General features: G+C 35.7%; 55 protein-coding genes, 1 pseudogene and 2 other annotated features (1 of these 58 only partly in view). Of the genes and pseudogenes, 8 read left to right on the top strand and 48 right to left on the bottom strand.

The features are described from left to right. From polX to zapA, 3 genes are all read right to left on the bottom strand, one after another. Window positions 1–291 carry the 5' portion of a DNA polymerase/3'-5' exonuclease PolX gene (gene polX / locus LPC09_RS18640; protein WP_231307974.1) on the bottom strand. Its footprint begins 1,434 nt before the window's first position, so the window shows 291 of its 1,725 coding nt (coding positions 1–291); the start codon lies at window positions 289–291; the stop codon falls past the left edge of the window. 174 nt (window positions 292–465) lie between these two features. After that, window positions 466–1,005, bottom strand: coding sequence for a CvpA family protein (locus tag LPC09_RS18645; RefSeq protein ID WP_231307975.1), 540 nt, complete (start codon window positions 1,003–1,005; stop codon window positions 466–468). A gap of 9 nt (window positions 1,006–1,014) precedes the next feature. Continuing rightward, complete coding sequence (zapA, locus tag LPC09_RS18650) at window positions 1,015–1,272, bottom strand: cell division protein ZapA (protein WP_098795869.1); 258 nt, start codon at window positions 1,270–1,272, stop codon at window positions 1,015–1,017. A gap of 121 nt (window positions 1,273–1,393) precedes the next feature. Between zapA and rnhC the strand changes: the two genes are divergently transcribed. Continuing rightward, window positions 1,394–2,326: a ribonuclease HIII gene (rnhC, locus tag LPC09_RS18655; protein WP_231307976.1), complete on the top strand. Its 933-nt coding sequence runs from the start codon at window positions 1,394–1,396 to the stop codon at window positions 2,324–2,326. A 406-nt stretch (window positions 2,327–2,732) separates the two neighbouring features. Here rnhC and pheT read toward each other — a convergent pair whose 3' ends face one another. The 3 genes from pheT to LPC09_RS18670 all read right to left on the bottom strand — a co-directional run bounded on the left by pheT (window position 2,733) and on the right by LPC09_RS18670 (window position 7,366). Further along, window positions 2,733–5,147 carry a phenylalanine--tRNA ligase subunit beta gene (gene pheT, locus LPC09_RS18660; protein ID WP_231307977.1) on the bottom strand — a complete coding sequence of 805 codons (2,415 nt, stop codon included), beginning with the start codon at window positions 5,145–5,147 and terminating at the stop codon, window positions 2,733–2,735. A gap of 16 nt (window positions 5,148–5,163) precedes the next feature. After that, window positions 5,164–6,198 (bottom strand): phenylalanine--tRNA ligase subunit alpha, encoded by a 1,035-nt coding sequence (pheS, locus tag LPC09_RS18665; RefSeq protein WP_098795866.1) that lies wholly within the window; start codon window positions 6,196–6,198, stop codon window positions 5,164–5,166. 67 nt (window positions 6,199–6,265) lie between these two features. Beyond that, window positions 6,266–6,558, bottom strand: a binding site (T-box leader). A gap of 55 nt (window positions 6,559–6,613) precedes the next feature. Then, window positions 6,614–7,366 carry a TrmH family RNA methyltransferase gene (locus LPC09_RS18670; RefSeq protein WP_121663023.1) on the bottom strand — a complete coding sequence of 251 codons (753 nt, stop codon included), beginning with the start codon at window positions 7,364–7,366 and terminating at the stop codon, window positions 6,614–6,616. A 173-nt stretch (window positions 7,367–7,539) separates the two neighbouring features. On the opposite strand from LPC09_RS18670, the gene sspI reads away from it, so the two are divergent. After that, entirely contained in the window at window positions 7,540–7,758 is a 219-nt protein-coding gene (sspI, locus tag LPC09_RS18675; protein ID WP_098795864.1) for a small acid-soluble spore protein SspI, read from the top strand. Window positions 7,759–7,795: 37 nt separating this feature from the next. On the opposite strand, the gene LPC09_RS18680 is transcribed toward sspI, so the two are convergent. Both LPC09_RS18680 and LPC09_RS18685 read right to left on the bottom strand, forming a co-directional pair. After that, window positions 7,796–8,881 carry a M42 family metallopeptidase gene (locus LPC09_RS18680; RefSeq protein ID WP_231307978.1) on the bottom strand — a complete coding sequence of 362 codons (1,086 nt, stop codon included), beginning with the start codon at window positions 8,879–8,881 and terminating at the stop codon, window positions 7,796–7,798. Window positions 8,882–8,953: 72 nt separating this feature from the next. Further along, window positions 8,954–9,442 carry a dUTP diphosphatase gene (locus LPC09_RS18685; protein WP_231307979.1) on the bottom strand — a complete coding sequence of 163 codons (489 nt, stop codon included), beginning with the start codon at window positions 9,440–9,442 and terminating at the stop codon, window positions 8,954–8,956. 121 nt (window positions 9,443–9,563) lie between these two features. Between LPC09_RS18685 and LPC09_RS18690 the strand changes: the two genes are divergently transcribed. Next, a complete protein-coding gene (locus tag LPC09_RS18690) occupies window positions 9,564–9,956 on the top strand; it encodes a sigma-w pathway protein ysdB (RefSeq protein ID WP_379051947.1) in 393 nt (130 codons plus the stop codon). Between the two features lie 39 nt (window positions 9,957–9,995). On the opposite strand, the gene LPC09_RS18695 is transcribed toward LPC09_RS18690, so the two are convergent. The 26 genes and pseudogenes from LPC09_RS18695 to LPC09_RS18820 form a co-directional block, all read right to left on the bottom strand. Further along, window positions 9,996–10,589, bottom strand: coding sequence for a TVP38/TMEM64 family protein (locus LPC09_RS18695; RefSeq protein ID WP_231307981.1), 594 nt, complete (start codon window positions 10,587–10,589; stop codon window positions 9,996–9,998). A 58-nt stretch (window positions 10,590–10,647) separates the two neighbouring features. Then, window positions 10,648–10,917: a DUF1294 domain-containing protein gene (locus LPC09_RS18700; protein WP_231307982.1), complete on the bottom strand. Its 270-nt coding sequence runs from the start codon at window positions 10,915–10,917 to the stop codon at window positions 10,648–10,650. 87 nt (window positions 10,918–11,004) lie between these two features. Beyond that, window positions 11,005–11,364 carry a 50S ribosomal protein L20 gene (rplT, locus tag LPC09_RS18705; protein ID WP_231307983.1) on the bottom strand — a complete coding sequence of 120 codons (360 nt, stop codon included), beginning with the start codon at window positions 11,362–11,364 and terminating at the stop codon, window positions 11,005–11,007. A gap of 31 nt (window positions 11,365–11,395) precedes the next feature. Continuing rightward, window positions 11,396–11,596: a 50S ribosomal protein L35 gene (rpmI, locus tag LPC09_RS18710; protein ID WP_231307984.1), complete on the bottom strand. Its 201-nt coding sequence runs from the start codon at window positions 11,594–11,596 to the stop codon at window positions 11,396–11,398. A gap of 21 nt (window positions 11,597–11,617) precedes the next feature. Beyond that, on the bottom strand, window positions 11,618–12,139 hold the full coding sequence (infC, locus tag LPC09_RS18715; RefSeq protein WP_162987575.1) for a translation initiation factor IF-3: 522 nt from the start codon (window positions 12,137–12,139) through the stop codon (window positions 11,618–11,620). Window positions 12,140–12,221: 82 nt separating this feature from the next. Then, window positions 12,222–12,343: a sequence feature (ribosomal protein L20 leader region), on the bottom strand. Between the two features lie 183 nt (window positions 12,344–12,526). Continuing rightward, on the bottom strand, window positions 12,527–14,467 hold the full coding sequence (gene thrS, locus LPC09_RS18720; RefSeq protein ID WP_231307985.1) for a threonine--tRNA ligase: 1,941 nt from the start codon (window positions 14,465–14,467) through the stop codon (window positions 12,527–12,529). 427 nt (window positions 14,468–14,894) lie between these two features. Further along, a complete protein-coding gene (gene ytxC, locus LPC09_RS18725) occupies window positions 14,895–15,713 on the bottom strand; it encodes a putative sporulation protein YtxC (protein ID WP_231307986.1) in 819 nt (272 codons plus the stop codon). 129 nt (window positions 15,714–15,842) lie between these two features. Then, the gene (gene dnaI, locus LPC09_RS18730; RefSeq protein WP_231307987.1) at window positions 15,843–16,781 is read right to left on the bottom strand and encodes a primosomal protein DnaI; all 939 of its coding nucleotides are present in this window, start codon (window positions 16,779–16,781) and stop codon (window positions 15,843–15,845) included. Between the two features lie 18 nt (window positions 16,782–16,799). After that, entirely contained in the window at window positions 16,800–18,266 is a 1,467-nt protein-coding gene (locus LPC09_RS18735; RefSeq protein ID WP_231307988.1) for a replication initiation and membrane attachment family protein, read from the bottom strand. A gap of 94 nt (window positions 18,267–18,360) precedes the next feature. Further along, window positions 18,361–18,819: a transcriptional regulator NrdR gene (gene nrdR / locus LPC09_RS18740; RefSeq protein WP_098795049.1), complete on the bottom strand. Its 459-nt coding sequence runs from the start codon at window positions 18,817–18,819 to the stop codon at window positions 18,361–18,363. 64 nt (window positions 18,820–18,883) lie between these two features. Beyond that, window positions 18,884–19,282 (bottom strand): cytosolic protein, encoded by a 399-nt coding sequence (locus LPC09_RS18745; RefSeq protein ID WP_231307989.1) that lies wholly within the window; start codon window positions 19,280–19,282, stop codon window positions 18,884–18,886. Window positions 19,283–19,409: 127 nt separating this feature from the next. Continuing rightward, window positions 19,410–19,790 (bottom strand): adenosylmethionine decarboxylase, encoded by a 381-nt coding sequence (gene speD, locus LPC09_RS18750; protein WP_098795047.1) that lies wholly within the window; start codon window positions 19,788–19,790, stop codon window positions 19,410–19,412. A 274-nt stretch (window positions 19,791–20,064) separates the two neighbouring features. Continuing rightward, window positions 20,065–21,084: a glyceraldehyde-3-phosphate dehydrogenase gene (locus LPC09_RS18755; protein ID WP_231309784.1), complete on the bottom strand. Its 1,020-nt coding sequence runs from the start codon at window positions 21,082–21,084 to the stop codon at window positions 20,065–20,067. Window positions 21,085–21,246: 162 nt separating this feature from the next. After that, window positions 21,247–21,840 (bottom strand): dephospho-CoA kinase, encoded by a 594-nt coding sequence (gene coaE / locus LPC09_RS18760; protein WP_231307990.1) that lies wholly within the window; start codon window positions 21,838–21,840, stop codon window positions 21,247–21,249. A 19-nt stretch (window positions 21,841–21,859) separates the two neighbouring features. Next, window positions 21,860–22,501 carry a sporulation membrane protein YtaF gene (gene ytaF, locus LPC09_RS18765; protein WP_231307991.1) on the bottom strand — a complete coding sequence of 214 codons (642 nt, stop codon included), beginning with the start codon at window positions 22,499–22,501 and terminating at the stop codon, window positions 21,860–21,862. Window positions 22,502–22,673: 172 nt separating this feature from the next. Next, window positions 22,674–23,498 (bottom strand): DNA-formamidopyrimidine glycosylase, encoded by an 825-nt coding sequence (mutM, locus tag LPC09_RS18770; protein ID WP_231307992.1) that lies wholly within the window; start codon window positions 23,496–23,498, stop codon window positions 22,674–22,676. 99 nt (window positions 23,499–23,597) lie between these two features. Continuing rightward, entirely contained in the window at window positions 23,598–26,225 is a 2,628-nt protein-coding gene (gene polA, locus LPC09_RS18775; protein WP_231307993.1) for a DNA polymerase I, read from the bottom strand. A gap of 249 nt (window positions 26,226–26,474) precedes the next feature. Beyond that, window positions 26,475–27,404 carry a protease modulator HflC gene (hflC, locus tag LPC09_RS18780; RefSeq protein ID WP_231307994.1) on the bottom strand — a complete coding sequence of 310 codons (930 nt, stop codon included), beginning with the start codon at window positions 27,402–27,404 and terminating at the stop codon, window positions 26,475–26,477. Next, window positions 27,394–28,368, bottom strand: a pseudogene (hflK, locus tag LPC09_RS18785) (FtsH protease activity modulator HflK). The gene hflC and the pseudogene hflK overlap by 11 nt, the downstream one beginning before the upstream one ends. Before the next feature lie 354 nt (window positions 28,369–28,722). After that, window positions 28,723–30,492 carry a two-component system histidine kinase PnpS gene (gene pnpS / locus LPC09_RS18790; RefSeq protein ID WP_231307995.1) on the bottom strand — a complete coding sequence of 590 codons (1,770 nt, stop codon included), beginning with the start codon at window positions 30,490–30,492 and terminating at the stop codon, window positions 28,723–28,725. Continuing rightward, window positions 30,485–31,204, bottom strand: coding sequence for a response regulator transcription factor (locus LPC09_RS18795; protein ID WP_231307996.1), 720 nt, complete (start codon window positions 31,202–31,204; stop codon window positions 30,485–30,487). The genes pnpS and LPC09_RS18795 overlap by 8 nt, the downstream gene beginning before the upstream one ends. 198 nt (window positions 31,205–31,402) lie before the next feature. After that, the gene (locus LPC09_RS18800) at window positions 31,403–31,879 is read right to left on the bottom strand and encodes a MaoC/PaaZ C-terminal domain-containing protein (protein ID WP_231307997.1); all 477 of its coding nucleotides are present in this window, start codon (window positions 31,877–31,879) and stop codon (window positions 31,403–31,405) included. 124 nt (window positions 31,880–32,003) lie between these two features. Next, complete coding sequence (mdh, locus tag LPC09_RS18805; RefSeq protein ID WP_231307998.1) at window positions 32,004–32,942, bottom strand: malate dehydrogenase; 939 nt, start codon at window positions 32,940–32,942, stop codon at window positions 32,004–32,006. Between the two features lie 178 nt (window positions 32,943–33,120). Beyond that, entirely contained in the window at window positions 33,121–34,392 is a 1,272-nt protein-coding gene (gene icd / locus LPC09_RS18810) for an NADP-dependent isocitrate dehydrogenase (RefSeq protein WP_231307999.1), read from the bottom strand. 234 nt (window positions 34,393–34,626) lie between these two features. Beyond that, window positions 34,627–35,745: a citrate synthase gene (gene citZ / locus LPC09_RS18815; protein ID WP_231308000.1), complete on the bottom strand. Its 1,119-nt coding sequence runs from the start codon at window positions 35,743–35,745 to the stop codon at window positions 34,627–34,629. 589 nt (window positions 35,746–36,334) lie between these two features. Beyond that, entirely contained in the window at window positions 36,335–36,799 is a 465-nt protein-coding gene (locus tag LPC09_RS18820; RefSeq protein WP_231308001.1) for a DUF441 domain-containing protein, read from the bottom strand. A gap of 191 nt (window positions 36,800–36,990) precedes the next feature. On the opposite strand from LPC09_RS18820, the gene ytvI reads away from it, so the two are divergent. After that, a complete protein-coding gene (gene ytvI, locus LPC09_RS18825) occupies window positions 36,991–38,106 on the top strand; it encodes a sporulation integral membrane protein YtvI (RefSeq protein ID WP_231308002.1) in 1,116 nt (371 codons plus the stop codon). 57 nt (window positions 38,107–38,163) lie between these two features. On the opposite strand, the gene LPC09_RS18830 is transcribed toward ytvI, so the two are convergent. The 8 genes from LPC09_RS18830 to dnaE all read right to left on the bottom strand — a co-directional run bounded on the left by LPC09_RS18830 (window position 38,164) and on the right by dnaE (window position 49,364). Continuing rightward, entirely contained in the window at window positions 38,164–38,550 is a 387-nt protein-coding gene (locus LPC09_RS18830) for an FxsA family protein (protein ID WP_231308003.1), read from the bottom strand. Between the two features lie 120 nt (window positions 38,551–38,670). Continuing rightward, window positions 38,671–40,431, bottom strand: a complete 1,761-nt coding sequence (pyk, locus tag LPC09_RS18835; protein WP_231308004.1) for a pyruvate kinase — start codon at window positions 40,429–40,431, stop codon at window positions 38,671–38,673. Window positions 40,432–40,580: 149 nt separating this feature from the next. After that, a complete protein-coding gene (gene pfkA / locus LPC09_RS18840; protein WP_098795029.1) occupies window positions 40,581–41,540 on the bottom strand; it encodes a 6-phosphofructokinase in 960 nt (319 codons plus the stop codon). Window positions 41,541–41,820: 280 nt separating this feature from the next. Beyond that, window positions 41,821–42,798, bottom strand: a complete 978-nt coding sequence (gene accA / locus LPC09_RS18845) for an acetyl-CoA carboxylase carboxyl transferase subunit alpha (protein WP_231308005.1) — start codon at window positions 42,796–42,798, stop codon at window positions 41,821–41,823. After that, window positions 42,792–43,667, bottom strand: a complete 876-nt coding sequence (gene accD, locus LPC09_RS18850; RefSeq protein WP_231308006.1) for an acetyl-CoA carboxylase, carboxyltransferase subunit beta — start codon at window positions 43,665–43,667, stop codon at window positions 42,792–42,794. Before accD ends, accA begins: the two co-directional genes overlap by 7 nt. Before the next feature lie 247 nt (window positions 43,668–43,914). Beyond that, entirely contained in the window at window positions 43,915–44,541 is a 627-nt protein-coding gene (locus LPC09_RS18855; RefSeq protein ID WP_231308007.1) for a FadR/GntR family transcriptional regulator, read from the bottom strand. Window positions 44,542–44,557: 16 nt separating this feature from the next. After that, complete coding sequence (locus LPC09_RS18860) at window positions 44,558–45,787, bottom strand: NADP-dependent malic enzyme (protein WP_231308008.1); 1,230 nt, start codon at window positions 45,785–45,787, stop codon at window positions 44,558–44,560. Window positions 45,788–46,010: 223 nt separating this feature from the next. Then, window positions 46,011–49,364, bottom strand: a complete 3,354-nt coding sequence (dnaE, locus tag LPC09_RS18865) for a DNA polymerase III subunit alpha (protein ID WP_231308009.1) — start codon at window positions 49,362–49,364, stop codon at window positions 46,011–46,013. A gap of 189 nt (window positions 49,365–49,553) precedes the next feature. Here dnaE and LPC09_RS18870 point away from each other — a divergent pair, with 189 nt between their 5' ends. The 3 genes from LPC09_RS18870 (at window position 49,554) to LPC09_RS18880 (ending at window position 50,849) form a co-directional block, all read left to right on the top strand. Beyond that, window positions 49,554–49,889: a sporulation membrane protein YtrH gene (locus tag LPC09_RS18870; RefSeq protein ID WP_231308010.1), complete on the top strand. Its 336-nt coding sequence runs from the start codon at window positions 49,554–49,556 to the stop codon at window positions 49,887–49,889. Then, window positions 49,886–50,389: a sporulation membrane protein YtrI gene (gene ytrI, locus LPC09_RS18875; protein ID WP_098795023.1), complete on the top strand. Its 504-nt coding sequence runs from the start codon at window positions 49,886–49,888 to the stop codon at window positions 50,387–50,389. Before LPC09_RS18870 ends, ytrI begins: the two co-directional genes overlap by 4 nt. A gap of 271 nt (window positions 50,390–50,660) precedes the next feature. Next, entirely contained in the window at window positions 50,661–50,849 is a 189-nt protein-coding gene (locus LPC09_RS18880) for a YtzJ family protein (RefSeq protein WP_231308011.1), read from the top strand. 250 nt (window positions 50,850–51,099) lie between these two features. Here LPC09_RS18880 and LPC09_RS18885 read toward each other — a convergent pair whose 3' ends face one another. Next, window positions 51,100–52,038 (bottom strand): DHH family phosphoesterase, encoded by a 939-nt coding sequence (locus tag LPC09_RS18885; RefSeq protein WP_098795021.1) that lies wholly within the window; start codon window positions 52,036–52,038, stop codon window positions 51,100–51,102. A 221-nt stretch (window positions 52,039–52,259) separates the two neighbouring features. Between LPC09_RS18885 and LPC09_RS18890 the strand changes: the two genes are divergently transcribed. After that, on the top strand, window positions 52,260–52,559 hold the full coding sequence (locus LPC09_RS18890; protein ID WP_098795020.1) for a YtpI family protein: 300 nt from the start codon (window positions 52,260–52,262) through the stop codon (window positions 52,557–52,559). A gap of 66 nt (window positions 52,560–52,625) precedes the next feature. On the opposite strand, the gene LPC09_RS18895 is transcribed toward LPC09_RS18890, so the two are convergent. The 5 genes from LPC09_RS18895 to LPC09_RS18915 form a co-directional block, all read right to left on the bottom strand. Next, window positions 52,626–53,942, bottom strand: a complete 1,317-nt coding sequence (locus LPC09_RS18895; protein ID WP_098795019.1) for a CBS domain-containing protein — start codon at window positions 53,940–53,942, stop codon at window positions 52,626–52,628. Window positions 53,943–54,049: 107 nt separating this feature from the next. Next, window positions 54,050–54,292 carry a hypothetical protein gene (locus LPC09_RS18900; RefSeq protein WP_098795018.1) on the bottom strand — a complete coding sequence of 81 codons (243 nt, stop codon included), beginning with the start codon at window positions 54,290–54,292 and terminating at the stop codon, window positions 54,050–54,052. 390 nt (window positions 54,293–54,682) lie between these two features. Then, on the bottom strand, window positions 54,683–55,363 hold the full coding sequence (locus tag LPC09_RS18905) for a metal-dependent hydrolase (protein ID WP_098795017.1): 681 nt from the start codon (window positions 55,361–55,363) through the stop codon (window positions 54,683–54,685). 127 nt (window positions 55,364–55,490) lie between these two features. Beyond that, window positions 55,491–56,615 (bottom strand): alanine dehydrogenase, encoded by a 1,125-nt coding sequence (gene ald, locus LPC09_RS18910; RefSeq protein WP_098795016.1) that lies wholly within the window; start codon window positions 56,613–56,615, stop codon window positions 55,491–55,493. A gap of 111 nt (window positions 56,616–56,726) precedes the next feature. Beyond that, window positions 56,727–57,494 carry an SDR family oxidoreductase gene (locus tag LPC09_RS18915; protein ID WP_231308012.1) on the bottom strand — a complete coding sequence of 256 codons (768 nt, stop codon included), beginning with the start codon at window positions 57,492–57,494 and terminating at the stop codon, window positions 56,727–56,729. Between the last annotated feature and the right edge of the window lie 177 nt (window positions 57,495–57,671).

Raw genomic sequence — 57,671 nt, forward strand, 5'->3', positions numbered from 1 at the left:
CCCTGGAAGCTTTAATAATGGCAGTAACCCTTCTGGTACTTCTTTTTGCAATTGGTCCAAAACCTCTGATCTTTTTGTCTCAACAAATTCTTTAATTACGGCAGAAGTGCCTTTTCCAATCCCCGCTATCTTTGTAAAGTCATCAATAAGAGCCAAGCTTCGATCGTCCGATTCTAAAGCATTTGCTGCTTTTCTAAATGCTGATATTTTAAAAGGGTTTTCGCCTTTTAATTCCATTAGTACTGCTATATTTTCTAATAGTCGAATAACATCTTTTTTATGAATATCCATTTTTTCACCTCTATATCTAACACTTCTATAAAAATGATACAAATAATTAAAGAAAATGTACAATTTTGACCCATTTCATAACATATCAAAAGAGACTGACTCAAACCAAGGGCAAGATCCTCTGGTCTCATAATTGCTGAGTGATGGAGGGATTACCCTTTTGAGTCAGTCTCTTTAGGACATATATTGAATCCAAAGCTCATTAACTTTATCTGAGAAGTAAGGAGTATGATTCACGATTAAATTGGCTAAAACTGATTGATCTAAAGCAGTTTGTATCTGTTCCATAGGAATTAAGGCTGCAATAAAAAGTAAGATAAATAAAACAAGATATGATTCCAAAAAGCCTAATATAGATCCAGCCCACCTATTTAATTGCTTTAATATCGGCAACAGCGCAACAAAATCAAGCATTGTCCCGATAATTTGCATCACAATTTTCGTTCCTATAAATAGAATAACAAATGCTACAGCACGATAATAAGCACCTTCAAGATCCTCTCCACTTAACAACGAGAGAATAGCTGGTCCATCACTTGTAGCTGGATAAGGTACCCATAATTTCAATTTGGGTGCAAGATCATCAAAATACTGGTATGCTACTATGTATGCGATAATAAATCCTGTCAAATGAACAAATTGAAGGATAAAACCGCGTTTTAAGCCGACTAGTATCCCGAATAGTAGAATAATAAATAATACGAAATCTAGCATTTCTTAGCTTCAATCCTTTTCTATTAGTTGTTTCTCCAGTTTTTCATAATCTTCTTTTAATTTTAAATAATCATGAACAACATTGACTGCTGTTAAAACAGCTAATTTATTAATATCAAGAGAAGGGTTTTTACTATTAATCTCTCGCATTTTATCATCAACCATTGCAGCAACAGCTCGAATATGGCTTGTGCTTTCAGTCCCAATAATTGAAAATTGTTGACCATATATATCTACTGTTGTTTTAGACTTAGGGCGATTTGACAACGATAAATCCTCCATTTCCTGCAAATCCTAATTCTTATCATAACACGAAGCTTTATCATATGGGAAGAATATCGATAGCCATTACTTTTCTAAAAGAGTATATAACGAAAGGATGTTTCATATGGCCAACTCAGTCATTAAAGTAAATTCGACAACGATCACTCAAATGGAAAAACACTATGAAAACAATAGAACAGAGAAAACTCCTCAAGGTGCTGTTTTTTCAGCAAAAACCAATGGCTGTACAATAACTGCGTACAAATCGGGTAAAGTTCTTTTTCAAGGAGCTTCAGCCGAAGTGGAAGCAGGCAAATGGGGTACGGTTAGTCCTTCAGCTAAAAAGAGTCCGTCAACAAGCAAAACGCCAACTGGTTTTCAACCACCTTCCAATATTTCAAGTCTCTCTATTATCGGTTCAGATGAAGTTGGAACTGGAGACTTTTTCGGACCAATGACAGTAGTAGCAGCATACGTTAGAAAAGAGCAAATGCCGTTATTACAGGAGCTTGGTGTTAAAGATTCCAAAAACTTAAAAGATCCTCAAATTTGTGAGATTGCGAAGGACCTTATAAAAACAATCCCTTATCATTTACTAGTCCTTCATAATGAAAAATATAACGACTTACAACAGCAGGGAATGTCACAAGGTAAAATGAAAGCTTTATTACATAATCAGGCAATAAACAAGCTACTAAGCAAGATTGATCCTGAAAAACCAGATGGACTTTTAATTGATCAATTTGCCGAGCCCGCTGTGTATTTTAAGTATCTTCAAGGAAAAAAAGTGTATAAAGAAAATATTTATTTTTCAACAAAAGCGGAGGGTGTTCACCTTGCCGTTGCCGCTGCATCTATTATTGCAAGATACTCCTTTATTAAAGAATTCGAAAAGCTATCTGAAAAAGCAGGTGTTATGATCCCAAAAGGTGCAGGCGCACAAGTTGACGTTGCCGCTGCAAAAATTATTCAGAAAAAAGGGCCTGAATTTTTAGCTACTATTACAAAAAAGCATTTTGCAAATACCGAGAAAGCAGCAAAGCTGGCTAGAAGGTGATGAACAATAAGGTTCTCAGAAACGAATAAGCGGGTTTATTTGTGATTTCGGGTAATTTATCGGCGGTTCCTGAAGATTTATCTTCGATTACGGACCGTTTATCCTCGATTCTGAGAATTTATCTTCGATTACGGACCGTTTATCTTCGATTCTGAGAATTTATCTTCGATTCCGGACCGTTTATCTTCAATTCTGAGAATTTATCTTCGATTACGGACCGTTTATCTTCGATTCTGAGAATTTATCTTCGATTCCGGACCGTTTATCCTCGATTCTCAGAATTTATCTTCGATTACGGACCGTTTATCTTCGATTAGACAATTTTCAACAAAAACCTACCCAATCACTAAGCCTATTCAAGTGAAGCACAAAAAACGAATCACCAAATCGGTGATTCGTTTTTATTTTACCCTCTTAATGTTGCTCCAGTTTTCTCTTCTACAGCACTTAATACTTTTTCGTGCGCCTTTGATACGTCTTCATCTGTTAACGTACGTTCAGGATCGAAGTAACGTAATGAGAATGCCACTGATTTTTTCCCTTCTTCAAGACGATCGCCTTCATAAAGGTCAAAAACAGCCACATCTCTCAGCATTTTTCCTCCAGCTTCTTTAATTACCTTTTCAATATCACCAACAATAACATCTTTGTTTACAACAAGTGCAATGTCTCTAGTGATAGAAGGATAGCGAGGAATGACTTCAAAACGAGTTTCTTCTACATCTGCTGTTAAAAGATCAACTAATGAAAGTTCAAACACATATGTTTCTGTAAGATCTAGTTCCTTTTGAACAGTTGGATGCACTTGACCGACGAAACCAACACGCTTTTCTCCAAGGAATATTTCGGCAGTACGTCCTGGATGCATGCCTTCTCGTTTAGATTGTTTATATTCAATCACATCTGATAAGCCTAATAAATCAACAAGACCATCAATTATTCCTTTTACAACATAAAAATCAACAGGCTTTTTCTCACCCTGCCATGAGTGTGAGTGCCATAGGCCAGTAACAGCTCCTGATAAACGTTCTTTTTCAAGCGGCTGAACATCTTTTCCTTGTGAAAGGAATACTGATCCAATTTCATATAGTGCCACTTGATCAATTTGTCGAGCCAAATTGTATCGTAACGCATCTAAAAGATGTGGAAGAAGACTTAGACGTAATACGCTTCTTTCCTCACTCATTGGTAGAGCAAGCTTAGTTAGTTCAGATGCTTCAAGAGCATATTTAGGTGCCTTTTCTTCACTAGTTAGTGAATAAGTAATGGCTTGATATAATCCTGTACCCTCTAGATAACGGCGAACTTTGCGACGTTTTTCCTGGTAATCAGTTAATTTACCTGGAATCGCTTGACCAACAGGTAATGTTGTTGGGATATTATCATAACCATAAAGTCTTGCTACTTCTTCTACTAGATCTTCTTCAATTGTTAGATCACCACGACGAGTAGGTACAGTTACAATGATTGTAGAGTTATCTAGTTCCACCCCAAATTGAAGTCGTTCAAAAATACTCTTCATTTCTTCCGCTGAAATGTTCATACCAAGCACTCTGTTTACTTTTTCAACTGTTGTTTTTACAACAGCAGGTTCAAAAGTTGTAGATCTAACCTCTACTGCTCCTTCTAGCACTTCTCCACCAGCATATAAAGAAATTAATTGTGCCGCACGCTCCGCAGCTGCAGGAACACGATTAGGGTCAACTCCTTTTTCATATCGTGCACTTGCTTCACTTCTTAATCCATGATCTTTTGAAGCTGTGCGAATACGTTGGCCATTAAACAAAGCAGACTCTAAAAGAATTGTTTTTGTATCAGATTGTACTTCTGAATTCGCTCCACCCATTACTCCAGCTAATGCAACAGGCTCTGTACCATTTGTGATCACTAAATGTTCTGAAGTTAGTGTTCGTTCTTGATCATCAAGTGTAACAATTTTCTCTCCGTCTTTTGCACGACGAACCAAGATTTCCTTAGATCCTAAACGGTCATAGTCAAAAGCATGAAGAGGCTGGCCGTATTCTAATAGTACGAAGTTTGTAATATCAACTACATTATTATGAGGGCGAATTCCAGCTGCCATTAAACGTGATTGCATCCATAACGGAGAAGGAGCAATCGTGACATTTTTCATTACTTTTGCGATATATAAAGGATTATCGTCAGTTGCTTCTACATTGACTTGAACATAATTTGAAGCTGTCTCTGATGAGCTTTCATAAGAAATTTCCGGATACTTCACTTCACGATTTAATATCGCTGCAACTTCGTGTGCTACCCCTAACATGCTAAGGGCATCAGCACGATTTGGTGTTAATCCTAACTCAAGTACAGCATCATCAAGGTTTAATTGTTCTAAAGCATCTTTTCCAACTTCTGCATCATTAGGGAAAACAAAAATCCCTTCAGAATATTCCTTCGCTACGAGCTTGCTTTCGATCCCTAGCTCTTGTAATGAACAAATCATTCCGTTTGACGCTTCTCCACGAAGCTTGGCTTTTTTGATTTTAAAGTTACCAGGTAAAACAGCACCTACTGTTGCAACTGCAACCTTTTGTCCTTTATCAACATTTTTAGCTCCACAAATGATTTGGACAACTTCACCGTTTCCTAAATCCACTTGACATTTATTTAGTTTATCCGCATCAGGATGTTGTTCTTTTTCTACGACATGACCAACAACAACACCCTTCATGCCTTCATTTAAAACCTCTACACCTTCAACCTCAATACCACTGCGTGTGATTTTTTCTGCTAATTCATCTGGTGTAATGCCCGATAAATCAACATAATCTGCTAACCATTTATATGAAACATACATGTTTTAAGCCTCCTATTTACGCTCGTTTAAATTGTTTTAAGAATCGTACATCATCTGTATAGAAATGACGGATATCATCGATACCGTACTTTAACATGGCGATACGTTCTCCACCGATCCCGAATGCAAAGCCAGTATATTTTTCAGGATCAAAGCCAGCCATCTTTAATACATTCGGATGTACCATTCCAGCTCCTAGCATTTCAATCCATCCTGTTTTCTTACAAACGTTACAGCCTTTTCCTCCACATAAGAAACAAGATACATCTACTTCAACAGATGGCTCTGTAAATGGGAAAAAGCTAGGGCGCAGACGTATTTCACGCTCTTCACCAAACATTTTCTTCGCAAACACTTCAAGTGTACCTTTTAAATCACTCATACTAATGTTTTCATCAATAACAAGTCCTTCAATTTGTGTAAATTGATGAGAGTGTGTAGCATCATCGTTATCACGTCGAAACACTTTACCTGGACAAATAATTTTAACTGGTCCCTTGCCCTCATGCTTTTGCATTGTTCTTGCTTGAACCGGTGAGGTATGTGTACGTAAAAGAAGTTCTTCTGTTATATAGAAAGAATCCTGCATATCACGAGCTGGATGACCTTTTGGCAGGTTTAGAGCTTCAAAGTTATAATAATCAGTTTCAACCTCTGGACCCTCGGCAATTTGATAGCCCATTCCAAGGAAAAGATCTTCAATCTCTTCAATAACAGCAGTGATTGGGTGATGATTTCCGACTCTTACAGGACGACCTGGTAACGTCACATCAATCGTCTCTGTTGCTAGCTTTTGCTCAACAGCAAGCTGTTCTAAATGCTCCTGCTTACTAGAAATAGACGTAGCAATTGCTTCTCTTACTTCATTTGCTAACGCCCCCATTACTGGACGTTCTTCAGCTGAAAGCTTACCCATTCCACGTAACACTTCTGTAATTGGACCTTTTTTCCCTAAATAAGCGACACGAATGTCATTTAAAGCTTTTAAATCCTGCGCTTGTTCTACTTTTTCAAGCGCTTCTTGTTGAAGCTGTTTTAATTGCTCCTGCATGTTGTTTCCTCCTTTATTTAAAAAGCGTATTAGCAGCTTTTTTTGCAAAATAAAAAACTCGCCCCATAAAAGGGACGAGTTGAATTCGCGTTACCACCCTTGTTAGTCATACTCCTATATCTAAGTACAACTCACTTCATTTCCATAACGGTAAAAACCGGAACACCTTTACGTTTTAGAGGTCGGATGTGGGGGTCAGTTAAAAACAAAACCTTCACTACCTACCAAAACCCTTGAACGGTCCTAGTGTCAACTCGAGAGATGAATTCATTTACTTCAATCTAAAAAATGCTTTCAGTCGAGGCATTTTCTCCCTGGGTAGACGAACTGTAAAGTACTAGTCTCTGTCATCGTTTTTTAAGCTTATGTAATTTCTATCTTATTATAATCAAACTCTTTTGTTACCGCAACCTGCCTAGCCACGTAAATGATAAAGTAATATTCCTGTTGCAATGGCCACGTTCAACGATTCTGCCCCTCCATATATAGGTATATACAGATTTTTAGATGTTTTTTGTAATAATTTATCGTTTACTCCACTACCTTCATTACCAACTATCAGACAGAATTTCTCTGCCGGAGCAACTTCTTTATAACTTTGCCCATTTTGCAACGAAGTACCATAAGTAGGAATTTCCTTTTCCGTGTAAACATCGATCCATTCTTCTAAATTACCTTTTGCAATTGGAAGATGAAAGAGTGAACCTTGACTTGAACGGATAACCTTTGAATTATAATGATCAACAGTTCCTTCACCTAATATTATCCCATCAACTCCTGCCGCGTCAGCAGTACGTATGATTGTACCTAAGTTTCCTGGATCTTGAACACTGTCTATTAATAAAATTTTATTCCATGATTGTGGAGAGTGCTCTCGTTGGAATTCACATATAGCAGCTAGTCCTTGTGGTGCTTCTGTATCACTTATTGCTTTCATAACATCCTTTGTAACAAGTGTTATGTTTAAATTATCGACATTTAAATGAGGTGGAAGCGACATATCTTCCGAAACAATTAATAACCTAATCATTTCTTTGGTTTTTAAAGCCTCTTCAACTAGATGTAGCCCTTCAATCAGAAATGTACCGGTTGCCTCACGTTCTTTTTTTGTATGTAATTTTTTCCATTGCTTTACTCTTGGATTTTTGACTGATTCTATTCGATCCACTTTCATACTCCTTTTATAACAATTCCATTTTCTCTTTCCAATCATACATAATTCTAACCTAATTAACAAATTCTAAAATTAAATGCGGAGAAGCCTTGATACTTTACATAAGTTTTACTCATCAAGGAACGAAGCTAGAAATAATTAAAGCTAAAAAGAAGGAGTGTGCTACATTGAATTTAAATCTACGCCATGCAGTTATCTCAAATGTTTCAGGAAATTCGCAAGATCAATTACAAGACACGATTGTTGATGCTATACAAAGCGGTGAAGAAAAAATGCTACCAGGCTTAGGTGTTCTTTTCGAAGTGATTTGGCAAAATGCTAATAATGAAGATAAAAAAGAAATGTTAACAATGTTAGAGCAAGGTCTAAACAAGAACGTTCAATAAAAAAATGCTGGGGAGATCTCCCCAGCATTTCTTATTTTTAATCAAATGTAATTTTGTTTACTGTGTCACGATCTAATTTCTTTACAACTTCAGTAATTAATTTCACGGCATTTTCATAGTCATCACGATGAAGCATTGCTGCATGTGAGTGAATGTAGCGAGTAGCGATTGTAATAGATAACGCAGGTACCCCGTTTGCCGAGATATGAATCGCACCTGAATCAGTACCGCCACCGGCAATCGCATCAAATTGATATGGAATACTCAATTCATCGGCTGTATCTGTTACTAAATCACGCAAGCCTTTATGAGATACCATTGAAGCATCATAAAGAATAATTTGTGGACCTTCACCCATTTTACTTGCCGCTTCCTTATCTGATATACCCGGAGTATCTCCAGCAATACCTACGTCAACACCGAAAGCAATATCAGGCTCAATCATGTTAGCAGAAGTTCTTGCTCCACGTAAACCAACCTCTTCTTGAACAGTCCCAACACCATATACTACGTTTGGATGATCCGTTCCTTTTAAATTCTTCAATACATCGATTGCAATCGCACAGCCAATTCGGTTGTCCCAAGCTTTCGCAAGAAGAAACTTCTCGTTTTTCATCACTGTAAATTCAAAATAAGGAACAACCTGGTCACCTGGTTTCACACCAAATTCTAAAGCTTCCTCACGACTTGTTGCACCAATATCAATAAACATATCTTTAATCTCGACCGGTTTTTTACGAGCCTCAGGAGGTAGGATATGTGGAGGCTTAGAGCCGATAATTCCAGTTACGTCACCTTTACTTGTCACAATCGTCACACGTTGTGCAAGCATTACCTGTGACCACCAACCTCCAACTGTTTGAAAACGAAGAAAGCCTTTGTCATCAATTTGTGTCACCATAAAGCCTACTTCATCTAAGTGGCCCGCAATCATAATCTTAGGTCCGTTTTCTTGTCCAACCTTTTTAGCAATTAAGCTTCCTAAATGATCTGTTGTCACTTCATCAGAATATTGAGTTATGTATTTTTTCATTACATCACGAACTTCACGCTCGTTTCCAGGTATGCCTTTTGCATCTGTTAAATCTTTTAGCATTGTTAACGTTTCATCTAGCTTTGTCATTATGTTGCCTCCTTCTATTAACAATCATATTCATTATACAACAAGTATTTAGTCGAAAGAAAATAGCACGGTTTAATAACCTTGCTCCTGTCTTTGGTGATTCACTTCATTTTTTGAAATATATGCTTCTTCCACTTGCTTTGATGAAAAACCTAACAATTTTCCAAGCAATAAATATTCTTCAAACATATCTTTATAGGTTGCGTGAGATTGATCTTTTTTAAAAGCTTGAATTGTTTCATATACCTTTAAAAATTGTTCTGTAATCGTTCGATCCGCTTGTACCTCATTTAAATCTAACAACGTATTTACTTTCATCTCTAATCCCAATGACAGGATAAAATGGATGCCATCTACATATTCTTCTAATATAACGGAAGTTGATGCAGGTGGCTTTAAACTCCAAAATTTAAAGCATCTTGTTTCATTAGCTAACTCTCCGACTTCAACTAATAATGCTAATACTTTTCGCTCAATTAAATTTTCATTTTGTAGTTGGTGTTGAGCTTCTATTTTGCTGTCTAATTCTTGCTGCATGTTAAATAGTATTGAAAAGTTCATGAACTTATCCCCCATTAAAAAATATCTTCAAAAAAATTATAACAAATTGAGAAAAACTTGAAACCTTTTCTACCTTTATTCGTATATAAGGAAAATTACCCTGAGGAGGGGTTAGCAAATGATTGTGATAATTTTACGATTACTTTTAATCGTTATCATCCTATTTCTGCTTTATTCAGGTTTTAAATATTTATTTAACCCGAAACGAAAGCTTGAATTAGCTCATGAACAAAAGCAATTTTATTTTTTAGATGATAAAGAAAATGTAAGAAAAAACTTCCTTCTCACCTATAAGGGCGCATTATTTGAAGGAGAAAAATATCTAGGGACAACAACTAACGCTTTCGAGGTCGTGTCAGTATTTATATGGACAAAATCAACTAGCAGCTTACAAGGGCTAACATTGGATGATTTTAATACTATTGAGGAAGAAGTAAAAAAACGTTATCCATTTTCTAAAGTTGATTGGAAAAGCCCTATTAAGGAATTGTTAATTAAGAAACGTGAAAATTGATACAATACAAAAAAGCTTGAGATGATTTTTCTCAAGCTTTTATGCTTTTTCCTTCACAAAAAAATCGCTCCATTTAATAAAGGCCTGTTTTTCTCTAAAAAAATAAATTAATGCTAGTAACATCATAACAATGCCAGCGATTAATAATGGTGATAGGGTTTGAATTGAAGCACCTAAACAAGTAAAACAAAGAGTTGACGGAATATGTGTTAAAAACGATACCTTCGTATAACGACGAAATGTTTTTGTTTTGTCTAAAATACATAAAGAAATCAGAGAAAAGTTAACAAAAGGAATAACTCTTAAAATGATAATTTGCATAACTGATAAGTTTGTATAAGCTCCCAACCATTTCTCTTTCATCTTAACAAATCGATTAATAAAAATCGGAAAGAGTTTGGAGAAAAAATAAAATGTAATACTAGCACATGTTAGTCCAATGACAGAATACAACGATCCAGGAAGTGTACCAAATAAGATCCCACCTGCTAAACATACTACCGCTACAGGAATAAGAAGAAACTGCCTAATAATATGAAACAAAATAAAGACCACGGGCGCAAAAAATCCAGTTGTTTCAATAGCTGTTAATACAGTGGAGGTTGCGAGTTGAATCTTCATCACCACTTTCATGTTTGCCATTCTAGAGGTTTGTAGTGTTTGTTTCCATTTTACGAGAAGGTGTATGAGTTTATGCTAATCGAACAGATAAATAAACAAAAAGACCGATATGTACCAAAGTTAAAATAGGCAGCCCATATTTAAATGAAGAATGCTTTGTTTTGTGTCGGAAAGTCCTCATAGCTAAATAGCTACCTAAAGCTCCTCCAATAGCAGCAACAAGCCAAAGCGTTGACTCCTTAATCCTCCATTCTCCTTTTTTAGCTCGATTCTTATCCATGCCCATTATCGTAAAACCAATAAGATTTAGTAATAAATAAAAACCAATTAGATAGGTCATGTTTTTCTCCTTTGTTTTTATATAAATAGTAGCCCATTCTATGAAAAAAGAGCTAACTCATTTAAGAGTCAGCTCTTTCGCGTTCAATTATTTGTTAAGCTGTGCTTTAGCAGCATCTGCTAATTGAGCAAATGCTTTTTCATCAGCAATTGCTAAGTCAGCAAGCATTTTGCGGTTTACTTCGATACCAGCAAGCTTTAATCCGTACATTAAACGGCTGTAAGAAAGACCATTTACACGAGCAGCTGCATTGATACGAGTGATCCATAACTTACGGAAATCGCGTTTCTTTTGACGACGATCACGGTAAGCATACATCCATGATTTCATTACTTGTTGGTTTGCAACTTTGTATAATCTATGTTTAGAACCGAAATAACCTTTAGCTAATTTTAATACTTTTTTACGACGTTTACGTGAAACGATACCGCCTTTTACTCTTGGCATGTAAATTCCCTCCTATATTACGATGGTCCGATTATTTAAGATTGTCTAATAAATGACGAATACGTTTGAAATCGCCTTTGCTTACTACAGTTGATTTACGTAATTTACGTTTAGCTTTTGTAGATTTGTTAGCGAATAAGTGACTTGTGTAAGCATGTGAACGTTTAAGTTTACCAGAGCCTGTTCTTTTGAAACGCTTAGCAGCTCCACGGTGAGTTTTCATTTTTGGCATAAGGTATTCCTCCTTAAGGGATTATTGCTTTTCATTTTTCGGTGCTAAAACTAGGAACATGCTACGACCATCCATTTTTGGATGTGATTCAATCGTACTTAAATCAGCACATTCTGCAGAGAAACGATCAAGCACCTTTTGACCGATTCCTTTATGAGTGATTGCACGGCCTTTAAAGCGGATAGAAGCTTTTACTTTATCGCCTTTTTCTAGGAATTTACGTGCATTTCGAAGCTTAGTGTTAAAATCATGTTCATCGATTGTTGGGCTCAAGCGAACCTCTTTAAGATTAATAATCTTTTGATTTTTACGTGCTTCTTTTTCTTTCTTTTGCTGTTCGAAACGAAATTTACCGTAATCCATGATGCGGCATACAGGAGGCTTCGCATTAGGAGCTACTAAAACTAAATCTAGATTAGCTCTTGTTGCAATTTCTAAAGCCTCTTGGCGAGATTTAATTCCAAGCTGATCTCCGTTGGCACCGATTAGACGAACCTCACGTGCGCGAATTCCGTCATTTACCATCATATCTTTGCTAATAATTAGCCACCTCCAAGGTTTTTTAAAAACTGAATAGTGATTTTTAAATCCGGTTTTGTAGGTCACGGTTCTTTTATTTTTCAGGAAAAATAAAAAAGCGTGGACGCAAAACACCCACACTACGATTGTTATCATCTATCATCGCAACCTGCCAACTACAAACGGATGTGTCAATCAGGTGAGAAGCGGGTGCTTCTACTTGTATATATAAAAGACTATTCAATTACCTTGAAAATTATAACACCATTACTAGTTTGTTGCAAGTAAGTACTGTATGTTTTTTAACAACATAAGTTATTCTAACAGAACGATTTCATTCATGCAATAACTTTTTTAATTAGTTAATGTATGAAAAAACAGTAGGGCCTAATGCCTCTACTGTTTTTTACATTATGATCTTTTTACTTCTTGCTTAATCTGTTCTAAGAATTGTTCGAATGGAACAGTTTCCGATTTTTGTTCACCATATTTACGAACGTTAACAGCTTTCTCAGTAATCTCGTTATCACCAATTACAAGCATATACGGTATTTTTTGGATTTGAGATTCACGGATTTTATACCCTAATTTTTCATCACGAGCGTCCAGCTCTACACGAAGTCCAGCTTCTTGAAGTTGCTCTTGAACTTGCTTAGCATAATCAAGATGAACAGCTGGTGATACTGGAATGACTTGAACCTGAACAGGTGCAAGCCATGTTGGAAATGCTCCTTTGTATTCTTCAATTAAGAAGGCAACAAAACGTTCCATTGTTGAAACAACACCACGGTGAATAACAACAGGTCGATGTTGTTTTCCATCTTCACCAACGTATGTTAAATCAAAGCGCTCAGGAAGTAAGAAGTCTAATTGAACAGTTGAAAGAGTTTCATCTTTGCCTAGAGCTGTTCTTACTTGTACATCAAGCTTCGGGCCATAGAATGCCGCTTCTCCCTCTGCTTCATAATAATCATGACCTAATTCATCCATTGCACCTTTTAACATGCTTTGTGCTTTTTCCCACATGTTATCATCGTCAAAATACTTTTCTTTATCTTCCGGATCACGATAAGATAATCGGAATGAATATTTATCAATTCCAAAGTCTTTGTAAACAGCTTCAACTAAACGTACAACACGAATGAATTCATCTTTAATTTGATCAGGTCGTACAAAGATATGAGCATCATTCAACGTCATTCCACGAACACGCTGTAAACCAGTTAGTGCTCCTGACATTTCATAACGATGCATTAATCCAAGCTCAGCAATACGAATTGGTAGTTCGCGGTAGCTGTGAATGTCATTTTTATAAATCATCATATGGTGTGGACAGTTCATTGGGCGAAGAACTAAATCTTCATTATCCATCTCCATTTTAGGAAACATGTCCTCTTGATAGTGCTCCCAGTGTCCAGATGTCTTGTAAAGCTCAACACTTCCTAAAGCAGGTGTGTACACGTGCTGATAGCCTAAGCGCTCTTCTTTATCAACAATGTAGCGCTCAACAATACGACGAATTGTTGCACCTTTTGGTAACCAAAGCGGTAAACCTTGTCCAACTTTTTGAGAAGAAGTAAATAATCCAAGCTCTTTACCTAATTTACGGTGGTCACGCTCTTTTGCTTCCTCTAATAAACGAAGATGTTCATCTAAGTCAGCTTTTTTAAAGAAAGCTGTTCCATAGATTCGTTGCAACATTTTGTTATTGCTGTCCCCACGCCAGTATGCTCCAGCAACACTTAATAATTTAAATTCTTTAATTTTACCTGTTGAAGGAAGGTGTATTCCACGGCATAGGTCAAAAAATTCACCTTGCTCGTAAAATGAAACTGCCTCTCCTTCAGGAATTGCTTCAAGTAACTCAAGCTTTAAAGGATCTTGAATTTCTTCATAACGGCGTTTTGCTTCATCACGGCTTACTTCTACACGTACAATGTCAAGGTTCTCATTTACAATCTTTTTCATTTCCTTTTCAATTGCCGGTAGATCCTCAGGAGTAATGGCTTGTTCCATATCAATGTCATAATAAAAACCATTTTCAATAACTGGTCCAATTCCCAGTTTTACTGACTGATCTTTATACAAACGCTTAATAGCCTGCGCCATTAAATGGGCAGTCGAATGTCTCATAATCTCTAATGCTTCAGCACTATCTTGTGTAACAATTTCAATTGCACCATCTTCTTCAATTGGTGTACGTAAGTCGACCAATTGACCATCAATTTTCCCTGCAAGTGACTTCTTTCTTAAACCAGGGCTAATGGATGCCGCAATGTCTTCTGTTGTGGTACCTTTTGCAAACTCCTTTACAGCTCCGTCTGGAAACGCAATTTTTATAACGTCTGACATCCTTGTTCACCTCATATAATGATATAAATTTTTTAAAATAGGCTCGTTTAAAATTGCCTAAAAATAAATAAAACCCGTCCCTAAAAAAGGGACGAGTTAGATAACTTATCAATGGACCGTGGTTCCACCCTTGTTCCCAATATCTATCCAAAAACATACATAAACAAATAGACATGGCTTAAAATCGATAACGGGAGACCGTCAGCTACTAATTAGATGCATACAGCATCCTTTCACAACTGAAGTTTAAAGGTGGTAAGTACGTTAATCGTGTTAGGAAGGTTTCAGCAACTCCTTCCCTCTCTGGGAACCGTAAAAACAAACTCGTGTCCTTATCAATACAGATAATTTTTCAATTACCTCGTATTATAAAATGTTTCATCTTTAAAATCAAGAATGGATTTCAATTAAATATATGTAGAGAACCTTAAAAATTTTCCAGTGGATATATTGTCACCCGTTCCTCAAAAATATTTTGAATGGTCTGAACCATACCTTCAAATGAGTTATTTGTATAAAGCATAAGCCAATCGGGTGCAATTGATACAAGTGGTGCCAACAATTGCTTATCAATATACATCGGATGTTGATAAACGAAATCATTATCAATATATTTTTTTAGTTGATGTTCAGTCATTAATTGTTTGTCCTGGTCATAAACCAAACATTCTTGATCAAATACAATTTGAAGCTTAGACAGCTTACTTTCCTTTTTTGCCAAGTAATCTCTTAAACTTTGAACAAAACTTTGATATTCTTGTTCCATTTTATATTCTTCAATCGCAATTTCAACATATTCTCTTAAACTATCTATATATTTGTGAAGACGAAATTTTTGAAAAGATGAAAATGAAAAATATAAGTCAGGACGAAGAAATTGTTCAAGTGCATCACTAATCATTTGCTCTCTGGAAGATATCTCTTGAACCCTTGGAATTTCTTCCCTTTGGCCTTCCATAATAGATTGTGCAATATGTATAATCTGTTGCTGTTCCTCTTCCTCACTAAAATAATAATTTTCTTTTATCATTTTTAACATAATAAGATGCTCTTTATGGTTGATAATAAATTGAATTAAACCTGGTATAACTAGTTGTTTTACTGTAGTATCCCATGATTTTGGATTGAGTTTTATGGACTGATTATTAACCAATTGAAGTTCTGAATGAAATTTATCGTGAATCGAATGAAAGATCGAATAGATTGCTCTTGCCTCTTTCGGAGACCCAAATAATATCTCGAGCATGTTTGTCCCCCCTATTTGCAGCACCTCGATTCATATATATGGGGGGAACATATATTTTAGAAGTAAAGAATTAGTTGGATTATACAAAAGAAAAGAGATTGATCATCTCAATCTCTTTTCTACCACCACTTAGCCTCTGCGATTTCGACCGATTAGTTCTACTGGTGTTGTCATATGTTTGATTCGTTCCATGATTCTTGCAGCTTTAACAGGTTCTTCTTCACCACGTTGAGAGTATGCAAGGTGATGTTGAAGTTCTTTTAAACCAAAGTTGGATGAGATAAAAGTAGGGAGATTTTCAAGCATGCGATATTGTAAAATTGTTCCTAATATCTCATCTCTCATCCAGCTTGATACTGATTCTGCCCCTAAATCATCGAGCATAAGAACAGGAATTTTCTTTACCGCATCAAGTTTTTCATCCAATGATGAATTTTGAAATGACCCTTTTAGTTCTCTCATAAATTCCGGGACATAAACAAGCATAGATGATACTTTATGTGAAGCAAGTTCATTTGCGATTGCACCTAAAATATAGGTCTTACCGACTCCGAAAGAGCCATATAAATATAAACCTTTTGTACGTTGTCCACTGTTGTATGCTTCCACAAAATCTTGAGCCATCCCGATCACTTTTAATCTGCTTGTTTCCTCTACATCAACATCAATTTTATCAAATTGAGCCTCGAGGATATCCTTTGGAATATACATGCTTTTAATAAGAGCCTCGTGTTTCTTTCGTTCATCGTATGCTTCCTTCGTTGGGCATTTTGTATATTGAAGGTCAATAATACGCCCTTGAATCACTAAGTGAGGGTGATAACCTTCTAAAATATTTTTACACTGTGATAGTGAAGGACAGCTTTTGCAATTTTTGCTTTGATTGACAAATTCATAAAGCTTAACCAGACTTCTATTAATCATACCTTCTTCTATTTCAGTTGAATGTTTCGTTATAAAAGCTTGTACATCCGGATTGTTTAACACTTCTTTCTTCAAATCATTATAGCGATTATTAAAGTCTGGTCTATTTTTTAATTTTTTAAAGGAATTGCTTAAATGTTCCATGTTTTCTCCCTCCTCTCATTATGTCTCGTTGTTTTTATTATCCTTATATTTTTTAATCCGATCAAATAATTTCTTTTTCTCTAACTCAAATTGTTCAATATCCACGCTTGAAGCTTTATCATCATGTTTTTCTTTCTGTTTTAATTCCTGCTGATCTTTATGGTCACTATTTGTTTCTTCACTTAACCATGCCGGTAGCATTTCTTTACGAATAGGTGCTTTCTTATTATTCTCCGTTTTCTTCTTTGTTGTCTTTTCTTCTGCCCATTGTTGATATTGACGGTGCTCTTGTTTAGCTAAATCCATAGCATCTTTTACAGTCTTCACTTGTTTCCTTGTCCAATGGCTCGCAATTTTTTGAACATAAGCCCTCGTAAGCTTCATATCTGTCTTTAACATAACATAATAAATTAATACATTCACAACTCCAGGCTCGAGCCTTTGTTGAAGCATCACTTCTTCAATAATTTGCAAATCACCAACAGAAGGAGTAACTCCACCGGAAACATCCATTAAAAATTGTTTTGGCGATATTCTTTCTAGTTGAAAGATTAGCTCTTCTTCCTTTGTTAATTGCTTTTGCTCTTTTTTACCTCGCAATAATGGTGGCTGTACTTTATCCACTAAGCCAGGTAACTCATCTCCATGCTGAAATTGGTACCAATCACGAGCAGATTTTCTAAGTAATTCAATATCAATGTTTTCGTCCTGGTCAATACTTGCCATTACAACATTTTTCATATCAATAGCATTAATGCCGTATAGGTATGAGAGCTTCTTTATTACATCCTTAACAATAGAAGTTATAGATTTATGAGGGATGAGAGCATCAGAAAGTCCTGCGAAGAATAAATCAAAATCAAAAGCAGAATCTGAAATTTCTAATTTAGACCTAGTTTCTGTACTAACAAACTCTCGTTTTTTTTCAAGCGATAAATCTTTTATCGTTTCTTCATTCATTCTCCCAGCCATTTCAGCGGAACGAACAGAGTCAAAAACATCATTAAACGACTTTGTAATGTCCTTCATTCCTTCACTCTTTTGTTCATCTGAGAAAAAATGTTTTAACTGTAAAAATTTATTTTTGCCAACTCGATTATAAAGATAAACATTTAATACCCCGTCTTGAAAAAACTCTGTCGGTCTTACTGGTGCTTGTAGCTCGTAAACATATTTCTTCACACCGTCTTCTTCGGTTACAAAAGTTTTTAATAAGCCAAGTCCTTCTAATTTAAGACGTTCTTGATAAATGTCACGCAAGTTACTTTGCATAATCGTCATTAAACTATGATGCGTTGTTTCTTGGCTCCACATGCGATTTTGCTCCAACTCTCCCCAAAGAGTCATAAATAAACTGAAACATTTTGACCCAATTAATGGTTGATAAAGCAATGTTATTATTTTTCTATCCAAGTCTTGTAGAATTGAGTTGCTTTTTACTGAGTAACGGTCAATAGCAAGCAATTCCTTCCAATGCTGTTCCATCCCCTTCAACCTTTCATTACAATATATTAAACGTGAAAAGTTCCTACACTGAAAAAAGAGCTTGAAGAACACCTCTTCAAAAGCTCTTTCGATTCTATCTTACTTTCTTAATCAAATCGGTTAACTCTTCAATAAACACATTAATATCCTTAAATTGACGATAAACGGATGCAAACCTCACATATGCTACCTCATCAATTCTCGCAAGCCTGTCCATGACCATTTCACCTACAAATTCACTGTTAACTTCAGAGACACCTTGATTTCTCAGTTCCTTCTCAATATCATGAACAACATCCTCAAGCTTTTGCAGGGGAACCGGTCTTTTTTCACACGCTTTAATAAGACCTCTTAAAATTTTCTCACGACTAAACTCTTCTCTAGTCCCTTCCTTTTTCACGACAATTAATGGGAATTCCTCAACCTTTTCAAATGTAGTAAACCGATATTGACATTCTTCACATTCACGTCGGCGTCGAATTGATTTTCCCTCATCTACAGGTCGTGAGTCTAATACTCTTGTCCCATTATGCTGACACGAAGGACATTTCATATGACCAGCTCCAATCAAACGTCAAAATTTTAAGTTGTTGACATTTCATCACTCAATTTTAAATTTATTTTCGCGTTTTCCCAGTTCCAACAAACGATTCTTTTTGGTCGAGCTTTTTGTAAAGTTCAGTAATTAATTTCTTACTGTATCCAAAATCAGTCGGGAGGACCGTTGTTGTAGTCGCTGTAAAATCAACTGCTGTCTCAAAAGGACGCACAGAAATAACCGTTACAATAAGAAAAGCTTTTCTTGGACGATCAACGTTTACGCTCATTTCTCCACGTTCTTCTGAAACAGATGTAACAGTCATTCCTGGTGTTTGTTCAATTAATTCTTTTACAGATTGTAATGCTTTTTTATTTGTTGTTTTATAATAATGACTTTTCAAATCGGGATTATGGTGATTTTCCCTTGTTTCTTGATGGGTACTAAAAATATCTTTTAATTTATTCACAAAACTCATTGTCATATTCCCCTTTTTCCATATTAATTTTCACTTTATGTATCGAAATTTATTCTACTACTATCATACTGAAATTTGCCGATAATAAAAAGAGGTGCAGATCAATTAATCCGCACCTCTTTACGTTTTAAAGAGCTTTTGCTTGAGCTTGCTTTACTTGTACCGGTCCCATACCTCTAGGGATCTCAATGTTTTCACGAGTTTGTGCTCCTAAAGATTCTGCAATATGATCTGCAGCAATGTTAGGATTTAAATCACCGCAAGTGTAAACATCGATACTAGCATAACCATGCTCTGGAAAGCTGTGAATTGTCAAATGTGATTCAGAGATAATAACCACACCACTTACTCCTTGAGGAGCAAATTTGTGAAAAGCAACCTCTCTAATTTCCGCGCCTGATTTTAATGCTGCATTTACAAATGTTTTTTCAATGTAATCCATGTCATTTAACTTATCAAAATCGCAACCCCATAGTTCAGAGATTACGTGTCTACCCATTGTTTCCATATTCATGGATCCCCCTTTAACTATTTTTTATACATGAATTCTTCGCTTAATGGTATGTGTAACTACCACGGGGGAAAGTTAGTCCAGAGAGGTCCTAACCCTTTAAGTAGCCATAACACCTTGGCTTTGATAAGAAGTTCACGAAAAATAGTATACTTTGTTTGTATTTGTTTTGCAACACACTTTTGAAAAAAATTAGTTAAAGGGTTAATCAAATATTCGGTCACACATTTATTACTTTAACCGCCGGGAACTTTATTATCCAAAATATTTTTTATACCTCTAATAAATGAGTCATACTATTTGCTACTAGTTTTGTTAAATCGGCAACACGGCATGAATAACCCCATTCATTATCATACCAAGCTAAAACTTTTATTTTATGATTTTCCATTACCATTGTTGATAAACCGTCAATGATAGCTGAATGTGGATTTGTATTGTAGTCAATTGATACTAACGGCTCAGTCGTGAAGTCTAGAATCCCTTTTAAAGAGCCCCTTGAAGCAAATTGGAAAGCTCGATTAACTTCCTCTACAGTAACAGGCTTTTCTACATCAACTACAAGGTCAACTAATGAAACATTTGGTGTTGGGACTCGTAAAGCCATACCATGTAACTTGCCTTTCATGTTTGGGAGAACAAGCTCTAGTGCCTTTGCTGCACCAGTTGTTGTCGGGATAATGGATTGCCCACAAGCTCTAGCCCTTCTCAAATCCTTATGCGGGTTGTCAATGTTTTTCTGGTCATTTGTATAAGCATGTACGGTTGTCATTAAACCATTTTTTATATAGAAAGATTCATCTATCACCTTAATGACCGGAGCAAGACAATTTGTTGTACACGACGCATTCGAAATAATTTTATGTTGATTTGCATCAAACTTATTTTCGTTAACTCCCATCACAATCGTAATATCTTCATTTTTACCAGGTGCAGTTAAGATCACCTTTTTTGCTCCCGCTTTAACATGGAGCATTGCCTTTTCCCTGCTATTAAACTTCCCTGTTGCCTCAATAACAATATCAATCCCTAAAACATCCCAAGGAAGCTTCTCAGGGTCACGTTCATTTATTAATAACACCTTTTGACCATTTACAAGTAAATGATCTTCATGGGCAATTACTTCCCCCTGAAATTTCCCGTGAGTTGTATCATATTTTATTAAATGAGCAAGAGTATCAGCTGGATAACTTGCATTGATCGCCATAATATTAATATCTTCCATCATTGCATACCTAAAAACCATTCTCCCAATTCGACCAAACCCATTTATTGCAATATTGGCTCTCATCATCGTTTCCCCTCTCTATTATATGTTATACTTTTAAATTATTTTATATAATTAGTATAACACATTGATCCGAAAAGTGTGTTATTAAAATTTTCACTTTCATAAAACAGACTTTTGATGAGAATAGAGAAATAAAAAAAAGAGACTATAAAAGTCTCTTGGTTAAATTAGTTTCTTTAAGATTTCATGTAACTGCTTTTCTGTCTGCTCAATCGTGCCATTATTGTCAATAATTTCATCTGAAAGATCTTTTTTCATGTGTAATGGAAGCTGTGACTCGATTCTCATTTTAGCTTCTTTCTCTGTATATCCATTTCTCTCCATAAGACGTTTAAGCTGTGTTTTTTCATCCACATACACAAGGATGGTTTTGTCAACCATATGAGTTAATTTACTTTCAAAAAGCAATGGTATATCAAGAACGACTGCCTTTGAATTTTTAGCTTTTTCTTCTTCAACTCCGTTTAGCATTTCTTTTCTAACTGCGGGATGTACTATTTTGTTTAATTGTTCTCTTTTTGAATGGTCACCAAAAATAATGGCACCAAGCTTTTCTCGATTTATGGTTTTATCTTGATGCAGTATTTCATCACCAAAAACAGAAAGTATTTGTTGATAAGCTGGCTTTCCAAGTTCAACCACTTCCCTAGAAATCTGGTCTGCATCAACAACGCGAATTCCTAGGTTTTTCAACATATTTGAAACTGTACTTTTACCACTTGCAATTCCACCAGTTAGACCGATAACAACTGTCACTATGATAAGCCTCCATTGTCTAAAGTTTCCATATCCCTATCATAATGAGAATAATACCCGGGAGGCAAGAAAATTTGTCCATCCACGCAAATTTAGAGAAAATATGTCCTGATTTAATCCCAATAGATACAAATAACGAGCTCATACACGCTACTAGTAAACTCATTACAATAGGAGAATAACCTAATAACGCAGCGCCAATACCCGCTCCAAAGGCATCGAGTGATAATGCCAGCCCGAGTAACAATGCTTCAACACCTGTAATCGTACCAGATTTATCAATATCTGCCGTCATAGGTTTTCTAAGTATATTAATGACAATTCCAAATGTTTTGATTTCAAAGTTAATTAACATTTTTTCCGTTTCTTCTTCAACTGAAGTTTCTTCTTTTGCAGGACGGAAAAATTGGTATAAGACCCATGCCCCAATAAGCATTAAAATAAAGCCACCAAGCTTTTCTGTTATATAAACCGGAAAAACTCTTGTTAAAAGTTCACCAAGAAACATTGCCCCAAGCATCGTGGCCGCTGAACAACATGCGATAATAAAAATCGACTTAAAAGGGATCCTCATTTTTCTCATTCCATACGTAAATCCAACCGAAAAGCTATCCAAACTAACTGCGAACGCTAATAACAAGAGTGATGTATATTGAAACATACTGCCTAGCCCCTTCCTTCTAGTTGCTAACATAGTGTATGATGAACGCCCAGAGAATGTTAAAGAAGGTCGCTTTATTTTTTGAGTATGGATTACCTTATGATTTATATTGATTCTTTATAAACAAAAAAGGCAAAAAACATATTTATGTCTTTTGCCTTTTTTCTTCGACCTATTTTTGACATTGCTCACAATAATGAGTTCCTCGTCCGCCTACGACTGTTTTTGTTAATGTTTTTCCACATTTTTTACATGGCTCATTTGTTCTGCCATAAACGTATAATTGAAGCTGAAACATACCGATTTCACCTTGTGTATTTACATATGAGCGAACAGTACTGCCTCCTTGAGCAACTGCTTCTTCAAGGGTTTTAATGATTTGCTCATGTAAAATCTTATATTCCGCTTTTGTTAATTTACTGGCTATACGATCTGGTTTAATACTTGATCTAAAAAGAGCTTCATCTACATATATATTGCCAAGTCCCACAACAACTGATTGATCTAACAAAGCCGTCTTAATTTTCCGTTCAGTTTTTGCCAGACGACCTCGAAGATATTCCACCGTGAATTCTTTAGAAAATGGCTCAGGCCCTAGTTGGGAAAGAGGGAGTGTACTTTCTTCTTCTCCCTTCTTAAATAAATGCATAGTCCCGAACTTTCGAACATCCCGATATCTTAATTCCGTATGATCTGTAAACGTAAAAATAACATGTGTATGATGATCAAATTCCTCCTGTGGTTGATATAAACCATATCTTCCTTCCATTCGCAAATGAGAAACAAGAACAAAATCATCAAGTATAAATTTTAAGAATTTGCCTCTGCGCTGAACATCATGAATTGTTTGACCAATGATTGCATCTCTAAATTGTTCAGGCTCTTCTGGCTTTTTAATGATTTTCGGCCAATGAATATTGACTCCGTTAATCGTTTTCCCTTTCACTAACTGAAGCAATGTTCGTCGTACCGTTTCAACCTCTGGTAATTCAGGCATTGTAATTTGTTCACATCCTTTTCACATTAGTGCTTGGCTTATCACCAAGTTCTAATGAAAAGTAAAGGGGCCAATCAAGCCCCCTACAGTTTTCTATGCTTATTTTGCATCATACCAGGAATCTCCATAAGAATAGTCCACCTTTAATGGCACTTTTAACTCAACCGCATTTTCCATTACTTCTGGAACAATTTTTTCTAAAATTGACACTTCTTCTCTAGGAGCTTCAAAAATCAATTCATCATGCACCTGTAATAACAGCTTTGTTTGCAGCTTTTCTTGCTTTAATCTTGCAGCCATATCAATCATCGCTTTTTTGATAATATCGGCTGCGCTTCCTTGAATTGGAGTGTTCATAGCTGTTCGTTCAGCAAAGCTGCGAAGATTAAAGTTTCTGCTCGTGATTTCAGGAATATACCTTCTTCGATGAAGCAATGTTTTAACATAACCCTTCTCTCTTGCATCAGCTACAATATCATCCATATAGTCCTGTACTCCAACAAAGGATTCTAAATAACGCTTGATAAATTCACCGGCTTCTTTACGAGTAATCCCCAAACTTTGAGAAAGACCAAAATCACTGATTCCGTATACGATGCCAAAATTAACAGCCTTGGCTTGTCTTCTCATATTTGAAGTCACTTCATCTTCTTCAACATGAAACACATCCATAGCTGTTTTCGTATGAATGTCTAAATCATTCTGGAAGGCTTCTACTAAATTTTGATCATTTGCGATATGAGCTAATACCCTTAATTCAATTTGTGAATAGTCAGCTGCAAAAATGACCCAATCTTTATGAGAAGGTACAAAAGCTTGACGAATCTTACGTCCTTCTTCTAATCGAATCGGTATGTTTTGTAGGTTAGGATCGATTGAGCTAAGTCTTCCTGTTGTTGTTAGCACCTGGTTAAAACGAGTATGAATTTTATGCGTGTCTTTATGAACAACTTTTAATAACCCTTCAATATAGGTTGATTGTAATTTACCTAACTGACGATAATGAAGGATATCCTTTACGATTTCATGTTTATCTTCAAGCTTTTCTAATACATCCGCTGAAGTTGAATAACCTGTTTTCGTCTTTTTCACAACTGGCAGCTGAAGCTTCTCAAATAAAATAACACCAAGCTGCTTTGGAGAATTAATATTAAATGATTCACCAGCATGCTCATAAATATTTTTTTCAAGAGCGTTTAATTGTTCTGCTAAATGTTCACCCATGTCTTTCAAACGGTCCACATCAACAGCTATTCCCTCAGCTTCCATTTGTGCAAGAATAAGAGATAAAGGTAATTCTAAGTCATACAATAAAGATGATTGATCATTTTGTTCGAGTTGTTCAATTAACTTTTCTTTTAAATCAAAGATCGCTAAGCTCTTACGAACAAGGTGCTCACTAAGAGTCTCTTCACCAGGAATAGAACGTTTTGCTCCTTTTCCATAAACAACCTCATCAGCTTGTACAATCGATATGCCATGTGATTTAGCTACACTAGCTACGTCATCAAATGTTGCCGAAGGATTCAATAAATATGCCGCAATTAAAATATCAAAGTCAATTCCTTTTAAAGAGATTCCTTTCCAACTTAAGCCAACCGTTGTTTTTTTACCATCATAAACTGTTTTACGTTTGGTTTCGTCTGCAGCCCATTCCTTAAATAAATCAGAATTAAGAGCAAGTTCAGCTGATATATAATAATGACCATTTTTATTTATAATTGAAACGCCACTTATGTCAGCTTGGTGATAACTATCCTCTAGTATTTCTACATACAGTGCTGCTTCATCTGTCAGTATATCTGAGGTAAGCTCTGTTACGTTTTCAAAGCTGATATCCTCGTATACTTCTTCCTCAGCTACATCTTCACCCATTTTTTCTAATAAAGAATTAAAGCCTAGTTCCTTAAAGATTTCCTTTACTTTACTAGCATCGAATCCTTCATATCGTACTTCATCCAATGTGATTGCTAAGGGTGCTTCACAATCAATCGTTGCAAGCTTTTTACTCATTAAAGCCTGCTCACGATTTTCTTCAAGCTTTTCCTTTAATTTTTTCCCACTTACTTTTTCAATTGAATCTAATACACTCTCTAATGTTTTAAACTCACTTAACAGTTTTATTGCTGTTTTTTCTCCCACTCCCGGTACACCAGGAATATTATCAGACGTATCTCCCATAAGACCTTTCATATCAATAATTTGCTCAGGAGTTAATCCATACTTTTCCATCACAAAGTCAGGAGTGTAAGAATCCACATCTGTTATCCCTTTTTTTGTAATATCAACTGTTATCTTATCTGTAACCAATTGAGTTAAATCTTTGTCCCCTGATATTACCTTAACTTCATAGCCATCCTGTTCAGCCTGTTTGGAAAGAGTACCGATAATATCATCTGCTTCATAGTTTTCCAGTTCATATCTTGAGATTTGATAAGCATCTAATAGTTCTCGAATAAATGGAAATTGCTCTGAGAGCTCAGGTGGGGTTTTTTGTCTTCCACCTTTGTATTCTTGGAATGTTTTATGTCTAAATGTTGTTTTACCAGCATCAAAAGCCACAAGCATATGAGACGGCTTCTCATCTTCTAGTATTTTCATTAAAATCATGGTAAATCCATAAATTGCGTTCGTATGTATACCTTTGTCATTATTTAATAATGGCAGGGCAAAGAAAGCTCTATAGGCAATACTATTCCCATCAATTAATACTATTTTTTTCGTCAACTTTTACAGCCTCCTGTATTCATTGTTGAACAAGCTCTTGTTCAACATTTTATGTCTAAAGCTCTCTTTTACTGGTCTATTGATTTCTAATTCAGACACTCTCTTTTTGCAGGAGGTCCTGGAGCACTCTTTTACTTGTACATGTACCTAAATTAGCAATAAACCAAAAAAAGACCCCTTATTTCCCTCTATTTTATCATGTCTTTAAATAGAAAGGAAAATCAGGGGTACTGTATGAATTGTTATCGTTTACTGGACTCCTTTTAGCAAGGAAGCATAAGGAGAATTAAATGGAATAATAATAACAGTCTCTTCATCTATCGTCTGTTTATACAATTGTAATGTTCGATACATTTCATAGAAGCTTGGATCCTTAGAATAAGCAGTGTTATACATTTTCGCTGCGTCTCTTTCCCCCTCACTTCGAATCACATCAGCATCTGCCTGTGCCTTTGCTAGCATCTCTTTAACTTCTCGATCGGTATCTGCAATAATTCGATTCTTTTCAGCGTCACCTTTAGACAAATATCCTTGTGCAGTTGATTCACGCTCAGAAATCATACGTGTGAATACAGACTGTTCATTTTCAGCCGGTAAATCTGTTCTTTTCATTCTCACATCTGCTACAACGATCCCATAGTTCCCCTGTTCTAATAAATTATTAACAATTTCAGTTACTTTATCATTTAAGCTTCCTCTTGATGACTTTTCATCATTAATAATTTCGTCATAGTTTAATTGACCTAATTCAGAGCGAACGGTTGAGAAAACATATTCGGCCATCTTTGTTTCTGCGTTCACAATTGATCTTGCATTTGAAATCATTTTTTTAGGATCACTTATTCGCCAAACGGTATAATTATCAATGATTAACCGCTTTTTATCCTTTGTATTAATTTCTGCCTCTTCAACATCATAAGTCATCTGATATTTAGGTAGTGTTGTAACTGACTGAATAAATGGTATTTTAAAATTTAATCCTGGTTCTTCTATAATTTTTACAACTTCACCAAATTGACGAACAACCTTATATTCATTTTCCTTAACAATAAAAAGATTGGTAAATATTAAGACAAGTAAGATAATTAAGACAAGAAGAATAATGCCCCCACGTAAATACCCCTTAAATGAAAAGGCAGGTTTCTTCTCCTCCATGTTCACGATATTATCATTGGCCATTTGTAACACTTCCTTCCTGTTCTGCTGGTACGACAGGCTTTGAAGCCGGATCCTTAATTGGCAAGTATTTCATCGTGTTCCCATTGTCTTCCATAATATAAATCTCAGCATTCGGGAGAACCTGATCGATTGTTTCTAATACTAAACGCTTTTGTGTAATATCTTTATTATTAACATATTCGTTATAAATGGCATTAAATTGAGCAACATCCCCACGTGCCTCTTCTATGCGGGCTGCTTTATCACCAGCTGCAGAGGACATAATCGCATCCTTTTCCCCTTGTGCTTCTTCTGTTCGTTGATTTCTGTATTTATTCGCCTCATTTTTACGTGTATTCATCGTTTCACGAGCATCGGTAACTGCTGTAAAAGCTTTCCTAACCTCTTCGTTTGGTAAATCTACATCCTGTAATTTTACGGCTAAAATGGTAATTCCAATGTCATATCCATCAACAAGATTTGTTAGTAATTCCTGAACTTGCTTCTCAATTTCAACTTTTCCAGATGTTAAAGCGTCATCAATTGTTGAACTTCCAATAATACTTCTTAAACTCGCCGATGTTGCATCCTCTAACATCTCCCGTGGATTTTCAGCATTAAATAAATATTTACCCGGCTCGGTAATTTTCCACTGAACGACCATATCTGCTAAAACGATATTCTCATCACCCGTAATCATTTTTGTTTCTTTTGGAAAATCTTTCACTTCACCATCCTCAGATTCCTCATAACCAAACTGTAAACTGAAAGTTTCTTTAGATAGAACTTCAACTGATTGGATTGGCTATGGCATCTTAAAATGTAATCCTGGTTCACTAATTCCTTCTTCTACCTCTCCAAGAGTGATCATCACGGCTTGTTCTGACTCATCTACGGTATACCATGAAGTAAAAGCAACAATTCCTAAGACCACAATTAACAACGCAAATCCGAAGATCGTGAGTACTCGTTTTATACTTAACATCCAACCCCTGCCTTTCTTATTCGGTACATTTAGTATGTACTGCTTTATTTTCTTGTTAAGTTATATACGAATCATCATTAAAAAGGTTTCATATTTCCCTTTTAATAGCTTCCCACTATTAGTATTAATTAGAAAATAAATTTATGAAGAGTTGAATTTATGAGGATTTATTATGACAACAAAAAAGGGACGTGAGTTTATTTGGTAAACTCACGTCCAAAAGATTGGCTCCTTGGATGAAGGGGTTTTCACTTAGTATATTACCAACATTTTATTAAGTAATAATAAACCTAGTGTAAATTAATTGTAAATAATGTCGAAATTAACAGATAGAAAGGTTTTATGGTCACTACGTTATGAAGTTTCATCAAATTTTCTATTCAGCTTAACTGTAAACGTAGTACCTTTTCCAACTTCACTTTCCACACTAATTTGACCTTTATGAGCTTCCACCAAATGTTTTACAATTGCCAAACCTAAGCCTGTTCCACCCGAGTTTCTACTTCTCGCCCTGTCAACACGATAGAAACGCTCAAAAATACGTGCGATTTCCTCCGTTTTAATGCCAATCCCTGTGTCTGAAACAGTAACGATTGCATAATCAGGATATTTATCCACTTTTGCATGCACATAGCCACCTTGTGGAGTATATGTTAGAGCATTACTAATTAAATTAATAAAAATTTGCTTTAATCGATAAATGTCGCCTTCAATATAAGTAAGACCTTCAGGTAAAGAGACAGAAAGCTCTACCTCTTTTTCTCTTGCTTTATTTTCTAACATTACGATAATATCATCCAAGATCTCTCGTAAATCACATGTTTGGATTGATAATTCAAATCCTTGCTGTTCAATTTTCGATAAATCAAGCAAATCTTGAATTAAAGATTGTAAACGGTCGCTTTCCTTTAGAATAATGGAAAGGAAGTATTCGGCTGTTTGCTTATCACTAAGTGCTCCGTCCAGTAATGTTTCACTAAATCCTTTAATCGATGTGATTGGTGTTTTTAATTCATGTGATACATTCGCAACAAAATCCTTACGCATCTGTTCGAGTTTTTTAAGTTCAGTAATGTCATGAAATACAAGGACAATTCCTTTCCATTCATCATTTGTTCCAATAATAGGTGCCCCATACACTTCAAAATGCTTACGTTCAATCTTCAAGGGAAGATGAAGCTGCTTTCTGACTTTTACCTCAGTCATAAAAATCTCTTCCACAATTTCAATAATTTCTTTATGAGTAAACGCGTCATAATATAATTGATAAAGAAACTTAGCTGAGTCAACCTCAAATAATTCTTTATATGCCCTGTTGACTAAGTTAATATAACCTCTACCATCAATCAAAATTAGCCCGCTTCCCATATTTTCAATTAACGTTTGCAAACGATCTTGCTGCATTTCCTGTGCCCTTGTCATATCTTGAAGGTTTCTGGCAAGTATATTAATTGACTGACTCAGTATTCCTGTTTCGTCTAAATGATCTTCATATGTACGTGCTTTATAATTTCCCTTTGCAAGTTCCATAGATACTTTAATTGCAGACTCAATCGGTCTAGTAAATTGGGCTGTAATTCTTACTCCAATTAATAATATAATGATGAATGCGATTCCGAGACTAGCTACTAGAATACCCCACATTTGTTGATTTACTTTAGTTAAAGAGCTCACAGACGCGCTAACGAGCACAATCCCTTCATAAGCAGCTTTTTCCTTTATAGGCAATCCATAATAAGCAAGCCCATGAACTTGGTCACTATAATAATAGCCCTTAGTTTGTCCCCTCATGATTGGAAGTACGTTATTCTTCAATGAATTCATATCCAGATCTTGTGTTAGGTCACCAGCATCAAACAAAATGGTATTATCTTCATCTATAATCGTAATATGTGATTTATAATCCTTCCCTAAGTCAGAAAGTAATTCTGAGATTTGAGAGTTTGATAAATCCTCACGAGATATTATCGTTAAGATTGAGTGTGCTTCTCTTTGTAACTCTTCTTTAAACGTGTTCAAATAGTAGCTATTAAAAATTTGCCCTAGCAATAACCCTAAGCCAACCAGTACTGCAATGATTAATGTAATAAGGGCAAACAAAAAGCGTGAACGAAATCTATTCATTCAGCTTTGGCTCCTCAAGCTTGTACCCCAACCCTCTTATTGTTTTAATATATAATGGTTTTTTTGTATTTCTTTCTATCTTTTCTCGTAAGTGACTAATATGAACATCCACAATTCTAGTATCACCAGCAAAATCATAATTCCAAACCGCGCTGAGCAGCTGATCTCTTGTAAGAACTCTTCCCTTATGTTTAGCTAAATACACTAGTAATTCAAATTCTTTTGGAGTTAAATCCAAACGCTCTTTTCCATAATAAGCCTCGTAGTGATCAGGTAACACTCGTAAATCGCCAATCAGTACTTGATTTTCATCCTCAATTTCTTGCACCTCAGGTTCAGGCTGCGACTGACTGCGTCTCAATATGGCCTTTATTCTTGCTACAACCTCTCTAGGGCTAAAAGGCTTTGTCATATAATCGTCTGCACCTAATTCTAAGCCTAATACTTTATCAAATTCATCGTCTTTTGCCGTAAGCATAAGAATTGGCACCATGATTTTCCTTTGTCGAAGCTGTTTACACACTTCAATTCCATCCATTTTCGGAAGCATTAAATCAAGCACAAGTAAATCAGGCTCTTCTTTTATACAAAGATTCAGACCTTCTTCTCCATCCATAGCTGTTGAGACTGTATAGCCTGCTTGTTCCAAATTATACTTTAACAAGGTTGAAATTGATTGTTCATCATCTACTACTAATACTCTCTTACTCATATAGGCCTCCAGAGATCAAATTTCCCTTCAATTGAACCAATCTATTTTATTCGTTTTTTCTCTATGTATGTTAGTTCTATTCTAGCGAATAGTAGGGAAAAAGGGCAACTATTGTTTAAAATAATGTTTATGTTTAAAATTAATTTCCACAAAAAAACTGGCTCTAAGTAGAGTCAGTTAGTAATCAGCACATTTTAGTTAGAAATTTTCTAGTGCCTTGCCTTCCATTGGAGTCATTTTATGAGGAGGGCATACTGTAATTTTTCCTTCTAGAACGGTTTTTTCTTCACTATTCACAGCATGAATATCTACAACAATTTTGTTATCTGAAGTATGGACTTCTCCTACCTCAAACAAAAATTGGACAACATCATAATGGTATAACGGTTGAAGGAATGAAATTTCTTGGTTTACAATGTGGCTTCCTGGACCAGGTAAATATTTCGATACAGCTGCTGTAATGATTCCAGTTAGCATGATTGTTGGTACAATCGGCTTTTCATAAGGAGTTTGTGAGGCATAGTCATGCTGAATATAAAGCGGGTTGGCATCATTGGTTAATCCTAAATAAAGAAGTAAATCTTTATCTTCAATTTTTTCTGTTAGAGTTAATTTTTCTCCAACCGATATTTCTTCGATATGTCTACCAATCTTTCTCTTTTTGCCAAGAAGCATTTTAACACCCCTTTTTCTAAATTAGTGAACCTAATTTACAACACTGCAATTACTATTAGGTTATTTCTTAGTAAAAAAGAAAATTGAGGAAATCCTCAACTTTCTTTTTATTTTAAACACTTTCTTAAGATAATACTTTCATAACGTTTCTAACAGAATCAGCAGATTTTTCAAGAGCTGCTCTTTCTTCTTCGGTGAGTTCAAGTTCAATAATTTGTTCAAGACCATTTCCACCTAGTACAGTTGGAACACCTAGGTAGATTCCATCAAAGCCATATTCTCCTTCAAGATAGACAATAGATGGAAGAACTCGTCGTTGATCTTTTAAAATGGCCTCTACCATTTCCACCAGTGAAGCTGCAGGTGCATAGTATGCACTGCCGTTGCCTAGTAGATTAACGATTTCACCGCCACCCTTACGTGTTCTTTCAACAATTGCATCTAATCTGTCTTTAGACATTAATGTTTCGAGAGGAATACCACCCGCATAAGAATAGCGTACTAATGGTACCATATCATCACCATGTCCACCTAAAACAAACCCTGTTACATCCTTCACAGAAAGGTTAAGCTCTTGTGCAACAAACGTACGGAAACGAGCTGTATCTAACACTCCTGATTGTCCAATCACACGATGCTTAGGAAATCCCGACTCTTTAAAAACTGTATAAGTCATTGCATCTACAGGATTGGTTAACACAATAATCGTGCATTCAGGAGAATACTTAACAATTTCTTTTGTTACAGCCTTCATTATGCCTGCATTTGTTGTAACAAGATCGTCACGACTCATACCTGGCTTCCTAGCAATACCTGCTGTAATGACGACAATATCAGAACCTGCTGTGTCTTCATAATTAGATGTTCCGATTATGTTTGCGTCGAAGCCTTGTACCGGACTAGCTTCAAGCATATCAAGAGCTTTCCCTTTTGTTGGGTTTTCCATTTGAGGAATATCAACTAATACTACATCTGCAAGTTCTTTTTGCCCTAATAAAAACGCTGTAGTGGCTCCAGTGAAGCCCCCACCAATTACGGAAACTTTTTTACGCTTAATAGCCATATGTAAACATCTCCTTAAATATTGTATAAATTAGGAAAGAGGGCAAAGCGCATAAATGAAGTACATTTATGCGCAAAGCCCCTCTTAGATTTATATTCGACTTTTAATGGTCAATTCTTGCAGAGTATCTAGATACCCTAATTACTGTGTTTTTTAACAGAGCATTTTAGGTTTCAAATTAACCCATGTTTTTGATTAATTCGTCACCGAACTCAGAGCATTTAACTTCAGTTGCACCTTCCATTAAACGAGCAAAGTCATAAGTTACAACTTTTGAAGCAATAGTTTTCTCTACTGATTTCATTACTAATTCAGCAGCTTCAGTCCATCCTAAGTGCTCAAGCATAAGAACACCAGAAAGAAGAACAGAAGAAGGATTAACCTTATCAAGACCTGCATATTTAGGAGCAGTACCGTGTGTTGCTTCGAAAATTGCATGTCCTGTTTCATAGTTAATGTTTGCTCCTGGAGCAATACCGATACCACCAACTTGTGCAGCAAGTGCATCAGAGATATAGTCACCATTTAAGTTCATTGTTGCAACAACATCGAACTCACGTGGACGAGTTAGAATTTGTTGTAAGAAGATATCTGCAATAGAATCTTTTACAATGATTTTACCTGCTGCTTCAGCATCAGCTTGTGCTTTGTTTGCAGCATCTTTACCTTCGTTTTCAACGATGCGGTCGTATTCAGCCCATGTAAATACTTTATCACCGAATTCTTTCTCAGCTAGTTCATAACCCCAGTTTTTGAAAGCACCTTCAGTAAATTTCATAATGTTACCTTTGTGAACAAGTGTTACTGATTTACGGCCATGTTCAATTGCATAGTTAATAGCAGCTCTCACTAAGCGGCTAGTACCTTCTTGTGATACAGGCTTAATTCCGATACCAGATGTTTCTGGGAAGCGGATTTTATTAACACCCATTTCATTTTGTAAAAAGCTGATAAGCTTTTTAACTTCATCTGAACCATTTGCATATTCAATACCAGCATAAATATCTTCTGTATTTTCACGGAAGATAACCATATCTGTATCTTCTGGACGTTTAACTGGAGAAGGTACACCTTGGAAATAGCGCACTGGACGTAAGCAAGTGAATAAATCTAATTCTTGACGAAGTGCAACGTTTAGAGAACGAATTCCTCCACCGATTGGTGTTGTTAGAGGTCCTTTGATTGCAATTAGATATTCACGAATCACATCAAGTGTTTCTGCTGGTAACCATTCACCTGTTTGATTGAAAGCCTTTTCACCAGCTAATACTTCTTTCCAAACGATTTGTTTTTCTCCGTTGTATGCTTTTTCTACAGCTGCTTCTAGAACACGTGATGCAGACGCCCAGATATCAGGACCAATTCCATCTCCTTCAATGAATGGGATTACTGGGTTGTTTGGTACGTTTAATACTCCATTAGTTGTTGTAATTTTTTCACCTTGTGTCAAGAAAATTACCTCCCGGGTTATGTAATTGATTTTTCAAATCTATTTTACCAATAGATTCTCTTCTCTTAAAGTGTTGTTACTTTTGTTTTTATAAAATTTATTAAATTTATATTATTCAGGCCTTTTATAAAAGCCTTTATATTGAAAGCGTAGAAAACGATTCCACACAGTAATCCTCCCATAGAGGGAGGACAATGTGGAATTGCCTCTTCACTATTCTATATCACTATAAAATTATCCTCTTTGGTCTAAAGGGATATAAGCTTGTTTTTCTGGTCCAACATACTCTGCACGTGGACGAATTAGTCGGTTATTTTCATATTGCTCTAGAATATGAGCTAACCATCCCGATACACGACTTACAGCAAAGATTGGTGTGAATAAATCATGATCAATGCCTAAGCTATGGTAAACAGATGCTGAATAGAAATCAACATTTGGCGGAAGTGGTTTTTGAGAAGTAACTAATTCTTCAACTTTTGTTGACATCTCATACCATTTTGGTTCACCTGTGATTTTTGTTAGCTTTTCAGACATCTTCTTTAAGTGCTTCGCTCTTGGGTCACCTTGACGGTATACACGATGTCCGAAGCCCATTATTTTTTCTTTATTTGCTAACTTCTCATTAATATAACTTTCAGCATTTTCTACTTCATCGATTTCTGAAAGCATCTTCATTACTGCTTCATTAGCTCCACCGTGTAATGGACCTTTTAGAGCACCAATAGCAGCTGTAACACCAGAATAAACATCAGATAATGTCGCAACACATACACGTGCTGTAAAAGTAGATGCATTTAATTCATGGTCTGCGTGTAAAACAAGTGCTTTATTAAATGCTTCCACAGCAATTTCATCTGGCTCATTTCCTGATAATGTGTATAAGAAATTTGCAGCCATTGATAAGTCTGTTCTAGGCTCAACTGGCTCTAAACCTTTACGAATACGAGCAAAAGAAGTAACAACAATCGGAAGCTGTGCTTGTAGACGGATGGCTTTTCTGTAGTTAGCCTCTGTATCCATCACATCTGCTTCTTCATCAAACAAGCCAAGTAAAGATACAGCAGTACGTAGAGCAGCCATTGGGTGAACTTTATTGATAGGGTATGATTTGAAGTGTTCAATAACTTGCTGTGGAATCTTTGCATTTTCCGCAAGTTGTTTCTTAATTTCATTTAATTGTTCTGCATTCGGAAGTTTTCTGTGCCATAATAAATAAACCACTTCCTCAAAGCTTGCGTTTTCTGCTAAATCATCAATGTTATAGCCCGCATATGTTAATGTATCATCAATAATCGAGCTTACAGATGAAGTAGTTGCAACGATACCTTCAAGACCTTTTGTTGCTGTCATATAAATCCCTCTCCTTTACCTTTTTTCCCCATTTGTTTCATCTTAAAAGTTTAAATGATATAAGTAGTAGAAATCCTACTTGACTCAGTCATAAACTGTTCCATATGTAAGGAAATAAGCTTTTGTCAAAGTAGATATTTCACTTATGTTTCGTAGATCACGAATCATGAATTTATAGTATTATTTTAAACTTTTAGACGATTGAGCGCTTGCTCACATGCAAGCAAAGAAAAAGAAAATGCTTACATTTTTTATTATTTTGATAAAGCATCACTCCGTATAAATCGAACGTGACATATACTATCAGATAATCTTATTTAAATAATAGATAGTATACCTATCTCATTTCAAAAAGAGATGAGATAAGGTTGCCTTATCATGTAGGCATTATTTTAGAACATATCCCTATTATAAACAATTATCAGACTTTTGTGAATGAAAACAACTTTATTACTTAAAAATTTGTTAGAAAAATTTTATTTTAGGGATTCTTTCATTAAAACTGCCTTACTAATATAACCATAACATATATTTGTTATATTAGTGTATAATTCCTCTAAATTAATTGGCTTTTTACAGTATTATATAATTAAGAACTAAATAGTTTTACAATTTGCATGGCTAGATACGCTATTCCTGCTCCTATTAAAGGTCCTACAGCCACACCATTGAATAACGAAACTGCTAGAATTGTGCCAAAAACAAGAGCTGTTGTAATATGAGGATCTTCCGCTAACAACGTTAGCCCGTTTTTAGCAATTAATGCGACAGCTATCCCTGCTCCTAAAGCAATCCAAGCATAAGAAGATTTTAAAGCATCAATCAGCTGTTTAAATCCAATTTCTCCTGTTGCTATTGGTACTAAGACAGCAATTGTAATAACTGTAACTCCCCAGTTAATTCCCTTTGCCCCAATAGTTGGCAATAACTTCGATTCTAATCCAATCAATTTAATGACTAGCAAGCATCCAACAGCTATTAACAATGATTGATTTTTCGCTAAAAATCCAACTCCTAATAAGATTAATAAAAAGAGTACCGGTTGACTAAACACTGAGTAAAACCTCCAAAAAGTAGTAATATGGTTAAATTAATTACATATATAAAACCATGACTATACATCGAAACTCAAAAGATTAATTCAAATAGTATAAACAAGCTTAATATGTAATAAACATGCTATATAGCCTTATTCAAAGATTGGAAAAGCCCATAGGAATTGAAAAATGGGGAGGAATTTATTAAGTGAATATGAATTATTTATATAGCATGTTAAGATTTTTACTTATTATAGCTGTTACATGTTTAGGAATATCAATATGTTATTATTTATCTACTTTGACCTATCCATTTTTAATTGCAATCTTAATTGCTATGATTATTAATCCTCTTGTAAATGGGTTGGAACGGATCCTCAGGATTCCTAGAGGATTTTCAGTGATTATCTCAATTATTTTACTGATTTGTTTAATTGCAGGTATTCTCATTCTTTTAGTAGCAGAAATTGTAACAGGCACCACCTATTTGGCGAGAGTTCTCCCTGGACATTTAGAGTTGTTAGCTGTTTACATCGAAACGTTTTTTGTCACAAAAATCATGCCACTATATAACCAACTAACATACCTTTTTAACAGTCTTGAATCAAATCAACAACAATCCATTATCTCAAACATTCAAAATATTGGTGAATCAGTTGCATCTAGTGTTGGAAATTTCATCAAAGGCTTTTTGGAAAATATTCCAGTTATCATTAGTTGGCTCCCAAATGCCGCAACTGTCATAATCTTTTCTTTACTTGCAACTTTTTTCATTAGTAAAGATTGGTATAAGTTCAAATCTGCTGTTTCTGGTTTACTACCACAGAGAGCAAAATCAAGTGGAAGGACTATTACTAATGAGTTAAAGAAAGCATTGATAGGTTTTGTTCGTGCACAAGCAACCCTAATTTCCATTACCACCGCCATTGTTTTAATAGGACTTTTGATTTTACGGGTTGATTATGCTATTACAATCGCTTTATTAATCGGTTTAGTTGATATTCTCCCATATTTAGGTACGGGTTTAGTGTTCATTCCATGGATTATTTATTTATCGTTTAGTGGTGGAATACCGCTTGCAATTGGACTAGGAGTATTATACCTTTTCGTCTTAATACAGCGTCAAATAATGGAACCAAAAGTACTTTCCTCCAATATCGGACTTGACCCACTTGCTACCCTCGTTTCACTTTTTATAGGTTATAAACTAATTGGCTTTTTAGGACTGATAGCTGGGCCAGTTGCATTAGTCGTATTAAAAACATTTAAAAGTGCGGGCCTTTATGAGGACCTATGGAAATTCATCATAGGAAATAATAGATAATAGTAAAACGAACGGGGCTGATACTAAGATCAGCCCCACAATTTCTTTGATCAACTTCTACCTTATGATCGTTATCTGATTTTTATCAATCATTTTTCGAATAGTTGTTAATAAAATCGGTTTAAACTTATTTCTGCTATATGGAAATAACAATAAAAACCCTACTGTATCTGTTATAAACCCAGGAGTTAATAACAAAACTCCACCAATCAAGATACAAAGCCCGTCAATAATGGCCATTCCAGGAATTTGTCCAAATTGCATTTCTTGCTGAGCTTTTCTTAACGTTTCCAATCCTTGTTTCTTTGCAAGCCAAGCTCCTACAACACCCGTTAAAATAATAAGTAATACAGTTGGAATGGGGCCAATTGTATTTCCCGATAATATTAGAATTCCGATTTCTAGAGCAGGTATAACAATAATGAGAAACATCAATAATCGCATGTATTCACCTCTTAAACTCTACTAATAAAACGATGTCCTTTTTTAAATCTCTATACTCTCTCTATTCTATTCCAAAGATGCAAAAAAAAGAAGGGATTACTCCCTTCCTCTTAATGACAATTATAGTACACTCGCATGTCCTTGGTAAATAACTCCTCGAACAGCGTCTACTGTAATATCTTGACCATCTTTTAACAATGTTGTTGCGTTTTCTACACCTACAATAACAGGAATACCAAGACTTAATCCCACAACAGCAGCATGACTTGTTAAGCCACCTTCTTCTGTTACAAGAGCAGATGCTTTCTCAAGAGCATCCATCATATCACGGTCAGTTCCTTGTGCAACAAGAATAGCACCTTGTGTCATTTTTTCTTGTGCATCCTTTGCAGTGCTTGCCACTACAACCTTACCAAAAGCTGATTTACGTCCGATGCCTTGTCCCTTTGCAATAACATCTCCAATAACATGGACTTTCATAAGGTTTGTTGTGCCTGCTTCACCAACAGGTACACCCGCTGTAATCACAATAAGATCACCATGTGTTACAAGTCCGCTATTAATTGCTTCTAATACAGAACGATCTAGCATTTCATCTGTTGTTGTTGAGTGATTTCCACTTCTTGGGTAAACACCCCATACTAAAGCTAACTTACGAGAATATGAATCAGAAACTGTTACAGCAATAATTGGTGCTTTAGGACGATATTTTGAAATCATTCTTGCAGTGTGTCCACTTTCAGTTGGAGTAACAATTGCTGATACACCTAAATTTAGAGCTGTATAAGCTGTAGATTGGCCAATCGCATCTGTGATTGTTGTGCCAACCTGAGCACTGCGCTTCGATAAAATTTGCTTATAATCTAAAGCTTGCTCTGCTCTTGAAGCAATATTGTGCATTGTTTTAACCGCTTCCACTGGATAAGTACCGGCAGCAGTCTCACCAGAAAGCATAATCGCATCCGTACCGTCAAAAATAGCATTGGCTACGTCACTTGCTTCCGCTCTAGTCGGTCTTGGGTTACGTTGCATACTATCAAGCATTTGAGTAGCTGTAATAACAGGCTTTCCTAGAGCATTACATTTACGAATTAATTCTTTTTGAACTAATGGAACTTCCTCTGCAGGAATCTCAACACCCAAATCTCCACGAGCAACCATTAAACCGTCTGACACTTCAAGAATCTCATCGATGTTATCTACACCTTCTTGATTCTCAATTTTAGGGATAATTTGAATATGGCCTGCATTATGCTCTTCAAGCAGCTCGCGAATTTCTAGTACGTCTGAAGCACGACGAACGAAAGAAGCAGCTATAAAGTCAACATCCTGTTCAATACCAAAAACAATATCTTTAGCATCTTTTTCAGTAATACCTGGAAGTTTCACACTAACTCCTGGTACGTTAACACCTTTTTTATTTTTTAATGTACCAGTATTTTTAATTAATGTTTTAATCTCACCTTTTGATTGGTCAAGACCGATTACTTCCAACTCAATTAGACCATCATCTAGTAAAATTGTTGACCCAATATGTACATCATCAATAAGTCCTTCATATGTAACAGAGAACTTTTCTGTTGTACCAACTACTTCTGTCATTGACACAATAATTTCTTTTCCTGCCTCAAGCTCAATAGCACCATTTTCCATTGTGTTTGTGCGAATTTCAGGGCCTTTAGTATCTAGAAGAATAGCTACAGTTTTGTTTAGTTTGGCAGAAGCCTCTCTAATATTTTTAATTCTTGCACCATGCTCATCAAAATCACCGTGTGAAAAATTCAAACGGGCTACATTCATTCCAGCCTGCATTAATTCTGATAATTTATCAATTGATTCACTCGCAGGACCAATTGTACATACAATTTTCGTTTTGCGCATTTCGTTTCCTCCTACCATTTAGAAGGGTAAAGGTTTCACTTATCCCATGTTAGATTCGTTTCTTCCTTTACCCATTTTTGTATGGTTCTATTGTTTTATTTTTTCTTTGCAGCTTTGTAAAATAATATGGTAACGATACCAACTAGTATTTATATAGATAATTCTTTAGATAATCGGTACATATTATCATCAATCGTATGTGGTTGATCTAGTATTTCAAGAATATCATGGTGAACAAGTTCGTTCTTTTGTATACCAACACAACGTCCACCTTTTCCTTCTAATAATAATTCAACAGCATACGCGCCAAGTCTACTCGCTAATACACGATCAAAAGCAGTTGGAGAACCGCCACGCTGAACATGACCTAGTACAGAAACACGTGTCTCAAATGAAGTAGCTTCTTCAATTTGCTTAGCAAATTCAACTCCACTGCCTACACCTTCTGCAACTACAATAATACTATGCTTCTTTCCTCTCTCATGACCACGTTTTAAGCGGGCAACAACATTGTCCATGTCATAGTCAGCTTCCGGTATTAAGATTGTTTCAGCTCCTCCAGCCAAACCAGACCAAAGAGCAATATCACCAGCATGTCTTCCCATTACTTCAATAACATATGTACGTTCGTGTGATGTAGCTGTATCACGAATTTTATCAATTGCATCTATAACTGTATTAAGTGCTGTATCAAATCCAATAGTAAAATCTGTACCAGGGATGTCATTATCAATAGTTCCAGGAACACCTACACATGGAAAACCATGTTCAGTTAGTTTTTTCGCTCCCATGTAAGAACCATCTCCCCCAATAACAACTAGGCCTTCAATCCCATGTTTCTTTAACTGTTCAATCCCTTTTTTCTGACCTTCTATTGTTTTAAATTCAGGACATCTAGCAGAATATAATTTCGTACCTCCGCGGTGAATAATATCTCCTACAGAGCCAAGTTCTAATTTTTCTATTCTTCCTTCAATTAAACCTGTATATCCATGGTAGATTCCATAAACCTCTACATCATGATAGATCGCTTTACGTACAACTGCCCTAACAGCAGCATTCATACCAGGGGAATCTCCACCACTGGTTAAGACGCCAATTTTTTTCAAAACTTTCACCCCACTATAGATAAGTAGCAATACTAAATTACTTCCAAAATAACATGATTATAATGTCAATACAACAAAGAGTCAACTTTTGTCGAATAACCTTTTTATGAGCCTTTTTCATTATACAATAAATTATCTGCTGTGTTTAATGAATTATGTAATTTTGCAAAATTATTGTCCTACTTTGCCAAAAAAGTATAATCTGTAAATAAAATAGAATGAATTGTTTTTTCTTTCACATCCGCAAAAGAAAACGTGGACCGGTCGGCCACACGTTTTTCTATTTTACCCCAAGTAGATCGTTTGCAAACGATACTTGACCTATTCTTTTATATTTTTCATAACGATGCTGAATTAATTCTTCCCCTGTCATACTTGAGAGAGTTTTTAAAGAGCTTGCGATTACCTCAGTAATATTGATTGCTTGCTGAGCTACATCCTTATGTGCTCCACCTTTTACTTCTGTGATAATTTCATCAACAACACCAAGTTGCTTTAAATCTGGGGCAGTTATTTTCATTGTTTCTGCAGCTTTCTTTGCTAATCCTGAGTCTTTCCAAAGTAATGCTGCTGCACCTTCAGGAGAAATAACAGAGTAGGTAGAGTTCTCCAGCATATGAATATAATTTCCTACACCTAATGCTAGTGCTCCACCACTACCACCTTCTCCAATAACGATACAAATAACTGGTACAGATAAACCAGCCATTTCGAACAAGTTTTTAGCAATTGCTTCACTTTGTCCTCTTTCTTCAGCTGCTTTTCCTGGATAAGCTCCTTTTGTATCTATAAAACATATAATCGGACGATTGAATTTATCTGCTTGTTTCATCAACCGTAATGCTTTACGATAGCCTTCAGGATGTGGCATACCAAAATTTCTTCGAATATTTTCTTTTGTATCTTTACCACGCTGGTGACCAATTACAGTTACTGGTACATCTCTGAACTTAGCTATACCACTAACAATGGCATCATCATCACCATAATATCGGTCACCATGACATTCTAAGAAATTAGTAAAAATTTGTTCGATATAATCTAGAGTTGTAGGGCGACTAGGATGCCTTGCAATTTGAACTCGATCCCAAGGCTTTATATTTGTATAAATTTCATTTTCAAGCTTTTCTAATCTTGCTTCTAATTTTTCAATTTCAGATGATAAATCAACATCAGATTGAGCAGTAAAATCTTTCAGTTCTTTAATTTTAGCTCTAAGCTCGGTAACTGGCTTTTCAAACTCCATTTCACCTACCATGTTATTTCACCTCCTGTTTGATGAATATCAAGTATGCTCCCAAGAGTTTCCTTTAATTCTTGGCGATTAATAACATTGTCTAATTGCCCGTGCTTCAGTAAAAATTCTGCTGTTTGGAAGTCTTCAGGAAGCTCTTCTCTAATCGTTTGTTCAATAATTCTTCTACCAGCAAACCCAATTAAAGCACCTGGCTCAGCAAAATTATAGTCACCTAGTGATGCAAAGCTTGCCGAAACTCCTCCAGTTGTTGGATGTGTCATAACAGAAATGATCAACCCACCATTATCACTAAAAAGCTTAAGGGCAGAACTTGTTTTAGCCATTTGCATAAGACTTAAAACACCCTCTTGCATCCTAGCCCCGCCGGAAGCAGTAAAAATAATAATCGGTAATCCTTTTTCATTCGCATTTTCTATTGCTCGGGTAATTTTTTCTCCTACAACAGAACCCATACTTCCCATTCTAAAACTAGCGTCCATGATAGCCACAGCTGTTCTAAAGCCGTTTATCAGACCTTCTCCTGTTACTACAGCTTCATTTTGTTTAGTTTTTTGACGATCTTTTTCAAGTTTTTCCTCATAATCAGGGAAGTTTAGAGGATTTTCAGATATCATGTTTTGATCATATTCAAGGAAGCTATTTTCATCAAATAAACTCTCAATTCGCTCTCTAGCGTTCATTTGATGATGATATCCACAATTCATACAAACTTTTAGATTTTTATTAAGTTCTTTCGTATACATGATTTTTTTACAATTCGGGCATTTTATGACAATCCCTTCCGGAACATCTTGCTTAGCTTGCTCAGAAGGAATTGAGGCATATTTCTTTTTCTTTGGTTTTGGCTTAGTAAATAAATCTTTTAACAAAACGGTACCTCCCCTTTTTCAAAGGCACTGTTATAATTGGCCGAAGATTTCCTATTTAGCTCATATCCATTTATAGCCAAAAATAACAACGCGCTTAAACATAGCCTTTATTAAAGCTGCTTCTATTTAAATCAGATAATGATTACATAATCTAGTATTCACTTTAAGAAACTATTTTCTAAAAAAGTGTCAGTTATATTAACTGTAACGATTGCTGGACAAACATGTTGTAGAAAGTTGTCAATATCTATTCGACATTTTCTTTAAGGGATACCGCTTCATATTGAATAAACACTTCTAAATGATCCTTTTTTATTAAAGCATCAAGCAACATGGCTAAATGTTTTTTTGAAGAACTATGCGATTGATCACCTTTATATACAAAGCTGACATATTCATTTAAAACATTCCAAATTCGATATAAGAGAAAATTGTTTGCTAATTTAACAAGCTCAGTCATTAATTCAAATCTTGTTATCTCTGTATCCTGAACTTTACTAGATAATTCTTCTAATTGTTCATTTATGTCACTTTGTAAGATTAGCTGCAGGGCATTTTTTTCTAATAGCTCGTTCATTTTAATAACATCCTTTATTGCTTTTGTATCATCAAGAATAAAGGTACCCAGCAGTTCAATTAAATTATGTTCTCTAAAATCCTTTAAAAAAGTTCCTTCGCCTCTTCTCGTTTCAATCATCCCTAATAATTCAAGGGCTCTTAACGCTTCACGAACAGAAGATCTTCCAACTTTTAAATTCTCAGCCAGCTCTCTTTCTGAAGGAATTTTATCTCCATAAGAAAGCTGTTTTTCTGCAATAATTGCGCGAATATGGCGAAGGATTTCAATATAAACTTTTGAATGCGGAGTTGTCAAAGAAGAATCACTCACTTTAATCAATGATGGCTAATTGCCTCGTTTTCTCAGCAACTTCCTCCGGATCGACTTTTATTCTTGCCACACCGGTTTCCATTGCTGCCTTAGCTACTGCTGAAGCAACAGCTGGTGCCACTCTTGGATCAAATGGTGCCGGAATCACATAATCTGAACTTAAATCCTTTTCAGAAACAAGTGCTGCGATTGCCTCAACTGCCGCAATTTTCATTTTCTCATTAATATGTGTAGCACGTACATCTAACGCACCTCTAAAAATCCCTGGGAAGGCCAATACATTGTTTACTTGGTTTGGAAAATCAGATCGGCCTGTTCCAATAACCATCGCCCCAGCTTCTTTAGCCTCATTTGGCATAATTTCTGGAACAGGGTTAGCCATAGCAAAAATAATTGGGTTCTCATTCATTGATTGAACCATTTCTTTAGACAAGGCCCCTTCAACCGAAACTCCAATAAATACATCGGCACCTTTAATAACATCGGCCAAACTACCTTCCAGCTGATCTCTATTTGTATATTTAGCTACCTCAGATTTCACGTTATTCATACCGTGTGAACGATTTTCAAAGATTGCACCTTTCGTGTCACACATAATAATATCTCTTACACCATAGCTATATAAAAGTTTAATGATTGCAATACCCGCTGCACCTGCACCGTTAGCTACAACCCGGATATTAGACATACTTTTTCCAACTAATTTAAGAGCATTAACAAGCCCTGCTACAGTTACAATTGCAGTACCATGTTGGTCATCGTGAAAAATAGGGATATTCGTTTCCTTTTTTAAACGTTCTTCAATAACAAAACAATTAGGAGCAGCTATGTCTTCTAAGTTTACTCCACCAAACGTTGGTTCAAGCAACTTAACTGTATTAACAATTTCATCAATATCTGTTGTGTTTAAACAAATTGGAAATGCATCCACTCCAGCAAAACTTTTGAAAAGAACAGCTTTTCCTTCCATAACCGGTAATGCTGCTTCAGGACCAATATTTCCTAACCCGAGCACAGCCGTACCATCAGAAACTACTGCAACCATATTACCTTTCATCGTATAATCATAGACTTTGCTTTTATCATCATAAATATCTTTACAAGGTTCAGCTACACCAGGTGAATAAGCAAGGCTTAAATCATAAGCATTTTTTACTGGAATCTTTGACTTTGATTCTAATTTCCCTTTGTTAACACGATGAATATGTAAGGCTTCTTCTCTCAATGACATCATGAACACTCCCCATGTAAAGTACTAGAACAAGTACCCTATTGTAAGAATCTAATTGTTTGGTTACCAGTTCAGCTGTATCTATTTTTACACTGCCTATCATTCTTCAAAAAGTGGTCAGACCACTTTAAATCATTATTAAATGATAACATAATTCATTTGATTGTAAAGCATCGTTTAGCATAAACATCCTCATTTACGAAAATAGCCTTACAATGAAAGGCTACTCCTGTTTTAGTACAACATTATTTTGCCCAAGTAAATTCATTAAATCTGTTAAACACTCTTCTGTAGCTGAAACTGAGAACTCTTCAGGTAATTGAATAGTCCTCTTATCATGCTCATAATACAGGTAGACAGGGATACTCCCGTTAAAACGACTTAGTATCTTCTTTACATCTAGCAACTTTTGTTGATCTGAGAACTGCTTCTCAATTTTCACAAAGAGCTTTGCATGTTTAGAAACGGCTGGTAAGTGTTCTAGTTCTTTTATTTGCTGAACAATAAACTGAAGTTTATCCTGTCTTCTTTCAACTTTTCCCTCTAGATAGAAAATCATCCCGTCCCTCACCTTTTCACCAAACTTTGAATAAGTTTGAGGGAAAAGAACAGCGTCAATATCTCCTGTTTCATCTCCAAGTAGTAAAAAAGCCATAACCTCACCTTTTTTGGTACGTATTGTTCGTACATTTGCTACTAAAGCCCCAATTGAAACCTTTCGATCTACATTTGAAGATAAATCATCAATAGTAACAGCACGGACCCCTTGAAGGTTTGAACGATACATTTCAACAGGATGAATGGAAAAGTATAAACCTAGAGATTCTTTTTCAAATCTAAGTTTTTCTTCAATTTTAAATGGCTCTACTTCAATATACTTTGGCTTTAGATTAAATTCTTCTTCCAAAAAGAGATCAAATTGACTTTCATCTGATGGAGTCATTAGCTCCGCATGCTCAATGGCAACATCAAGGCTTGCAAGCAAAGTTGCACGATCAATAGTAAACTCATCCATTGCACCTGCAAAAATAAGTTGCTCCATTGTTTTTCTAGTCACAATTTTCATTGATACCCTTATACAAAAATCAAATAAGTCAGTAAAAGGTTTTTTCTTTCTTGCATGAAAGATTTCCTTAATAGCCGCTATTCCTACATTTTTTATAGATGTTAAATTATAGCGAATACTTGCACCTTCTACTAAAAATGCAAACTCACTTTTGTTTACAGAAGGTGGCAGCACCGCGAAACCTTTACGCTTCGCCTCTCGAACATATTGAGCAACTTTATCTTCATTTCCACTTACACTTGTTAATAAAGCTGTTAAAAAATGGAGAGGGTAATTTGCTTTTAAAAAGGCTAATTGGTAAGCAATCATACTATATGCAACTGCATGACTTCGGTTAAATCCATAGTTGGCAAACTTAACAATTAAATCATAAATTGAGTTTGCCACTTGTTGACTATAACCGTTTCTAGTACAGCCCGAGACAAAATGTTCCCTCTCTTGATCTAGTATATCTTTCTTTTTCTTCCCAACGGCTCTTCTTAATAAGTCTGCTTCCCCTAGAGTAAATCCTGCAATAGTAGAAGCCAATTCCATTATTTGCTCCTGATAAACTATAACACCATAGGTATTCTGCAAAATCGGTTCCAGTGAGGGGTGTAAATATGTTGTGCTTTTTCTTTTATGTTTTCTGTCAATAAAGAGTGGAATATTTTCCATCGGACCAGGTCTGTATAATGCATTTACAGCAACAATATCCTCAAGACTGCTAGGTTTAAGACGTTTTAAAACACTTCTCATCCCTTCGGATTCAAGCTGAAAAACTCCTGTTGTATCTCCCTGGGATAAAAGATCAAATGTTTTTTCGTCTTGATAGGATATGTTCGTCAAATCAACTCGTTTTCCTTCAACACGTTGTATAGATTTCATAATATTCTCGATTAAAGAAAGATTTCTTAAGCCTAAAAAATCCATTTTTAAAAGCCCGAGATCTTCTAAGTAATCCATAGAGTACTGTGTTAAGTACACATCCTGTTGCCCTTCTTGAATTGGGACAATATTTGTTAAAGGTTGATCACTTAAAACAACACCTGCTGCATGTGTAGAAGTATGCCTTGGGAGGCCTTCTAGTTTTAAAGCTGTTTCATAGATTTTTTTATTTCGTTCATTTTCAGTAATTAATTTCTGTAGTGCCTGAGATTCTTTAAATGCTTCTTGAAGGGTGATTCCCGGTCGAGATGGGATCAGCTTCGATAAGACATCTGTTTCCTTAGGTGAAGCTCCCATTACTCTCCCCACATCACGAATAGCTGCTTTGGCTGCTAACGTTCCAAAGGTAATAATTTGAGCAACATGTAATTTGCCATATTTGTTTGCTACATAAGCTATTACTTCATCACGTCTTGTATCTGGAAAGTCAATATCAATATCAGGCATCGTAATACGCTCTGGATTTAAAAACCTTTCAAAAAGTAATCTATGTTTAATTGGATCTACATCCGTAATTCGCAGCACATATGAAACAAGAGAGCCAGCAGCAGAACCTCGCCCTGGACCTGTTAATATGCCATGCTCATGAGCGTATTTCATAAAGTCCCATACAATTAAAAAATAATCACTAAAATTCATTCTTTTTATTACATCTAACTCATAGCTTAGTCTTTGTAAATAGATAGAGTCAGGGTTTTCAAATCTTGTATTTAATCCTTTGAAACAAAGCTCCTCAAGATATTCATCAGCATTTTGGTTTTTGGGAGCAGGGTATTTTGGTAGATGAGTAACACCCAGATTAAGATTCACTTTACAACGAGCAGCTATCTTTAATGTATTTTCTAATGCATCAGGGAACTCCTCGAATAAAGATACCATTTCAGCTGCAGGCTTTAAGTAATTTTCATGTGTTCCTTTTTGGTCAACATGAAAATCAGAAAGCTTTTCACCACGTTTTAATGCAATTAGGCATTGCTGAGCAAGGTAATCTTCCTTTTCGATATAGCTAACATTATTCGTTGCCACCATAGGAATATTCACTTCACTACTAATATTCAGTAAATATTTATGTAGGGACTCATCTTCTAAGGATACTCTCTGAGTTCCTAAGTATATTGAGTTTTCACCAAATAAAGTTTGATATTTTTTTAATAAAACAATTGCTTGATCAAACTGTTCTTTTTCAAAGCTTTCCATGAACATTTGTCCTGGGATAATGGCTATTAATCCAGAATGATAGCTTTTTAACCATCGATCTGGAAGCCCTTCAGGTGATTTTGTTTGAAGAGCACTGCTTATCTTTAATAAATTCTGATACCCCTCGTTATTTTCAGCTAGTAGTACAGCTGTCATGTCGGTCTCATGTTGTTCATCTATGATTGTAACTGTCATACCTAAAATAGGCTTTATTCCATTTTCCTGACATAGCTTATAAAAAGCTACAGCCCCATACATCACATGAAAATCAGTCAACGCTATTGCATTAAATTTACATTCTTTCGCCTTATTAACTAATTTATCTAATCTTGCTGCACTTGAGAGCAAGCTGTATGCACTTTTCACTTGAAGGTGAACAAACGGCATATATTCCCCTCCTTTCTACATTCGTTTTAGATTTTTATTCAAGGATCATTTATATATCCTTCATTATATTCCCGAGGTTATATAGTTACAAATAAGAGCGTTCCGTGTTATAAGACCATTTCTACAAAAATATTTTCTTTCATACTTAAAATAGGTCGTCCATATATATAGAGTAGGGGGTTGATAGTCATGGACAAAGAAGCCTTTATGCCGGCTTTTATTCATAGTTACTTTATAGCACTAGGAGTACTTTTAGGTGGCACGCTAATCGGTGCCATTGGTGCATTTTTAGCAGGAGAACCACCATTAACCAAAATGTTTGAATTTTCTAATAGGCTAAAAATTTGGGCTCTTGTTGCAGCGATAGGTGGTACGTTTGATGCTTTTTACAGCTTTGAGCGAGGAATTTTTCAAGGTGAAACACGAGATATTGTTAAACAAGTATTGTTAATTGTATCAGCTATGGGTGGAGCTCAAACAGGTTGGTTACTTATCACTTGGTTAACGCAGGAGCATCTTTCATGAGAATCCCGCCGCACTATCAGCAACCTTCATGGCAACGTTTTTTTGCAGGTGCAGCAATAGGGGCAGTTATTAGTTGGGGTGTTTTTCTTTTTATTTTTGGAGTTATTCAAGAAGAACATAGTACAATTATAAATAAACAAAAGCAAACCATTCAAGATTTAGAGAATGACAAGAAAATCTATCAAGAAGAGTATACAAAATTAAATAAAAAAGCTCAAGAAAAGCTGACTGTTCAAGAGATTAAGATTAAATTAACGAACGGTGACCGCTATCTTTTTAAGGACTTTAGGATAACGAATATTGAAAACAGTGTAAAGGAAGATTTAAAAGACGTAATGGCCAAGGATATTGAGAGTATCGTTTCTAACCATCTATTAATAGAACGAATCATTGAAAATAAGCCATTAAAGTTTGATGGAAAAGAATACAAGCTTGAAATGACAAAATTCATGTTAACCACCACACTATATATTGAAGTTAAAATATCATTTGTAGACTAACAATACTCCAAGAGAATTTGAAATATTTTTAATTTTTATTAAAAATCAATCGCAAAACCTTCCCTTTTCCGATAAAATAGAAATAGGAAAAACAAGGAAAAAAACATCCACTAAAAACAAGCTGGTTTGCTCTCTTACAAACTGGCTTTAACCTCCCCATCCACTCTTCATAGAACATACATTCCAACAATTATGACAATTGATTCCTTGTTTAACCAACTCACTTTATAACGATTTATCGGTTGTACCACTACTTAACGGAGGGATGGATATGTATATTTTAAGTTCAAAACAAGTTGTCCAGGAAAAGATTAACCATATCAAAAAAGGGTTCTCAGCATATGTAGAAACAGCTGAGCTTGCAAACATTATCAAAAAAGAATGTCAGATTTTACAATTGGATGTGTATGAGGATGCTACAGAGCTAGGTTATTGGTTTATTCCGAACAAAGAAAGGTAACCGCTTTCACACTCTCTTCATCAATGTAAAACTCCATTATCAAAGCGGCGTTTTCTAAAGATCCTCATCACATGTTCTTTTCAAACCACTAAAAGTAATCCATAACTGTATTGTAAGCAAACTAACCTCTACACTATCATCCTTCTGGATCGTAAATTTTAAGGTAAGGAACTATGTCATCTTATGACTACCGACTAGGGTTAGAAAAGGGTTCGGCAGTTATTACCGAACCCTTTCTTATTTCTTAAGATCATTCATCCTGACATAGCACTTCTAGATCATGTAAAACCTGTTTCGCTTCTTCCCAGCTATATACAGAAGCTCCAGATGCGAGTGGATGTCCGCCACCATTATATTTTTTAGCTAATTTATTTATCACAAGTTTTTTTGCTCTAAGTCTAACACGAATCTGATTTTCTTCTTCCACAAAGAACACCCATGCTTTCACACCTTCAATATTACCTAAAATTCCAACAAGCTGAGAAGCTTCTGAAGGGGTCACATCAAATTTCTTTAATATATCTTTTGTTATACTCATTGATGCAGAACCTGACGATGTTAACGTAAAGTTTTGAAGAACATATCCACTAAGTTTAGCGACGTTTCTCTTTGTTTTGTAAAGTTCGTCGTAAATTGGTGTAGGGTTAATTCCTTTTGAGATTAATGCACTAGCATACTGAAAAGTTTTCTCCGTTGTACTCGGGAATAGAAACCTTCCTGTATCACCCACAATCCCAGTATAAAGAAGTTCTGCCGCTTTTTCAGATAATTTAAAGCCGTGATCTTTACCTTCTAAGTACAGTTCATAAATCATTTCACTTGTAGCACTTGCTTCAGTTTCCACCCACAAAAGATCTCCGTATTGATCCTCATTTGGATGGTGATCGATTTTAATCAATTTTTTACCTGTTTTATAACGTTGATCACTGATGCGGGCTTGGTTTGCTGTATCACATACAATAACAAGTGCTTCTTGGTATATCTCGTCTGAAATATGATCCATTTTATATAGAAACTCAAGCGATTGCTCAGATTCTCCTACAACATAGATTTTCTTATTTGGGTATGTAGCTTTTATCATTTCAGCCAAACCGCATTGAGAGCCATAGGCATCCGGATCTGGACGAACATGGCGATGAATGATAATTGTGTCATTTTGGCTAATTTCATCAAGTATTTGTTGTTTCATTTTGGTCTCCTTTTCTCTCTATATAGTTTATTAAATCATAAATACAAATTTTAAAAAAGAATGAATCTTCAGGATTTTCATTTCATCGTATTTAGTTAAAGACATGTTAAACTAAACATGCTATCTTTTATTATAGGTTGTTTAAGAAGATATTTCTTCTTTTTTACCTTACTAGATGCAAGAGTAGAAAAAATACTCATCTCAGTAGTGGAGGTTTTTATATGCCAGTTTTAGTTGTACTTATTATTTTTTCACTAGCTTTCTATTTGTACTATAGGGTCAAAGCATACCGATCAAATAAGCAAGCGGAGAAAAGTTGGATATCTGCGAAAGCTAGCATTGCATTAGGTCTGTTTGTTGCATTTTTTGGGCTTAATCAATTATTTATGTTTCGCTCAACCTTATCATTTGTTGTGGGAATTATTTTTCTGTTAATCGGTTTTGGCAGTGCTTGGGCAGGATACCGAGCTTACAAGCATTATCTTCCATATGTTCTAAAAGAAATAAAAGAGCAACAGTAACGAATCTCTCGAAAAAAATAGGGTTAACTGTTTTATAAAAACAGCTAACCCTATTTTTTCCTTGTTTTATCTCTCAATCAATTGAACCATCATCATCGCTTTTCCTACGACTATACCGTCGCTATATGCTTCTATATCAATTTTTCCAAACTTACGACCAACCTCTAATATTTTCGGGTGAATTTCAAGCACTGATTCCATTTGAACAGGTTTAATAAAGTATATTGTGATATTTTCAACAACAATGTCACCTTTTTTCTGTGCTCTTAGATAACGATTAACGGACTCTGTAACAAGTGTCGTAAAAACCCCATAAGAAATGGTGCCAAGGTGATTTGTCATTTGCGGAGTTACTTCACATCGAAAAATACTACTGCGTTTTGATTCATCATCAATAGTTATAAATTGATTTGTCACGATGTCATCAAGTTTTTCACCAATTTGTGGTTGACGTTGGATCATTTGAAGAGCTTTGAGAACATCTTGACGACTAATAATCCCTTGCAATCTATTCTGCTGGTCTACTACCGGCAAAATTTCGATCCCTTCCCAAACCATCATTTGTGCTGCTGATGCGACAGAAGTTTTACCAATTACTGTAATCGGACTTTTAGTCATTATTTTTTCGATTATGGTTGAATGGTCGTTCCCCATAATATCTTTAGAGGTAACAATTCCTTGCACTTTTAAGTTCTGATCTATCACTGGAAACCGACCATGCCCGGTTTCATAGTTATGTTGATACCAAGTTGCCACCGTATCAGACGTTGATAAACAGATTGTTTTATCAATCGGTGTAAGAATATCCTCCACCTGTACGATTTCTTTCTTAATTAACTGATCATAAATTGCTCGATTGATCATGGCACCAACCGTAAAAGTATCATAGCTTGTTGAAATAATTGGCAGCTCCAGCTCATCAGCTAATTTTTTCACGCTATCTTCTGTATCAAAACCACCTGTTATCAATACTGCTGCACCAGCTTCAAGCGCATATTGATGGGCAGTTGTACGATTCCCGACTATAAGTAAGTTCCCTGCACCTGTATATCGCATCATGGCATCAAGTTTCATCGCACCAATGACAAATTTATTTAATGTTTTATGTAAACCTGCCCGTCCACCTAAAACTTGCCCTTCAACAATATTAACAACCTCAGCATATGTTAATTTCTCAAAGTTCTCTTTCTTCTTTGTTTCAATTCTAATCGTTCCAACACGTTCTATCGTACTAACATATCCTTTGTTCTCTGCTTCTTTAATTGCACGATATGCTGTTCCTTCGCTAACATTTATATCCTTCGCAATTTGTCTGACAGAAATTTTTTCACCAACTGGCAGTGAAGTTATATACTGCAAAATTTGCTCGTGCTTTGTAGCCAAGCCGCATCACCCTTTTTATATTAGTGCATTTATCTAATAAGACCGCACAAATACGGTTTAAAAAACAAACTAATCCACTTTTATTATAAGGGTGAAGAAGGCTTATATCAACGCAGTGTTTGTCTTTGTCTCTTTTTCTGAATTTGCTTATATGATTTTAACTGCTTTGCTTGAACCTGTTGCTTTGGTCGGTACAAATAATGAGCAAAGTTTCCACCAATAACAAAAATCGCTAAGCACAACCAGCTCATAGCAAATACAGTTTGCGTTTGATTGCCCGAAAGTGAGATATGTTGAAGTCCAAAATAGAGCATCATTAATGCTATTAATGCGTACATTAGGTTTTTCATCTTGATTCATCCTTTCTATAAAAGCTTTGTTTCATTTTATGCATGTACACATAAAAAAAGAAGCAATGAATGAGATTCTTTGCTTCTTCTGATAGCATACTATCATTTTGCGCTATTTTTACTATTTTATTTCTAACACAGTAACCCCAATAAATTGTCCGTTTCATTACGCTCCAGACAATCGCTTTCCGCGGGGAGGAAGCTGAGCCTCCTCGGCTTTGCCTGCGGGGTCTCAGCCTTTCCTCTACCTCCCGCAGGAGTCATTTTCTTCCTCTTCATTCCACTAAGTTTATAAAAACAGGTTTAAAAGCAACACGTATAAACTTGGCTTGTGGTTTTCAACTCTAAACATTCTGTAAATCTTTTTTCCACATTATATGAACTATCCTATTAAAGCTCGTATTTTTCTCCCACTTTTAATGGCAGGCCAATGCCTTCTGGTAAGGATTGAGCGAATTTTTCTGGATCCTGCTTAATTGCTGGAAAAGTATCATAATGGATAGGAACGACTTTCTTTGCGTTTAGCCAAAGAGCTGCATCCTTTGCGTCTTCAGGACCCATTGTTAGATTATCTCCGATTGGTAAAAATGCAAGGTCTATTGAATTTCGTTCTCCAATCATTTTCATATCAGTAAAGAGTGCAGTATCACCTGCATGATAGATTGTTTTGCCTTCAGATGTTAATAAAATACCTGATGGCATACCAGTATAAATAATGGTACCATCCGGCTCTTGATAGCTTGACCCGTGAAAAGCCTGTGTTAGTTTTACTCTGCCAAAATCAAAATCATATGCTCCCCCAATATTCATTGGGTGAATATCAATTCCATTTTTCCCTATGTAAACCGCCAGCTCGTATGGGGCGATAACTAAAGCATTATTTTTCTTGGCAATTTCTATTGTGTCCCCAACATGATCATTATGACCGTGTGTAAGAATAATAACATCTGCTTCAACTGAATCAGCTGTCAAATCTGTTAATTCATTGCCAGTAATAAATGGATCTATAATGATTTTTTTATTGTGTGCTGCTACTTGTACAACTGCATGGCCGTGATATGAAACTTCCATTTTATTCAACTCCTTATATGTTAAATGGTTAAATGAATAAGATAGTCCACTAAAACTTTACCCATTTTTATTTCTAGCTAAACGTTTACATGAAAAACCTAGCTTTCACTAAGTTTTTCATGTGGTGTTATACTCGTGAATCCATTAATGAAGTAGCATCCTTAAAAAATAGTCCATGTGCCTCGGCAACTGCTTTATACGTTACAAATCCCTTCAACGTATTCAATCCTTTCAACAGCGCAGAATCTTCTAAACAAGCTTTTTGGTAACCTTTGGTTGCAATTATATTTGCATAGGGTACAGTGACATTTGTTAATGCCAATGTGGATGTTCTTGGAACTGCCCCTGGCATATTAGCTACAGCATAATGTAGAACACCATGTTTTTCATATGTTGGATTGTCATGGGTCGTTAACCTGTCAATTGTCTCAAAAATGCCGCCTTGATCAATGGCAATATCAACAATCACAGAGCCCTTACCCATTGCCTTTACATCCTCAGCAAAAACAAGATTTGGTGCTTTTGCCCCAGGAATTAACACAGCCCCAATAACTAGGTCTGCTCGTTGAACTGATTCTGATATTGTGAGGGGGCTAGACATGATTGTTGATACGTCTTTTCCAAATAAATCATCAAGCTGCCTTAGCCGGTCCGAGTTTGTATCAAGTATCGTAACCTCTGCCCCTAATCCACATGCAATTTTGGCGGCATTTGTACCAGCTACACCACCGCCTATAATTGTCACACGTCCTCTTTGTGTACCGGGGACTCCAGCTAGCAAAATTCCTTTACCACCTTTTGGCTTTTCTAATAGTTGAGCACCGATTTGCGAGGCCATTCTGCCGGCAACTTCACTCATTGGTGTTAATAGAGGAAGTGACCCATTTGAAAGCTGTACAGTTTCGTATGCAATCGATGTTACCTTTTGATTAATCAAAGCTTTTGTAAGCTCTGGTTCAGCCGCAAGATGTAAATAAGTAAATAAAATCAGATCATCACGAAAATAGGAAAATTCCTCTTTTAACGGCTCTTTCACTTTCATTACCATGTCCATTGACCAAGCCTCAGCAGCTGTTTTCACAATCGTTGCACCAGCATCTTTGTATTGCTCATCTGTAAAGCCGGATCCTAACCCTGCATTCGTTTCAATACAAACTTCATGTCCAGATTTTATTAACTGATTTGCTCCGGCTGGCGTCATCGCTACACGGTTTTCATTATTTTTCAATTCAGCTGGAATGCCGATTTTCATAAGTATTCACCCTTTAATTTGCGTTCTTATCAGTATGACCATATTTCATCATATGATGACGCAATAAGACAGGTTAGTGAATTTTTTATAAGAACAGATATTTTCTTGTTTTCAGACATGAAACCGGTGTATTACGTTTGCTCCACCAGTAACTTCAATAATGGAGCCTGTGATCATGTCCGAATTTTCATCACATATAAAAGCAACAGTTCTTGCAATATCTTCTCCTGTACCGGAACGGCCAATTGGTGTTTTCGATTCAACATCACTCATTATTCTAGACTGCTCAATCGTTGCTTCTTTCATTTCTCCGACAATGTTTCCTGGGCAGATCATATTAGCGGTGATCCCATGTTCTGCTTCTTCAATGCTTATTGATTTCGTTAGTGATACAAGACCTACCTTTGCAGCACTGAAAGCAGAGCGATGAAGCCAACCCGGAGAGGATTCGGCTCCTTGAAAACCATATGTAATAATTCTTCCATATCTTTGCTGCCTCATGATCGGAATAATCTTTTTGAACAAATGAAAGACTGAACTTAAATTTCCTTCTATCATTTGATACCATTCTTCGTCTGTATAATCAGCAAGCTTCTTTCTTTCAAATATGTATGGACCAGCATTATTTATCAAACAATCTATTCTACCGAACCGTTCAATCGTTAAATCAATCATGTTTGTGAGATCTTCTTTTTTCGTAACATCACCTTGAACAAAAAGAATACGATCTGATAGATGTGAATAGGTATTTTTGAGGTTTTCTACTGCTTCTATGTCTTTTCGATAATTAATTGTTACTGAATACCCGCGTTGTAAAAACTCTTCAGTGACCTTTTTTCCTAACCCTTTAGATCCTGCAGTAATAAGGGCATGTCTCACGATATCTTCCTCCCCATTTAACTTGTCCTTAAAAGGATATCAATCATTAATACGCTTTATCTAAAGGAATATTCCTTTGTAAAACTGTTTATTTTTTATAATTGGAATGGATTACTTCGATATTATCACAATAACTGATAGATCTATCCATTACTACTTCTATTGTGCTGATAAATG

The organism is Metabacillus sp. B2-18 (assembly GCF_021117275.1).
In the GTDB taxonomy this organism is placed as follows: Bacteria; Bacillota; Bacilli; order Bacillales; family Bacillaceae; genus Metabacillus.

Excerpts from the sequence above, each read along its gene's own strand:
- LPC09_RS18645 (WP_231307975.1), bottom strand. The coding sequence starts at position 1,005 with ATGCTAGATTTCGTATTATTTATTATTCTACTATTCGGGATACTAGTC.
- rnhC (WP_231307976.1), top strand. The coding sequence starts at position 1,394 with ATGGCCAACTCAGTCATTAAAGTAAATTCGACAACGATCACTCAAATG.
- pheT (WP_231307977.1), bottom strand. The coding sequence starts at position 5,147 with ATGTATGTTTCATATAAATGGTTAGCAGATTATGTTGATTTATCGGGC.
- pheS (WP_098795866.1), bottom strand. The coding sequence starts at position 6,198 with ATGCAGGAGCAATTAAAACAGCTTCAACAAGAAGCGCTTGAAAAAGTA.
- LPC09_RS18680 (WP_231307978.1), bottom strand. The coding sequence starts at position 8,881 with ATGACAAAGCTAGATGAAACGTTAACAATGCTAAAAGATTTAACAGAT.
- LPC09_RS18685 (WP_231307979.1), bottom strand. The coding sequence starts at position 9,442 with ATGAACTTTTCAATACTATTTAACATGCAGCAAGAATTAGACAGCAAA.
- LPC09_RS18695 (WP_231307981.1), bottom strand. The coding sequence starts at position 10,589 with ATGAAAGTGGTGATGAAGATTCAACTCGCAACCTCCACTGTATTAACA.
- LPC09_RS18700 (WP_231307982.1), bottom strand. The coding sequence starts at position 10,917 with ATGACCTATCTAATTGGTTTTTATTTATTACTAAATCTTATTGGTTTT.
- rplT (WP_231307983.1), bottom strand. The coding sequence starts at position 11,364 with ATGCCAAGAGTAAAAGGCGGTATCGTTTCACGTAAACGTCGTAAAAAA.
- rpmI (WP_231307984.1), bottom strand. The coding sequence starts at position 11,596 with ATGCCAAAAATGAAAACTCACCGTGGAGCTGCTAAGCGTTTCAAAAGA.
- thrS (WP_231307985.1), bottom strand. The coding sequence starts at position 14,467 with ATGTCAGACGTTATAAAAATTGCGTTTCCAGACGGAGCTGTAAAGGAG.
- ytxC (WP_231307986.1), bottom strand. The coding sequence starts at position 15,713 with ATGCTCGAGATATTATTTGGGTCTCCGAAAGAGGCAAGAGCAATCTAT.
- dnaI (WP_231307987.1), bottom strand. The coding sequence starts at position 16,781 with ATGGAACATTTAAGCAATTCCTTTAAAAAATTAAAAAATAGACCAGAC.
- LPC09_RS18735 (WP_231307988.1), bottom strand. The coding sequence starts at position 18,266 with ATGGAACAGCATTGGAAGGAATTGCTTGCTATTGACCGTTACTCAGTA.
- nrdR (WP_098795049.1), bottom strand. The coding sequence starts at position 18,819 with ATGAAATGTCCTTCGTGTCAGCATAATGGGACAAGAGTATTAGACTCA.
- LPC09_RS18745 (WP_231307989.1), bottom strand. The coding sequence starts at position 19,282 with ATGAGTTTTGTGAATAAATTAAAAGATATTTTTAGTACCCATCAAGAA.
- speD (WP_098795047.1), bottom strand. The coding sequence starts at position 19,790 with ATGGAAACAATGGGTAGACACGTAATCTCTGAACTATGGGGTTGCGAT.
- LPC09_RS18755 (WP_231309784.1), bottom strand. The coding sequence starts at position 21,084 with ATGAGAGCCAATATTGCAATAAATGGGTTTGGTCGAATTGGGAGAATG.
- ytaF (WP_231307991.1), bottom strand. The coding sequence starts at position 22,501 with ATGTTTCAATATACATCACTCTTGTTATTAGCGTTCGCAGTTAGTTTG.
- mutM (WP_231307992.1), bottom strand. The coding sequence starts at position 23,498 with ATGCCTGAATTACCAGAGGTTGAAACGGTACGACGAACATTGCTTCAG.
- hflC (WP_231307994.1), bottom strand. The coding sequence starts at position 27,404 with ATGGCCAATGATAATATCGTGAACATGGAGGAGAAGAAACCTGCCTTT.
- pnpS (WP_231307995.1), bottom strand. The coding sequence starts at position 30,492 with ATGAATAGATTTCGTTCACGCTTTTTGTTTGCCCTTATTACATTAATC.
- LPC09_RS18795 (WP_231307996.1), bottom strand. The coding sequence starts at position 31,204 with ATGAGTAAGAGAGTATTAGTAGTAGATGATGAACAATCAATTTCAACC.
- LPC09_RS18800 (WP_231307997.1), bottom strand. The coding sequence starts at position 31,879 with ATGCTTCTTGGCAAAAAGAGAAAGATTGGTAGACATATCGAAGAAATA.
- mdh (WP_231307998.1), bottom strand. The coding sequence starts at position 32,942 with ATGGCTATTAAGCGTAAAAAAGTTTCCGTAATTGGTGGGGGCTTCACT.
- citZ (WP_231308000.1), bottom strand. The coding sequence starts at position 35,745 with ATGACAGCAACAAAAGGTCTTGAAGGTATCGTTGCAACTACTTCATCT.
- LPC09_RS18830 (WP_231308003.1), bottom strand. The coding sequence starts at position 38,550 with ATGCGATTATTGATGTTTCTCATTATTGTTATACCTGCTCTAGAAATC.
- pyk (WP_231308004.1), bottom strand. The coding sequence starts at position 40,431 with ATGCGCAAAACGAAAATTGTATGTACAATTGGTCCTGCGAGTGAATCA.
- accA (WP_231308005.1), bottom strand. The coding sequence starts at position 42,798 with ATGGTAGGTGAAATGGAGTTTGAAAAGCCAGTTACCGAGCTTAGAGCT.
- LPC09_RS18860 (WP_231308008.1), bottom strand. The coding sequence starts at position 45,787 with ATGTCATTGAGAGAAGAAGCCTTACATATTCATCGTGTTAACAAAGGG.
- dnaE (WP_231308009.1), bottom strand. The coding sequence starts at position 49,364 with ATGCCGTTTGTTCACCTTCAAGTGAAAAGTGCATACAGCTTGCTCTCA.
- LPC09_RS18870 (WP_231308010.1), top strand. The coding sequence starts at position 49,554 with ATGGACAAAGAAGCCTTTATGCCGGCTTTTATTCATAGTTACTTTATA.
- ytrI (WP_098795023.1), top strand. The coding sequence starts at position 49,886 with ATGAGAATCCCGCCGCACTATCAGCAACCTTCATGGCAACGTTTTTTT.
- LPC09_RS18880 (WP_231308011.1), top strand. The coding sequence starts at position 50,661 with ATGTATATTTTAAGTTCAAAACAAGTTGTCCAGGAAAAGATTAACCAT.
- LPC09_RS18885 (WP_098795021.1), bottom strand. The coding sequence starts at position 52,038 with ATGAAACAACAAATACTTGATGAAATTAGCCAAAATGACACAATTATC.
- LPC09_RS18890 (WP_098795020.1), top strand. The coding sequence starts at position 52,260 with ATGCCAGTTTTAGTTGTACTTATTATTTTTTCACTAGCTTTCTATTTG.
- LPC09_RS18900 (WP_098795018.1), bottom strand. The coding sequence starts at position 54,292 with ATGAAAAACCTAATGTACGCATTAATAGCATTAATGATGCTCTATTTT.
- LPC09_RS18905 (WP_098795017.1), bottom strand. The coding sequence starts at position 55,363 with ATGGAAGTTTCATATCACGGCCATGCAGTTGTACAAGTAGCAGCACAC.
- ald (WP_098795016.1), bottom strand. The coding sequence starts at position 56,615 with ATGAAAATCGGCATTCCAGCTGAATTGAAAAATAATGAAAACCGTGTA.